Origin of the sequence: Cognatiyoonia sp. IB215182 (assembly GCF_033963905.1) — a bacterium.
Lineage (GTDB): Bacteria > Pseudomonadota > Alphaproteobacteria > Rhodobacterales > Rhodobacteraceae > Yoonia.
This window is the reverse complement of sequence record NZ_JAXBMB010000005.1, coordinates 1-55,721: the sequence shown is the minus strand read 5'-3', so window position 1 is coordinate 55,721 and position 55,721 is coordinate 1. Positions and strand designations below refer to the sequence as shown.

At 57.7% G+C, this 55,721-nt stretch carries 61 protein-coding genes (1 of these 61 running past the window's edge); 34 read left to right on the top strand and 27 right to left on the bottom strand.

The genetic code is table 11. The features are described 5' to 3' along the window. The 6 genes from SLH47_RS11145 to dxs all read left to right on the top strand — a co-directional run. Nucleotides 1–7: the 3' portion of a response regulator gene (locus SLH47_RS11145; RefSeq protein WP_320239586.1), read on the top strand. The gene continues 695 nt to the left of window position 1, outside the view; only the last 7 of its 702 coding nucleotides appear in the window; its start codon lies beyond the left edge, outside the window; the stop codon is at nt 5–7. Nucleotides 8–216: 209 nt separating this feature from the next. Then, a complete protein-coding gene (locus tag SLH47_RS11140; protein WP_320239585.1) occupies nt 217–546 on the top strand; it encodes an ATP-binding protein in 330 nt (109 codons plus the stop codon). 85 nt (nt 547–631) lie between these two features. Then, on the top strand, nt 632–1,555 hold the full coding sequence (locus SLH47_RS11135) for a histone deacetylase family protein (RefSeq protein ID WP_320239584.1): 924 nt from the start codon (nt 632–634) through the stop codon (nt 1,553–1,555). Next, on the top strand, nt 1,552–1,785 hold the full coding sequence (locus tag SLH47_RS11130) for an exodeoxyribonuclease VII small subunit (RefSeq protein ID WP_320239583.1): 234 nt from the start codon (nt 1,552–1,554) through the stop codon (nt 1,783–1,785). Before SLH47_RS11135 ends, SLH47_RS11130 begins: the two co-directional genes overlap by 4 nt. A 1-nt stretch (nt 1,786) precedes the next feature. Continuing rightward, nucleotides 1,787–2,680, top strand: coding sequence for a polyprenyl synthetase family protein (locus SLH47_RS11125; RefSeq protein WP_413785636.1), 894 nt, complete (start codon nt 1,787–1,789; stop codon nt 2,678–2,680). Nucleotides 2,681–2,691: 11 nt separating this feature from the next. Further along, nucleotides 2,692–4,605: a 1-deoxy-D-xylulose-5-phosphate synthase gene (gene dxs, locus SLH47_RS11120; protein WP_320239581.1), complete on the top strand. Its 1,914-nt coding sequence runs from the start codon at nt 2,692–2,694 to the stop codon at nt 4,603–4,605. 349 nt (nt 4,606–4,954) lie between these two features. On the opposite strand, the gene SLH47_RS11115 is transcribed toward dxs, so the two are convergent. From SLH47_RS11115 to SLH47_RS11105, 3 genes are all read right to left on the bottom strand, one after another. Further along, entirely contained in the window at nt 4,955–5,509 is a 555-nt protein-coding gene (locus SLH47_RS11115; protein WP_320239580.1) for a hypothetical protein, read from the bottom strand. A gap of 339 nt (nt 5,510–5,848) precedes the next feature. Beyond that, a complete protein-coding gene (locus tag SLH47_RS11110; RefSeq protein WP_320239579.1) occupies nt 5,849–6,667 on the bottom strand; it encodes an alpha/beta hydrolase in 819 nt (272 codons plus the stop codon). A 110-nt stretch (nt 6,668–6,777) separates the two neighbouring features. Next, on the bottom strand, nt 6,778–7,551 hold the full coding sequence (locus tag SLH47_RS11105; RefSeq protein WP_320239578.1) for an ion transporter: 774 nt from the start codon (nt 7,549–7,551) through the stop codon (nt 6,778–6,780). Between the two features lie 136 nt (nt 7,552–7,687). On the opposite strand from SLH47_RS11105, the gene SLH47_RS11100 reads away from it, so the two are divergent. After that, complete coding sequence (locus SLH47_RS11100) at nt 7,688–8,344, top strand: hypothetical protein (protein ID WP_320239577.1); 657 nt, start codon at nt 7,688–7,690, stop codon at nt 8,342–8,344. On the opposite strand, the gene SLH47_RS11095 is transcribed toward SLH47_RS11100, so the two are convergent. Further along, nucleotides 8,310–9,170 carry an SDR family oxidoreductase gene (locus SLH47_RS11095; RefSeq protein WP_320239576.1) on the bottom strand — a complete coding sequence of 287 codons (861 nt, stop codon included), beginning with the start codon at nt 9,168–9,170 and terminating at the stop codon, nt 8,310–8,312. The genes SLH47_RS11100 and SLH47_RS11095 overlap by 35 nt on opposite strands. A gap of 327 nt (nt 9,171–9,497) precedes the next feature. On the opposite strand from SLH47_RS11095, the gene araD reads away from it, so the two are divergent. The 5 genes from araD to preA all read left to right on the top strand — a co-directional run bounded on the left by araD (nt 9,498) and on the right by preA (nt 15,977). After that, complete coding sequence (gene araD, locus SLH47_RS11090; RefSeq protein ID WP_320239575.1) at nt 9,498–11,255, top strand: L-arabinonate dehydratase; 1,758 nt, start codon at nt 9,498–9,500, stop codon at nt 11,253–11,255. Next, nucleotides 11,255–12,160 (top strand): Gfo/Idh/MocA family protein, encoded by a 906-nt coding sequence (locus tag SLH47_RS11085; protein ID WP_320239574.1) that lies wholly within the window; start codon nt 11,255–11,257, stop codon nt 12,158–12,160. The genes araD and SLH47_RS11085 overlap by 1 nt, the downstream gene beginning before the upstream one ends. A gap of 275 nt (nt 12,161–12,435) precedes the next feature. After that, complete coding sequence (locus SLH47_RS11080) at nt 12,436–13,773, top strand: NAD(P)-dependent oxidoreductase (RefSeq protein WP_320239573.1); 1,338 nt, start codon at nt 12,436–12,438, stop codon at nt 13,771–13,773. 44 nt (nt 13,774–13,817) lie between these two features. Next, nucleotides 13,818–14,648: a class I SAM-dependent methyltransferase gene (locus SLH47_RS11075; RefSeq protein ID WP_320239572.1), complete on the top strand. Its 831-nt coding sequence runs from the start codon at nt 13,818–13,820 to the stop codon at nt 14,646–14,648. Between the two features lie 24 nt (nt 14,649–14,672). Next, on the top strand, nt 14,673–15,977 hold the full coding sequence (preA, locus tag SLH47_RS11070; RefSeq protein WP_320239571.1) for an NAD-dependent dihydropyrimidine dehydrogenase subunit PreA: 1,305 nt from the start codon (nt 14,673–14,675) through the stop codon (nt 15,975–15,977). Between the two features lie 63 nt (nt 15,978–16,040). Here the strand turns inward: preA and SLH47_RS11065 are convergent, their stop codons facing one another. Together SLH47_RS11065 and SLH47_RS11060 are read right to left on the bottom strand one after the other, a co-directional pair. Continuing rightward, nucleotides 16,041–16,286, bottom strand: coding sequence for a hypothetical protein (locus SLH47_RS11065; protein ID WP_320239570.1), 246 nt, complete (start codon nt 16,284–16,286; stop codon nt 16,041–16,043). A gap of 26 nt (nt 16,287–16,312) precedes the next feature. Next, nucleotides 16,313–16,933 carry a TetR family transcriptional regulator C-terminal domain-containing protein gene (locus tag SLH47_RS11060; protein ID WP_320239569.1) on the bottom strand — a complete coding sequence of 207 codons (621 nt, stop codon included), beginning with the start codon at nt 16,931–16,933 and terminating at the stop codon, nt 16,313–16,315. Between the two features lie 172 nt (nt 16,934–17,105). Here SLH47_RS11060 and SLH47_RS11055 point away from each other — a divergent pair, with 172 nt between their 5' ends. From SLH47_RS11055 to SLH47_RS11010, 10 genes are all read left to right on the top strand, one after another. Next, a complete protein-coding gene (locus SLH47_RS11055) occupies nt 17,106–18,356 on the top strand; it encodes a Zn-dependent hydrolase (protein WP_320239568.1) in 1,251 nt (416 codons plus the stop codon). 453 nt (nt 18,357–18,809) lie between these two features. Beyond that, nucleotides 18,810–20,264, top strand: a complete 1,455-nt coding sequence (hydA, locus tag SLH47_RS11050) for a dihydropyrimidinase (protein WP_320239567.1) — start codon at nt 18,810–18,812, stop codon at nt 20,262–20,264. 70 nt (nt 20,265–20,334) lie between these two features. Next, nucleotides 20,335–20,745, top strand: coding sequence for a hypothetical protein (locus SLH47_RS11045; RefSeq protein ID WP_320239566.1), 411 nt, complete (start codon nt 20,335–20,337; stop codon nt 20,743–20,745). A 1-nt stretch (nt 20,746) separates the two neighbouring features. Next, a complete protein-coding gene (locus tag SLH47_RS11040) occupies nt 20,747–21,523 on the top strand; it encodes an ABC transporter ATP-binding protein (protein WP_320239565.1) in 777 nt (258 codons plus the stop codon). Between the two features lie 51 nt (nt 21,524–21,574). Next, nucleotides 21,575–22,495 (top strand): ABC transporter permease, encoded by a 921-nt coding sequence (locus tag SLH47_RS11035; protein ID WP_320239564.1) that lies wholly within the window; start codon nt 21,575–21,577, stop codon nt 22,493–22,495. Beyond that, a complete protein-coding gene (locus SLH47_RS11030; RefSeq protein WP_320239563.1) occupies nt 22,492–23,343 on the top strand; it encodes an ABC transporter permease in 852 nt (283 codons plus the stop codon). Before SLH47_RS11035 ends, SLH47_RS11030 begins: the two co-directional genes overlap by 4 nt. 46 nt (nt 23,344–23,389) lie before the next feature. After that, nucleotides 23,390–24,382, top strand: coding sequence for an ABC transporter substrate-binding protein (locus SLH47_RS11025; protein ID WP_320239562.1), 993 nt, complete (start codon nt 23,390–23,392; stop codon nt 24,380–24,382). Nucleotides 24,383–24,667: 285 nt separating this feature from the next. After that, a complete protein-coding gene (locus tag SLH47_RS11020; RefSeq protein ID WP_320239561.1) occupies nt 24,668–25,717 on the top strand; it encodes a TRAP transporter substrate-binding protein in 1,050 nt (349 codons plus the stop codon). Nucleotides 25,718–25,859: 142 nt separating this feature from the next. Continuing rightward, the gene (locus SLH47_RS11015; protein WP_320239560.1) at nt 25,860–26,669 is read left to right on the top strand and encodes a TRAP transporter small permease subunit; all 810 of its coding nucleotides are present in this window, start codon (nt 25,860–25,862) and stop codon (nt 26,667–26,669) included. A gap of 11 nt (nt 26,670–26,680) precedes the next feature. Further along, entirely contained in the window at nt 26,681–28,123 is a 1,443-nt protein-coding gene (locus SLH47_RS11010; RefSeq protein ID WP_320239559.1) for a TRAP transporter large permease, read from the top strand. Between the two features lie 148 nt (nt 28,124–28,271). On the opposite strand, the gene fliP is transcribed toward SLH47_RS11010, so the two are convergent. Genes fliP through fliF form a run of 4 tightly spaced genes read right to left on the bottom strand, consistent with a single transcriptional unit; the run spans nt 28,272 to nt 31,412 of the window. After that, entirely contained in the window at nt 28,272–29,000 is a 729-nt protein-coding gene (gene fliP, locus SLH47_RS11005) for a flagellar type III secretion system pore protein FliP (protein WP_320239558.1), read from the bottom strand. Continuing rightward, nucleotides 29,001–29,294, bottom strand: a complete 294-nt coding sequence (locus SLH47_RS11000) for a FliM/FliN family flagellar motor C-terminal domain-containing protein (RefSeq protein ID WP_320239557.1) — start codon at nt 29,292–29,294, stop codon at nt 29,001–29,003. It lies immediately after the preceding gene. Beyond that, nucleotides 29,284–29,844 (bottom strand): hypothetical protein, encoded by a 561-nt coding sequence (locus SLH47_RS10995; RefSeq protein ID WP_320239556.1) that lies wholly within the window; start codon nt 29,842–29,844, stop codon nt 29,284–29,286. Before SLH47_RS10995 ends, SLH47_RS11000 begins: the two co-directional genes overlap by 11 nt. Further along, nucleotides 29,844–31,412: a flagellar basal-body MS-ring/collar protein FliF gene (gene fliF, locus SLH47_RS10990; protein ID WP_320239555.1), complete on the bottom strand. Its 1,569-nt coding sequence runs from the start codon at nt 31,410–31,412 to the stop codon at nt 29,844–29,846. The genes SLH47_RS10995 and fliF overlap by 1 nt, the downstream gene beginning before the upstream one ends. Before the next feature lie 120 nt (nt 31,413–31,532). Between fliF and fliL the strand changes: the two genes are divergently transcribed. The 9 genes from fliL (at nt 31,533) to SLH47_RS10945 (ending at nt 40,850) form a co-directional block, all read left to right on the top strand. Then, a complete protein-coding gene (gene fliL / locus SLH47_RS10985; protein WP_320239554.1) occupies nt 31,533–32,027 on the top strand; it encodes a flagellar basal body-associated FliL family protein in 495 nt (164 codons plus the stop codon). A gap of 12 nt (nt 32,028–32,039) precedes the next feature. Beyond that, a complete protein-coding gene (locus SLH47_RS10980; RefSeq protein WP_320239553.1) occupies nt 32,040–32,396 on the top strand; it encodes a hypothetical protein in 357 nt (118 codons plus the stop codon). Continuing rightward, complete coding sequence (locus SLH47_RS10975; protein WP_320239552.1) at nt 32,393–32,962, top strand: MotE family protein; 570 nt, start codon at nt 32,393–32,395, stop codon at nt 32,960–32,962. The genes SLH47_RS10980 and SLH47_RS10975 overlap by 4 nt, the downstream gene beginning before the upstream one ends. Nucleotides 32,963–33,034: 72 nt before the next feature. After that, nucleotides 33,035–33,904: a flagellar motor stator protein MotA gene (motA, locus tag SLH47_RS10970; RefSeq protein WP_320239551.1), complete on the top strand. Its 870-nt coding sequence runs from the start codon at nt 33,035–33,037 to the stop codon at nt 33,902–33,904. Beyond that, nucleotides 33,904–36,171 (top strand): hypothetical protein, encoded by a 2,268-nt coding sequence (locus SLH47_RS10965; RefSeq protein ID WP_320239550.1) that lies wholly within the window; start codon nt 33,904–33,906, stop codon nt 36,169–36,171. Before motA ends, SLH47_RS10965 begins: the two co-directional genes overlap by 1 nt. 335 nt (nt 36,172–36,506) lie before the next feature. Further along, the gene (gene flhA / locus SLH47_RS10960) at nt 36,507–38,597 is read left to right on the top strand and encodes a flagellar biosynthesis protein FlhA (protein WP_320239549.1); all 2,091 of its coding nucleotides are present in this window, start codon (nt 36,507–36,509) and stop codon (nt 38,595–38,597) included. Next, the gene (locus SLH47_RS10955) at nt 38,597–39,376 is read left to right on the top strand and encodes a flagellar biosynthetic protein FliR (protein ID WP_320239548.1); all 780 of its coding nucleotides are present in this window, start codon (nt 38,597–38,599) and stop codon (nt 39,374–39,376) included. Before flhA ends, SLH47_RS10955 begins: the two co-directional genes overlap by 1 nt. Then, the gene (locus SLH47_RS10950) at nt 39,373–40,455 is read left to right on the top strand and encodes a flagellar type III secretion system protein FlhB (protein WP_320239547.1); all 1,083 of its coding nucleotides are present in this window, start codon (nt 39,373–39,375) and stop codon (nt 40,453–40,455) included. The genes SLH47_RS10955 and SLH47_RS10950 overlap by 4 nt, the downstream gene beginning before the upstream one ends. Next, nucleotides 40,452–40,850: a hypothetical protein gene (locus SLH47_RS10945; protein WP_320239546.1), complete on the top strand. Its 399-nt coding sequence runs from the start codon at nt 40,452–40,454 to the stop codon at nt 40,848–40,850. The genes SLH47_RS10950 and SLH47_RS10945 overlap by 4 nt, the downstream gene beginning before the upstream one ends. Here the strand turns inward: SLH47_RS10945 and SLH47_RS10940 are convergent. The 9 genes from SLH47_RS10940 to SLH47_RS10900 are packed head-to-tail and all read right to left on the bottom strand — an operon-like array spanning nt 40,838 to nt 45,350. Further along, complete coding sequence (locus tag SLH47_RS10940; protein ID WP_320239545.1) at nt 40,838–41,338, bottom strand: flagellar basal body-associated FliL family protein; 501 nt, start codon at nt 41,336–41,338, stop codon at nt 40,838–40,840. The two genes, SLH47_RS10945 and SLH47_RS10940, sit on opposite strands and share 13 nt — an antisense overlap. Nucleotides 41,339–41,358: 20 nt before the next feature. Continuing rightward, on the bottom strand, nt 41,359–42,090 hold the full coding sequence (flgH, locus tag SLH47_RS10935; protein WP_320239544.1) for a flagellar basal body L-ring protein FlgH: 732 nt from the start codon (nt 42,088–42,090) through the stop codon (nt 41,359–41,361). Next, nucleotides 42,077–42,490: a flagellar basal body P-ring formation chaperone FlgA gene (gene flgA, locus SLH47_RS10930; protein WP_413785643.1), complete on the bottom strand. Its 414-nt coding sequence runs from the start codon at nt 42,488–42,490 to the stop codon at nt 42,077–42,079. The genes flgH and flgA overlap by 14 nt, the downstream gene beginning before the upstream one ends. Then, nucleotides 42,490–43,275 (bottom strand): flagellar basal-body rod protein FlgG, encoded by a 786-nt coding sequence (gene flgG, locus SLH47_RS10925; protein ID WP_320239542.1) that lies wholly within the window; start codon nt 43,273–43,275, stop codon nt 42,490–42,492. Before flgG ends, flgA begins: the two co-directional genes overlap by 1 nt. A gap of 12 nt (nt 43,276–43,287) precedes the next feature. Next, the gene (locus SLH47_RS10920) at nt 43,288–44,004 is read right to left on the bottom strand and encodes a flagellar hook-basal body complex protein (RefSeq protein ID WP_320239541.1); all 717 of its coding nucleotides are present in this window, start codon (nt 44,002–44,004) and stop codon (nt 43,288–43,290) included. A 2-nt stretch (nt 44,005–44,006) separates the two neighbouring features. Next, nucleotides 44,007–44,273 (bottom strand): flagellar biosynthetic protein FliQ, encoded by a 267-nt coding sequence (locus SLH47_RS10915; RefSeq protein ID WP_413785635.1) that lies wholly within the window; start codon nt 44,271–44,273, stop codon nt 44,007–44,009. Further along, a complete protein-coding gene (fliE, locus tag SLH47_RS10910; RefSeq protein WP_320239539.1) occupies nt 44,273–44,551 on the bottom strand; it encodes a flagellar hook-basal body complex protein FliE in 279 nt (92 codons plus the stop codon). The genes SLH47_RS10915 and fliE overlap by 1 nt, the downstream gene beginning before the upstream one ends. An 11-nt stretch (nt 44,552–44,562) precedes the next feature. Beyond that, complete coding sequence (gene flgC / locus SLH47_RS10905) at nt 44,563–44,955, bottom strand: flagellar basal body rod protein FlgC (RefSeq protein WP_320239538.1); 393 nt, start codon at nt 44,953–44,955, stop codon at nt 44,563–44,565. An 8-nt stretch (nt 44,956–44,963) separates the two neighbouring features. Next, a complete protein-coding gene (locus SLH47_RS10900) occupies nt 44,964–45,350 on the bottom strand; it encodes a FlgB family protein (protein ID WP_320239537.1) in 387 nt (128 codons plus the stop codon). 86 nt (nt 45,351–45,436) lie between these two features. On the opposite strand from SLH47_RS10900, the gene SLH47_RS10895 reads away from it, so the two are divergent. Then, nucleotides 45,437–46,795 carry a FliI/YscN family ATPase gene (locus tag SLH47_RS10895; RefSeq protein WP_320239536.1) on the top strand — a complete coding sequence of 453 codons (1,359 nt, stop codon included), beginning with the start codon at nt 45,437–45,439 and terminating at the stop codon, nt 46,793–46,795. 117 nt (nt 46,796–46,912) lie between these two features. On the opposite strand, the gene SLH47_RS10890 is transcribed toward SLH47_RS10895, so the two are convergent. The 6 genes from SLH47_RS10890 to SLH47_RS10865 all read right to left on the bottom strand — a co-directional run bounded on the left by SLH47_RS10890 (nt 46,913) and on the right by SLH47_RS10865 (nt 50,955). Beyond that, nucleotides 46,913–47,719, bottom strand: a complete 807-nt coding sequence (locus SLH47_RS10890) for a DUF1217 domain-containing protein (protein ID WP_320239535.1) — start codon at nt 47,717–47,719, stop codon at nt 46,913–46,915. Further along, nucleotides 47,716–48,120 (bottom strand): flagellar biosynthesis repressor FlbT, encoded by a 405-nt coding sequence (flbT, locus tag SLH47_RS10885; protein WP_320239534.1) that lies wholly within the window; start codon nt 48,118–48,120, stop codon nt 47,716–47,718. Before flbT ends, SLH47_RS10890 begins: the two co-directional genes overlap by 4 nt. Next, a complete protein-coding gene (gene flaF / locus SLH47_RS10880) occupies nt 48,120–48,494 on the bottom strand; it encodes a flagellar biosynthesis regulator FlaF (protein ID WP_320239533.1) in 375 nt (124 codons plus the stop codon). Before flaF ends, flbT begins: the two co-directional genes overlap by 1 nt. A 91-nt stretch (nt 48,495–48,585) precedes the next feature. Then, on the bottom strand, nt 48,586–50,124 hold the full coding sequence (locus SLH47_RS10875) for a flagellin (protein WP_320239532.1): 1,539 nt from the start codon (nt 50,122–50,124) through the stop codon (nt 48,586–48,588). A 203-nt stretch (nt 50,125–50,327) separates the two neighbouring features. Next, nucleotides 50,328–50,669: a flagellar protein FlgN gene (locus SLH47_RS10870; RefSeq protein ID WP_320239531.1), complete on the bottom strand. Its 342-nt coding sequence runs from the start codon at nt 50,667–50,669 to the stop codon at nt 50,328–50,330. After that, entirely contained in the window at nt 50,662–50,955 is a 294-nt protein-coding gene (locus tag SLH47_RS10865) for a rod-binding protein (RefSeq protein ID WP_320239530.1), read from the bottom strand. Before SLH47_RS10865 ends, SLH47_RS10870 begins: the two co-directional genes overlap by 8 nt. A 107-nt stretch (nt 50,956–51,062) precedes the next feature. Here SLH47_RS10865 and SLH47_RS10860 point away from each other — a divergent pair, with 107 nt between their 5' ends. Further along, nucleotides 51,063–52,391, top strand: a complete 1,329-nt coding sequence (locus tag SLH47_RS10860) for a flagellar hook-length control protein FliK (RefSeq protein ID WP_320239529.1) — start codon at nt 51,063–51,065, stop codon at nt 52,389–52,391. A 6-nt stretch (nt 52,392–52,397) separates the two neighbouring features. Beyond that, a complete protein-coding gene (locus SLH47_RS10855; RefSeq protein ID WP_320239528.1) occupies nt 52,398–53,063 on the top strand; it encodes a flagellar hook capping FlgD N-terminal domain-containing protein in 666 nt (221 codons plus the stop codon). A gap of 167 nt (nt 53,064–53,230) precedes the next feature. Here SLH47_RS10855 and ubiB read toward each other — a convergent pair whose 3' ends face one another. Beyond that, on the bottom strand, nt 53,231–54,760 hold the full coding sequence (gene ubiB / locus SLH47_RS10850) for a 2-polyprenylphenol 6-hydroxylase (protein ID WP_320239527.1): 1,530 nt from the start codon (nt 54,758–54,760) through the stop codon (nt 53,231–53,233). 1 nt (nt 54,761) lies between these two features. Further along, the gene (ubiE, locus tag SLH47_RS10845) at nt 54,762–55,514 is read right to left on the bottom strand and encodes a bifunctional demethylmenaquinone methyltransferase/2-methoxy-6-polyprenyl-1,4-benzoquinol methylase UbiE (protein ID WP_320239526.1); all 753 of its coding nucleotides are present in this window, start codon (nt 55,512–55,514) and stop codon (nt 54,762–54,764) included. Between the last annotated feature and the right edge of the window lie 207 nt (nt 55,515–55,721).

The following is a 55,721-nucleotide window of genomic DNA, read 5'->3' as shown; positions in this document are numbered from 1 at the left end:
GGAGTGAAGCCGGCAAAGTAGCTTGGCAGACGACCCGTGTTGACCCAGTGAGCTTCACTGCAGTCATGCCGACGCATGTCAACAATGTGACGTCGGGTCAATCACCATGACTTGAGTCAAATACATCACGGGGTTGCCGATGATATCGTCCAAGCATGAGACGTCACGGCAGGCGTGACGCGTTCAAGCAATCACGAACTGCGTCTGCTGGCCAGGATGATGAGAGGGCAGTCTGATATGTCAACACATGGGTCACATTCCTGGCAAGCAGATCTCGCCCTTGAGCGGCCCCCTGGTACCGTACCTTTGGCGCAACTTGTTGAAAGGTGCACGAGCTGTGGTGACTGCGTTGCGGTATGCCCAGTCTATGCGCTTCTTCTTGATGGCGCAGGTTTGCCCTACTTCGTGGATAAGGTGGCATGCACGGAATGCGGTCTTTGCGCGGATGTCTGCGTCTATGGCGGCATTACTCTTACAGAGAAAACCGCCCGGGCGCTGCGAATGCGGAAACGTCGCGATGCGCAATTGGAGGTCGTTCGCAGCTAGCGCGTAGGTAAACACCCCTCCTTTTGGCCCAACGCCGCGATCAATCCTGTTGTACTTGTCGTTGAAAATGGGTTCTCTGCGCCCCATGACAACAGCTTTGATTTCGCATGACGACTGCTACGACCATGTTACTCCTCCCGGCCATCCGGAACAGGTGGCGCGGCTGGATGCGGTTCTGGGGGCGCTGAAAGGTTTTGATCTTGAGCGCGTGAAGGCGCCGCTTGCGGCAGAAGATGACCTGTTGCGCGTGCATCCCAAGGCGCATGTCGAGGCTATCCGCGCAGCGGCACCTGCCGAAGGGTGGCGCTCGCTCGATGCGGATACGCATATGTCGGTCGGCAGCTTGCAGGCTGCTTATCGCGCGGCGGGCGGTGTTGTGCGCGCTGTGGATATGGTCCTCGGCGGTGAGGTTGCGAATGCCTTCGCCGCGATGCGCCCACCCGGTCACCATGCGGAACGCGAAACGGCGATGGGCTTTTGCTTTTTCGGCAATGTGGCCATCGGGGCCAAACATGCGCTCGACCATCACGGGCTTGAGCGTGTGGCCATTGTCGATTTTGACGTCCATCACGGCAACGGCACGCAGGATCTGGTAGAGGATGATGCGCGGATCCTCTTCTGCTCCACCCATCAATCACCGCTCTTCCCAGGCACGGGTGCGGCGGATGAAACGGGCGTCGGCAACGTGCTGAACGTGCCACTGCCCGCAGGCACGGGGTCAAAGGCGTTTCGCGACGTGATGGAGCGGGTGGTCCTGCCGCGCGTCGATGGATTTGCTCCACAACTTCTGCTGATTTCCGCTGGATTTGATGCACATGAGGCTGATCCATTGGCAGTCATGGAATTGACGGCCGAGGATTTTGGCTGGGTGACAGGTCGTTTATGCGATCTGGCCGACAAACACTGCACGGGCCGGGTGGTGTCGGCGCTCGAAGGGGGCTATGACCTGCCCGCATTGGGTGCGTCCGCTGCCGCCCATGTGCAGGTGTTAGAGGAGAGAGGCCGATGAGCGACATTGATCAGATGAGCTTTGAGGACGCGATCAAAGAGCTTGAAACGGTCGTGGGTCAACTGGAACGTGGTGACGTGGCGCTGGACGAAAGCATCGCCCTTTATGAACGCGGCGCGGCCCTGAAAGCGCGGTGCGAGGCCAAGCTGAAAGAGGCGGAAGAGAAGGTCGCGAAAATCACCCTCGGCGAAGGGGGCGAGCCCACGGGAACCGCCCCGCTGGATGGCTGAAATGACGATCCGCATCGCCGCCCTTGAACGCCGCCCCTTACAGGATGCCATGGTCCAAGCGGCCAAAATCGCCGAGGCGCGCATCGGCTTTGCGCTCAGCGGGCTCGACGGTGTTGTGCCCGAAGCGATGCTTTATGCCGTGACAGGCGGCAAAGCGCTGCGGTCCTTTCTGGCGCTGGAGACGGCGCGGCTGCACGGCATCAACCCGGCCTCGGCGGCCGGTGCGGCGGCGGCGATTGAGGCGATCCACGCCTATTCGCTGATCCATGACGACCTGCCGTGTATGGATGATGACGATCTGCGCCGTGGCCAGCCCTCGGTTCATAAAAAATGGGATGAGGCGACTGCCGTTCTGGCGGGTGACGGGTTGCAGGCGCTGGCTTTCGAATTGCTGATGCAGGCCGAATGCGCACCACGCGCCAAGCTGAACCTTGTCATCAGCCTCGCCAATGCGGCTGGGATTCGCGGCATGGTCGGCGGGCAGGCGGCGGATATCGCAGCGGAGCAAGCGACGACACCACTGACGCTTGACAAAATCATGGACCTGCAAGCCGGCAAGACCGGTGCCCTGATCGGCTGGTCGGCCCTTGTCGGCCCCCGCATGGCCGAGGCAGAGCGTGAGCCGCTGTCGATCTACGGTGCCAATCTGGGCCTCGCCTTTCAGATCGCGGACGACATTCTGGATATCACCGGCGATGCAGACGCGATGGGCAAAGCCGTAGGCAAGGATGCGGCGGCGGGCAAAGCCACGTTTGTTTCTCACCTCGGGCTCGATGGGGCAAAAGGCCGCGCGGCGGAACTGGTGGCAGAGGCTTGCGATGCGCTATCTCCTTACGGTGACGACGCAGAGACGTTGAAAGAGGCCGCGCAATTCGTGATTGCGCGCACGCATTAGGAAAGGTCGCCATGTCAGACCAACCCAACACCCCCATCCTCGACAGAGTGAACACGCCCGACGACATGAAGGACATGTCGGATGGCGAATTGCGCCAACTGGCTGACGAATTGCGGGCAGAGACGATTTCGGCAGTGTCAGTCACGGGCGGGCATCTGGGGGCCGGGCTTGGTGTGGTGGAACTGACGGTCGCCTTGCATGCGGTCTTCGATGCGCCCAAGGACAAGATCATCTGGGACGTCTCGCATCAATGCTACCCGCACAAGATCCTGACTGGCAGGCGTGACCGTATCCGCACCTTACGTATGGAAGGCGGGTTGAGCGGTTTTACCAAGCGGAGCGAAAGCCCCTATGACCCGTTCGGCGCGGCCCATTCCAGCACGTCGATCTCGGCGGCTTTGGGCTTTGCCGTCGCCCGTGATCTGGGCGGCATGGGTGGCGACGCGATTGCCGTGATCGGCGATGGTGCGATGTCGGCAGGCATGGCCTATGAAGCTATGAACAATGCCGGCCATCTGGGCAAACGCCTGATCGTGATCCTTAACGACAACGAAATGTCGATTGCCCCGCCAACCGGCGCGATGTCGTCCTATCTGTCCCGCCTTTATGCCGGTGAGCCGTTTCAGGAATTCAAGGCCGCTGCCAAAGGCGCGGTTTCCTTGTTACCCGAGCCCTTCCGCGAAGGAGCGAAGCGTGCCAAGGATATGCTGAAGCATATGACGGTTGGTGGAACGTTGTTCGAGGAACTAGGTTTTTCCTATCTCGGCCCCATCGACGGGCACGATATGGAACAGTTGCTCTCCGTCCTGCGCACCGTCAAAGTCCGCGCCGATGGCCCAATCCTGATCCACGCGATCACGAAGAAGGGCAAGGGCTATGCCCCGGCCGAGATGGCGAGCGACAAGGGCCACGCGACCGCCAAATTCGACGTCATTACCGGCAAGCAGAAAAAGGCGCAAAGCAACGCGCCCTCCTACACGTCCGTCTTTGCCGATACGCTGATCAAGCTTGCCGCCGACGACCCCAAGATCTGCGCGATCACGGCGGCCATGCCGGACGGCACCGGCCTTTCCAAATTCATGGAGCGTTACGCGAGCCGCTGTTTCGACGTCGGTATCGCCGAGCAACACGCCGTGACCTTCAGCGCGGGTCTTGCCGCAGGCGGCATGCGGCCCTTCTGCGCGCTTTATTCAACCTTCCTGCAACGCGGCTACGATCAGGTGGTGCATGACGTGGCCATCCAACGCCTGCCGGTGCGTTTCGCCATCGACCGTGCCGGTCTTGTTGGTGCCGATGGCGCCACCCATGCCGGATCATTTGACGTTGGTTACCTCTCAAACCTGCCCGGCTTTGTCGTGATGGCCGCAGCGGATGAAGCCGAATTGGTCCACATGGTCGCCACCGCCGCTGCCTACGACAAGGGACCCATCGCCTTCCGCTTTCCACGCGGCGAAGGCGCGGGCGTTGAGATGCCGGAAAACTCCGCAACGCTGGAAATCGGGAAAGGCCGCATGATCCGCGAGGGCAAAGAGGTCGCGATCCTGTCCTTCGGAACGCGCCTGCAAGAGGTTCTGAAAGCCTGCGAAGCCTTGGAGGCGAAGGGCATCACACCAACCATCGCCGATGCGCGCTTTGCCAAACCGCTCGACCGGGATCTGATCCTGAAACTCGCCACTGAGCATGACGCGCTGATCACCATCGAAGAGGGTGCAGTGGGCGGCTTCGGCAGCCACGTTGCCCAGCTTTTGGCCGAAGAGGGCGTGTTCGATCACGGGCTGAAATACCGCTCCATGGTTCTGCCAGACATCTTCATCGATCAAGCCAGCCCCAATGCCATGTATGACGTGGCCGCGATGAACGCAGAGCATATCGAAGCGAAGGTGCTGGATGTGCTGGGCGTGGCGGTCTTAGAAAAACGGGCGTAAGACCCGACTCCGGAAGGGGCCGTTTTTTACCAGATGCTGCCATACGCAGAAACGATCCGTTCGGCTGCTTGCCATATGTGCAAAACCAGCGGCTGACGCCAGCTTTGCACAGCGCACTATCGCATCCCGGACACGATCGCGGGCCTCTGCCCCTTTTTTGCCATGCGTCACCGCGTATCGCCAGCACCGGCTTGCTTATTGGGGCAGCGCCAGCCGCCTTTTGCCAAGCCCATACCTTGATGCAGGCCACATCGTGTCCATGCCCTGCATCAAGAGCTGTCTAAATGAAAGGCCACAAGAGCGACGATGGGCCACGCGGCGCTGAGCGCGGGGCCCAAAATATCGCAGGTCAACCGCTCCGCGCAGTGCCGAAATACAAGACAATAAAGCTGTTGTAGTCCTCGTCGTCTTCGCCACTGCCCATCGGTGCGAAGAAATGACTGCCGACTTTAGGGGGAGTTCCAGCGTTGACATTGTATTGATAGTCACGGAACTCAATACCACCCCCTGTGTTTTCAGCGTAGTTCCAATGCGCGCCAAGTCCGACCATCTCATCGGTCTCGTAACCCCAGACGCAGAACCGCGTACCGGGGTTTGTTTTTTTCATGTAAGCGGTGACTTCGTCGTGGTTCTTGAAGTTATTCCACAGTCCGAACTGGTAGCCCTTCAACTCTGAATGTCCCTGGACCAAGCCAATGGTGGAGTTGATTACCGCCTGCAGCTGTGCGTCCGCATTAAGGGAGCCGTGGCCAAATGCCTTTGAGACGGCGTCGTCAGACTGGCCCGTCGCCCGCATCATCGTCTGCACTTGTTTTGTATTCATACCAAGAACACCACCAAGCGAACACATAAGGCAATTCGCTGTTTTGTCGCTGCCTACCCCATGATTCACGTAATCGACCATTCTATATTATCCTATTTTGGTTGGACGGACCCCCAGACGAAACACTAATCAGCTATGGCATCAGGTGCAACGGTTCCGCCGGGACCTTCCATTTAACTCGTTAAAAATGTGTTTACCTGGACCTGCCAAGTGTCAGTCGCCATCAGCTTGGCAGCACAAGGCTGCGGTCCAAAAGCGATAAACAAAAACAGCAGCATCCAGCTGGACATGCCGAAGTACCTGACAATCGCCGACTCACTCGTCACACTCCCCCGTTGGCATGGAACCTTGAACCGTCACCAGAACGGGGCAACTATAGCGAGCGTCTAATTGGGCGACCGCCTTATTGGGGTCGTCGGCCTAGGGGAGGAAGTCCAGAAGCTCCTTGAGGACGCTACTGGTTTTTTCGAGTTGTGGCATGTGACCCGCACCCGGGATAGTGGTAAACTCCGCCTTCGGGATGAGCCGATGCAACGCCTTGCCCCTGTCGATTGGAATCCATGGGTCGTCTTCGCCCCATACGATTTTGACTGGGCAGCGAATCTCGCCAAACTGGGCTTCGACCTCTTCCGTATACCTTTCGTCTGCCTGAGCGAATTGGCGATAGAAACTCGCTGCGCCATCCGCGGTAAGCCACGGGGCGACCAACGCGTCAAAGTCCTCAACAGAGATTTCATTGACCAATGCGCCTTCAATGTAAGCTGTAACCACAGCCTTATGGATGTGCGGGGGCAAACCTTGAAACGCATCGACATGTCGCCCGACATGATCGAAGAATTCCGACCCCCAAGGACGCATCGCCACCACGTTCATCAGGACGTATTTCTCGAAGTCACACCCATGCAGCAGATGCGCTCTGAGCGTCGTTGCTCCACCGAAATCATGTGCGACAACGCGCGGCTTGGACAAGCTCCATTTTGCCAGCATCTCGGCAAACACTTCACCCTGGACGTCCAGCGAGGTTCGTTGTTTGTCTGATTTTTTGGATTGTCCGTATCCTGGCATGTCATACCAGTGGACGGTAAAGGACCTGGCCAACTCAGGTATGACGCGGTGCCAAGAAAACGAAGACCAAGGCCACCCATGCGCGAGCACTAAATCCGGTCCATCGCCAGCGCGACCGGCAGCGACCGAGCCTGCCTTGGTCATGTGGGTCTCGTCCAGTTTCCAACCGGTCATTCAGGCTCACCTTCTTCTACACGAATGCTACTCGGATGTTACTGAGTATGGCGATATCCGCCATTCGGGCAGCCGTAGCGCATGGCAGGATTAGTCTCCAATGCAGCGTTTCATTCACGCCTCTCCAACCGCGCCTCAATCGCTTCCAGCTTGCGCATCACCTCATCGCGGTAGGCATCGGTGGCGGCGTTGCCTTCTTCGGCATGCGCGTCTTGCATTGAGTTCACGATGAGACCGACCAGCAGGTTCACAACCGCGAAGGTCGTCACCATGATGAACGGTACAAAGAACACCCAGGCGTAAGGGTAAACGTCCATGACTGGTCGCACGATCCCCATTGACCAGCTTTCCAGCGTCATGATCTGAAACAGGGTATAGCCAGATCGTCCGAGTGTTCCGAACCATTCCGGGAAGCTTGCGCCGAAGAGCTTGGTGGCCATCACCGCGCCGATGTAAAAGACGATCCCCATCAGCAGGAATACAGACCCCATCCCGGGCAGGGCCGTCACGAACCCTTCCACCACGCGGCGGAGCGAAGGCACGACGGATATTACGCGCAACACCCGCAAGATGCGCAAAGCGCGCAAGACTGACAGCCCCCCATTGCCAGGTACGAGCGACACGCCAACAATCACGAAATCAAACAGGTTCCAGCCGCTTCGGAAAAAGGCAAGTCTTTGGGCGAAAAGCTTGGCCGCCAGTTCCAAAACAAAGATTGCCAGACACACGCTGTCGAGCAGCACAATAACCGGCCCGACCTGTGCCATGATCGATGCCGAAGTCTCCATCCCAAGAATAATCGCATTGAAGATGATCACGCCCACGATGAAGTTGCGAAACCACGCGGCTTCGATCAATTGGGCGGTTTTCTGGCGAAGTGTCATTTGATTTGCCTCTGCTCACAAACGCCCCAGATATGAGAGGTTTCCGAGCAAGCGGCAAGTGTTTCGCCCGACGTTGGGTCATTGTAGACGCAGCCTGCCTGCGCAAGTCATCTTATGGTGAAAGAGTGAGCTTTTCATGACCTTACGACCTGTACTGATTTTCCGCTGGATCGCGTTCTTGCTGGCGGCGGGCTATTGCCTGCGCATGCTGTTTTTCGGCGGCTGGGAAGGCTTTGGTGGCCCGTTCCGGTTTCTAACTGTCTGGGCCCTGTTCTGTTCCTTCTTTGCCTTCAGCCGAATGATGGCGATTGAGGAAGGGCGCAGCGAAGCGCGATGGGATGGATTTGTCTGCATGACCGCCGTGATCAACACGATGGTCGTGTTTCTCTACTGGCGGCTCTATTTTGCGGATCCCACTTCTGTCACCAGCAACGGGCAATTGCGGGCATGGTCGCTAGAGCTTTATCTGCACGGGCTTGGCCCGCTTTTGCAGGTGATTGATACGCTCTTCATCCATCGCGCATACCGGAACCTTCGGGCGGCGTTTGCATGGCTTATCGGGGTCATTTGCCTTTATGTCGCCTGGGCCGAACTGGTCGTGCAGCGTTTCAATGCCACTCCGGAGGGTACGGTCACAAGCGGTTTGCCTTATCCGTTCCTCAACAATCTCGAATTGGCGGAGAGAGCGGTGTTCTACGGCTCCAACCTGGCCGTCGGTGCCGCGGTCTTGCTGATCTACGCGGCCATCGCCTGGGGCTTCAGGCGCCGATTTCCTGTGCCAGCAATGCCTTGAGGCCTGATTTGTAATCCGGATAAAGCAGTTCGACCCCCAATTCGCCTTTGATCCGATCATTCCGCACTTTCTTGCTTTCGGCATAAAAGCTGCGGGCCATTGGCGTCATCTCCGCGGTTTCAAAATCAACCGCCTCGGGGATTGGCAGGCCAAGCAGTTCGGCCGCATAGGCAATCACGTCCTGCGGCGGGGCCGGGTCGTCGTCGCAGACGTTGTACACGGCACCCGGATTGGGCTTGGCGATTGACGCAGCCAGAACCCGCGCGATATCGGCGACATGGGTGCGGCTGAACACCTGACCTTCCTTGATGATCCGCCGTGCGGTGCCGTTGCGTACCTTCGAAAATGGCCCGCGTCCGGGACCATAGATGCCTGCAAGTCGAAAAATGTGCAGCGGCAAATCCGGGATGGCAGCCCATGCAGCCTCTGCTTCAACGCGGGCGATCCCACGTTTTGTGGCGGGGGTCAGCGGTGTGTTCTCATCCACCCATCCCCCTTCGTGATCGCCATAGACGCCTGTCGTTGAAAGATACCCCACCCATGCGAACTGATCTGCACGCTTGGCAATCTCATCCCCTAGCTCCGCGAGGACAGGATCGCCGTTTTCTCCCGGTGCTGCCGAGATCAGGACATGGGTCGCGGCGTCGAGTGCTGGCCCCATATCTGCCCCCGGCCAGATGCGTGGCTCTATCCCGTACGTCATTAGACTGGGCGCCTTGTCCTCGGACCGCGTAGTGCCAATGATGCGCCAGTCCTGAGGCAGCAATAGTCGGGACAGGGCACGTGCAGAGAAGCCGTGGCCAAAGGAAAGAAGTGTCTTTGTCATCTCAGTTTAAGTGGTGCAGTTGCAGGACAGAGGCAAGGCTTCGTGCTGGTTGCAAGCTCGGATGCCTCCGGCGGGGATATTTTGGGCCAAAAGAGGATGGACCCCTCCCTACCATTTGGCGAGGAGGGGCCTCTTCCGGCACGGCCATCGGCGTCCCCGCCTGTACCGCAGGACCATGGTCAGCGAACATGGTTTCCAAATAGTTACCTCTTTTGGCCCAAAATATCCCCGCCGGAGGCATAGAATCCCTGTTGGCATGTCGCTCCCTCACTTGGCTTCGTAAGGGCCGCGCGCTAATGAATGCGCAAGATCAAAGGGAGGAACCTCATGACCTTCAAGCCCGCCCGATGGCCCCGCAAGCTGCGCTCGCAAGAATGGTTTGGCGGCACGTCGAAGGACGCGATCTATCACCGGTCTTGGATGAAGAACCAAGGTTTGCCCGCTGACCTGCTTGATGGCCGTCCCGTTATCGGCATCTGCAACACATGGTCCGAACTGACCCCCTGCAACGCCCATCTGCGCGATCTGGCGGAGCGGGTGAAGTTTGGCGTCTATGAGGCGGGCGGCTTCCCCGTTGAGTTCCCGGTTTTCTCGCCTTCTGAAAGCACGATCCGCCCCACCGCCATGCTCTACCGCAATCTCTGCGCCATGGATGTGGAGGAGGCGATCCGCGCCAAATGCATCGACGGCGTGGTCCTGCTGGCGGGCTGCGACAAGACCACGCCTGCGCTGCTGATGGGCGCCGCCTCTGTCGATCTGCCCGCCATTGTCGTCTCCGGTGGTCCGATGTTGAACGGGCATTTCCGGGGTGAGCGGGTCGGCTCTGGCACCCACCTTTGGAAATTCTCAGAAGCCGTCCGCGCGGGCGAGATGACGGCGGAAGAGTTTGTCGAGGCCGAGGCGTCCATGTCCCGTTCCCCCGGCTCATGTAACACGATGGGCACGGCCAGCACGATGGCCTCCATGGCAGAGGCTCTGGGCATGGCCCTCTCCGGCAATGCCGCGATCCCCGCCGTCGACAGCCGCCGCCGCGCGATGTCGCATGTCACCGGCAGGCGCATCGTGCAGATGGTCAAGGACGATCTGAAACCCTCCGACATTATGACCAAACAGGCGTTCGAAAACGCGATCCGCACCAATGCCGCCATCGGGGGGTCCACCAATGCGGTCATCCACCTGCTCGCCATGGCTGGGCGGACGAAGGGCGTGGACCTGACACTCGATGATTGGGACAGGCTGGGGCGTGACGTGCCCACAATCGTCAACCTCATGCCGTCCGGCAAATACCTGATGGAAGAGTTCTTCTATGCCGGCGGCCTTCCCGTCGTGATCAAACGGCTGGGCGAGGCGGGGCTTCTGCACAAGGACGCACTGACCGTCTCCGGCGGGTCGATGTGGGATGAGGTCAAGGATGTCCAGAACTGGAACGAAGACGTCATCCTGCCCGTCGAAAAGGCGCTGACCCAATCTGGCGGCATCGCCGTGCTCCGCGGCAACCTGGCCCCCGGTGGGGCAGTCCTGAAACCCTCTGCTGCCACGCCGGAACTCATGAAACACAAGGGCCGCGCGGTCGTGTTCGAGGATATCGACGACTACAAGGCGCGCATCAATGACGACGATCTGGATATTGATGAAAGCTGTGTGATGGTCCTGAAAAATTGCGGCCCACGTGGCTATCCCGGCATGGCCGAGGTGGGGAATATGGGCCTGCCGCCCAAGATCTTGAAGAAGGGCATCACCGACATGGTCCGCATCTCGGACGCGCGCATGTCGGGCACAGCGTTCGGCACGGTTGCGCTGCACACAACACCCGAAGCGGCGCGCGGCGGACCCCTCGCCATCGTGCAGGACGGCGACATGATCGAACTGGATGTGGAGGCACGGCGCATCCACCTTGATATCACCGATCAGGAACTCGAAGACCGGCTGTCGAAATGGAGCGCCGAAGCCTCCGGCGCCAACCCGCGCCCCGAAAGCGGCTATGCGATGCTCTATCATGACCGGGTCATGGGGGCCGATACGGGCGCCGATTTCGACTTCCTCGTTGGGTGTCGCGGTAACGCCGTGGGCAAGGAAGCCCACTGATGACGCCCATCTGCCTTGTGGGCATCGGCAAGATCGCGGTGGACCAGCACGTGCCCGCGATCAACGCAAGCGACGACTGGGATTTGGCCGCCACCGTCAGCCGCTCCGGCACGGTTGACGGCATCCCCGCCTTCACCAATTTCGACCGGATGCTGGCCGAAAGGGACATCCCCGTCATCTCGCTCTGCCTGCCGCCAGTGCCGCGCTTTGCGTATGCGGCCAAAGCCATAGCCGCAGGCCGCCAAGTGATGCTCGAAAAACCACCCGGCGCGACCTTGGCCGAGGTCCATTCGCTGCAGGATATGGCGGCCAAGGCGGGCGTGACCCTTTTTGCGACATGGCACAGCCGCATGGCGCGGGGAGTTGCGGCGGCGAAGGCCTTCCTCGCGGACAAGACTGTGACCGCTGGCCAGATCACCTGGAAAGAAGACGTGCGCCGTTGGCACCCCGGACAGGACTGGGTGTTCGAAGCGGGAGGGATGGGTGTCTTCGATCCGGGCATCAACGCGCTCTCGATCCTGACAGAGGTGCTGCCCGCCCAGATCCACCTGCAATCTGCCGCTCTGTCCTTCCCGGAAAATCGGCAAACGCCAATCGCTGCCGATCTCACCTTCTCGAGCGGGATCACGGCAGCCTTTGACTGGCGGCAAGAGGGTGACCAGATCTGGGAAATCACATTGCAGACGGAGGATGACAGTGTGCAGCTCCTCGATGGCGGCAATCGTTGTGTCATCAACGCGCATGAAGCGGAAATCTCTGATCTTGATGAGTACCCGGCGCTCTACGATCACATGGCGAAGCTGTTGGCACGTGGCGCAAGCGACGTCGATCTGTCACCGATGATCCATGTGGCTGACGCGATGACTCTTGGGCGCCGTGAAATGGTCGAGGCTTTCGACTTCTAGGCCAAATCCTTCATCAATCCTTAAGCTGGGATTGGCGAGAGCTAAGCTTCATTCCATTAGGAAGTATGCGATGCGTGCGAGTTTAGCGCCGAGCGACCGCAGACTATTCTATTTTTGCCAATGGTTTAGCCCGCTTTATCCCATGCAATTTCAGACGACACGAACCGCCGCAGATTTGGGCCTACTTCAGTTCACAAACTGCCAAAAATTTACCGTTTGATAAAAAATGAAACTGTGGCAGGCTGTCTTGCGTGAAGCCACGACAGGAAAAACCCATGTCCAGCCCCCAGAACACTCAGATGACACCCGGTATCGTTCCGGGACGTTTGCCCGCCGAAACGCTTGCCGAAAACTTCGACGACCTGCACGCACCATTCGCCCCGCACGAGGCCACCGTCGCCGCCGACCGCTGTTATTTCTGTCATGACGCGCCCTGCGTGACAGCCTGCCCTACGGATATCGATATCCCGTTATTTATCAGGCAGATCAGCACAGGCACGCCAGAAGCAGCGGCGAAAACGATCTTTGATCAGAACATTCTGGGTGGCATGTGCGCGCGCGTCTGCCCGACCGAGGACCTTTGCGAACAAGCCTGCGTGCGCGAAATGGCCGAGGGCAAACCGGTCGAAATTGGCCGTTTGCAGCGCTACGCCACTGATACGCAGATGGCAAAACAAAGCCACCCTTACGAACGTGCGCCGGAGACCGGCAAGAAAGTGGCCGTGGTTGGCGCGGGCCCTGCGGGACTGGCCTGCGCGCACCGCCTAGCGATGTATGGTCACGACGTGACAATCTACGACGCCGCTGACAAACCGGGCGGGCTGAATGAATTCGGCATCGCGGCGTATAAAACGACGGATAATTTCGCCGCTGCGGAAGTGGATTGGCTACTCGGTATTGGCGGCATCACAGTCAAATATGGCATGCGGCTGGGTGACAATCTGTCTTTGGACGACCTCGTCGGCTGCTTCCCGGCGGTCTTTTTGGGTGTCGGCTTAGGCGGTGTGAACGCCCTGCGTGCGGACGGGGAAGACAAGGACGGCGTGCGTGATGCCGTTGATTTCATTTCTGATTTACGGCAGGCAAGCGATCTAGCCTCGCTACCGGTCGGCCGAGACGTCGTTGTGATCGGTGGTGGGATGACAGCAGTTGATGCCGCCGTGCAATCGAAACTTTTGGGTGCGCAAAATGTCACTATCGCTTACCGGCGCGGACGCGATGCGATGAGCGCCAGCCGCTATGAACAAGACCTCGCCGCCTCCAAAGGCGTAAACCTGATGTTCAATGCGCAGCCGGTTGCAATCCACGGAAATGGCGCGGTGCGCGAGATTGAGCTTGAATATACCGTCGAAGACAATGGCCTGAAAGGCACCGGAGAAACGGTTCGACTGCCCGCCGATCAGGTGTTCAAAGCTATCGGCCAGACGCTGGAAACTGAGGCCGGGTTGGACCTTGTGGGGCGCAAGATTGCTGTAAGCGGTGCGGGTCGTACCAGCCGCGCTGGCGTTTGGGCCGGTGGCGACTGCGCGAGTGGTGGCGATGACCTGACAGTGACCGCCGTCGCCGAAGGCCGTGATGCGGCCGAAGACATCCATGCGACGCTTTCTGCCTAATCTGTGCTATGCTTGATGCGGGGATAACAGCGCTGGAGGGGGAGATGGAAACGCTCGAAACCCGCGTGGCCGCGCATTACACCACGCAAGACCTACTGGATCGGATTGATGCTGCATTGTCAGAGATGGGCGTCGACACGGCATCCGTTGATGATTTGAAGCCGGTCGACGAATTTCACACAGGTGGGCTCGAGTCGACGGATGCACTGCTATCACAATTGGAGATTACGCCTGAGACCAAGGTGCTTGATATCGGCTGCGGGCTTGGTGGAACCGCACGGCACGTCGTGCATCGTTATGGCGCCCATGTGACGGGCGTTGACCTGACACCGCTTTTTGTTGAGGTGGGGCGTGCCCTGAATGCCCGTGTGCATCTGGACGAAGCGATTGATCTGCATGTTGGCTCGGCGACTGACTTGCCGATGGATGATGCGAGTTTCGACCTCGTGTCGATGTTTCATGTTGGAATGAACATTGCCGATAAAGAGCATCTCTTTGCCGAGGTTGCCCGGGTTCTGAAGCCGGGAGGACGTTTTGCGCTCTTCGATGTGATGCGCGATGATAATGCGGAAGATCTGCAATTTCCATTGCCATGGTCTGAAAAGCCGGAGTCGTCATTTGTCGATCCTGCGACCGTCTATGCAGATGCTGCCGAAGCAGTAGGGCTAGCCCTGCATGGGCAGCGGTATCGCCGAGATTTCACGCTCAGTTACTTCGCACATGTCTTTGAGGCGATTGAGAAAGCAGGTGGCCCGCCGCCCCTGGGTATCCACCTCCTGATGGGCGACACGGCAGGTGAGAAGCTGAAAAACTACGTCGCAAATGTCGAGGCGCACCGGATAGCGCCCGTTGAGATGATTTTTGACAAGCCCTAAGCCTGGGCGGGAAAGAGGTATGCAATGGCCGATCTGACAACTGATTTTCTCGGGATCAAATCACCCAATCCGTTCTGGCTGGCCTCTGCCCCGCCGACGGATAAGGAGTACAATGTGCGTCGCGCGTTTGAAGCCGGATGGGGTGGCGTCGTCTGGAAAACGCTGGGCGCAGAAGGCCCTCCGGTCGTCAACGTCAACGGCCCGCGCTACGGCGCGATCTATGGTGCAGATCGGCGGCTCTTGGGGCTCAATAATATTGAGCTGATCACCGACCGCCCGTTGGAAACCAATCTGGAGGAAATCAAACGGGTCAAGGCCGACTACCCCGACCGAGCCATGATCGTCAGCATCATGGTGCCGTGTGAGGAGCAGGCTTGGAAAGCGATCCTGCCCAGAGTGATGGAGACTGGTGCTGACGGGATCGAGCTCAACTTTGGCTGCCCGCACGGGATGTCGGAACGCGGCATGGGCTCTGCTGTCGGGCAGGTGCCGGAATACATCCAGATGGTCACCGAATGGTGCAAGAAATACTACGATAAGCCGGTGATCGTGAAACTGACGCCGAACATCACAGATATTCGCAAGCCTGCTGCAGCCGCCAAGGCCGGAGGTGCGGATGCGGTGAGTCTCATCAACACGATCAACTCGATCACCTCCGTCAATCTCGATACGATGTCGCCTGAGCCATCGATTGACGGCAAAGGCTCTCACGGTGGCTATTGCGGCCCAGCAGTGAAGCCGATCGCCATGTCAATGGTGTCGGAAATCGCACGCCATCAGGAGACACACGGTCTCCCGATAAGCGGCATCGGTGGCATCACCACCTGGCGCGATGCTGCAGAATTCATGGCTTTGGGTTGCGGCAATGTGCAGGTATGCACGGCGGCGATGACCTATGGCTTCAAGATCGTACAAGAGATGATCAGCGGGCTGTCACAGTGGATGGATGAAAAGGGATACCGATCCACCTCTGACTTCATCGGGATGGCCGTGCCCAATGTGACGGATTGGCAATACCTGAACCTCAACTACGTCGCAAAGGCACGGATCAGCCAGGATGACTGCATCAAGTGCGGACGTTGCTATGCGGCCTGTGAAGATACAAGCCACCAGGCAATCGCCCTGTCAGAGGACCGCACCTTCACCGTGATTGATGAGGAATGTGTAGCCTGCAACCTTTGCGTTGATGTCTGTCCGGTTGAGGGTTGCATCACAATGGAGCCCATGAAACCCGGCGAGGTCGACCCGCGCACTGGCAAAGTCGTGGAAAAGGAATATGCCAACTGGACAACGCACCCGAACAACCCGGGCGCCGTCGCGGCGGAGTAGCAGACTTTTCGTCACGAAAAGTCTGCCGCGGGACAAAGTCTTCGTGACGAAGACTTTGTCTTATCAAACATGCACGGTCAGGTGATCAGGCGCGCAGATGACGATAAACTGACCCGCGCATTCAAGCAGATGAAAGCCCCGCCGTTCTACCTCTGCAATCATAGCGCTGCGCCCGACCTCGCGCTCAACATCGCGGACTGCACGCCGCACAATACCACCTGATCGCGCGGCCTTCGCGCTGAACAATTGGTGAAAGAAGGCAGGATTTCCCGGTCGAAACCGCGTTTCGCGCAATTGTATCTGTTTCATGCGGACGACGGTAGCGCCGGTCTGGTTTATGAAGGGTTACGTCCATCACTCCGCAATATGCTGCGCATGACGTGATCAATAAACGCCTGTGCCCCGGCAAACGGATCGTCGGTCCCGCGTACGGCACGCACTTGCACATCAAAGTCCGCATAATGCTGCGTCAATGCCCAGATGGAGAATATCAGATGGTGCGGATCGACCCGCGCGATTTTGCCCGTATCAGACCATGCACGAATGATCCCCGCCTTTTCATCGACGAGTTGTTTCAGATCGCTGCCCAGCATTGCACCGATGCGTGGCGCGCCCTGCAGGATCTCGTTCGCAAACAGGCGGCTTTCGCGCGGGAATTCGCGGCTCATGGTCAGCTTGCGCTGCGCATAGCTGACAATTTCCTCGACCGGATCGCCCGCACTATTGAGCGCGCGCAGCGGATCGAGCCAGGTATCCAGCAGTCGTTCGAGGAGTGCGGTATGTATCGCTTCCTTTGACGGGAAATAATAAAGCAGATTGGGCTTGGACAGCCCGGCCGCCGCCGCGATCTGATCCAGAGTCGATCCCCGGAACCCGTATTGGGAGAATACGTCCAACCCGGCATCAAGTATGGCTGTCCGGTTGCGCAACTGGATTCGGGTTTGCGCTTTGGTCATGGTAATCCCTTGCTCAAATTTCGGGCGTCATGCCCCTCTGCAGGCGCAGCTGCTGCCTTTGGTTGCATCTGCCCGCAATTGATGCGGAGAACTTGACTGGCGTCCCCCCTCTGTTAGCGTTGATTTGACCAACTGGTCAAACCAAGACTGCCCTAGCCAACAGGAGAGAGCCATGGCCGCCCCCGGAGAGAACCTGCGCATCAACGGGGAACGCCTGTGGGACAGCCTGATGGAGATGGCCAAGATCGGCCCCGGTGTGGCGGGCGGGAATAACCGCCAAACGCTGACGGACGAAGACAGCGAAGGGCGGCATCTGTTCCAGAAATGGTGTGAGGATGCGGGCTGTACGATGGGCGTCGACGAGATCGGCAATATGTTCGCGCGGCGCGAGGGGACGGACCCGGATGCGCTGCCGGTCTATGTGGGCTCGCACCTCGATACGCAGCCGACGGGTGGCAAATATGATGGAGTACTGGGGGTGCTTGGCGGGTTGGAGATCATCCGCACGCTCAACGATCTGGACATCAAGACGAAACACCCGATTGTCGTGACCAACTGGACGAATGAGGAAGGCACCCGCTACGCGCCTGCTATGCTGGCCTCGGGTGTTTTCGCGGGCAAGCATGAACTCGACTGGGCCTATGATCGCGTCGATGCCGATGGCAAACGCTTCGGTGATGAACTCGAACGGATCGGCTGGAAAGGCACCGAGAAAGTCGGCGATCGCAAGATGCACGCCTTCTTTGAGCTGCACATCGAACAGGGCCCGATCCTTGAGGCTGAAGGCAAGGATATCGGCGTCGTCACCCATGGGCAGGGCCTACGCTGGATCGAATGCACCGTGACAGGCAAGGAAAGCCACACCGGTTCAACCCCGATGCATATGCGCAAGAATGCGGGGCGGGGCCTCGCCCTGATCACCGAACTGGTCCATGAGATCGCGATGAAGAACCAGCCCAACGCGGTGGGCGCCATCGGCCATATCGACGTCTACCCCAACAGCCGCAACATCATTCCCGGCAAGGTGGTCTTTACCGTCGATATGCGCACGCATCTTTTGGACAAGCTGAACGGGATGGTGGATGAACTGATGGACCGCGCCCCAAAGCTCTGCGAAGATATCGGGGTGACATTCGAGGCCGAAATCGTCGGCCAATTCGACCCGCCCGCCTTTGACGAAGGTTGCGTGAAGGCCGTGCGGAACGCGGCGGAGCGGCTGGGCTATAGCCACATGGATATCGTCTCGGGCGCGGGGCACGACGCCTGCTGGATCAACGACCTCTACCCGACCTCCATGGTCATGTGCCCCTGTGTGGACGGGCTGAGCCACAACGAGGCCGAAGAAATCAGCCCCGAATGGGCGCGGGCGGGGACGGACGTGCTGTTCCACGCGGTGGTAGAGACGGCGGAGATTGTGGGGTGAGGGCGCAGATTGCCGGTTTGTTGTGTTTTACCGCTACGGTCGGTGCGGCGGACTCTGGCATGGTGCCCCTTGCAACCATACTGGCGGGACAACCAGAACAGTCGTACCAGTATGTAAGGTGTGCAGCATTCTACCTTGCAAATGTGGAATGGGCCGGCCAAGCAATAAGTGAAGAAGTCTTCGAGAGTTCGAAAAAGTCTCTCGAAGACTTGCTGCTAATTGCAACGCTCGTAAGGTCATCCGATAGCGCGGATGGAGTGGAGCATATAGCTGAAACTGTGAACTTGGACACACGCCAAATCGCGGACTTCTATTTGGAGAATTATCGCGAAAGCTACGCGCTTAGGGGAACCGCATGGGAAGCCAATGCGGTGTGGGAAGGCGATGCAGCAACTTGCCGACCAATAGCTGAAGCTGCCAGCCAAGTTGCCAACGAATTGGGAGACTCATGAAATGACCAAAGTCATCAAAAACGGCACCATCGTCACGCATGATCTGACCTACAAGGCTGACGTCCTGATCGACGGTGGCAAGATCATTGAGATCGGCCCGGACCTGAAAGGGGACGAGGAACTGGACGCGACCGGGTGCTATGTCATGCCCGGCGGCATCGACCCGCATGTGCATCTGGAGATGCCGTTTATGGGCACTTATTCCAGTGATGACTTTGAGTCCGGCACCCGCGCGGGCCTCGCCGGGGGCACCACGATGGTTGTCGACTTCTGCCTGCCCAATCAGGGCGAAAGCCTGCTCGACGCGATCAAGCGTTGGGACAACAAATCGACGCGCGCCAATTGCGACTATTCCTTCCACATGGCCGTCACTTGGTGGGGCGAGCAGGTGTTCAACGACATGGAAACGGTCGTGAAGGACCGGGGGATTAACACGTTCAAACACTTCCTCGCCTATAAAGGCGCGCTGATGGTGAATGATGATGAGCTCTTCGCCTCCTTCAACCGCCTGTCCGAACTCGGCGCCATCGCCATGGTCCACGCCGAAAACGGCGATGTGGTGGCCGAGATGACGGCGAAACTGTTGGCCGAGGGCAATACCGGACCGGAGGGGCATGCCTATTCGCGGCCTTCGCAGGTCGAAGGCGAGGCGACAAACCGCGCCATCATGATCGCCGATATGGCGGGCGTGCCGCTTTATGTGGTGCATACCTCCTGCGAGGAAGCGCATGAGGCCATCCGCCGTGCCCGCCAACAGGGCAAACGCGTCTGGGGTGAGCCTCTAATCCAGCATCTGACGCTGGATGAATCTGAATATTTCAACAAGGATTGGGACCACGCCGCCCGCCGCGTCATGTCACCGCCCTTCCGGAACAAGCAGCATCAGGATAGCCTCTGGGCCGGATTGCAGGCGGGGTCACTGTCGGTTGTGGCGACGGACCACTGCGCCTTTACGACCGAGCAGAAGCGGACCGGCGTTGGCGATTTCTCAAAGATCCCGAATGGGACCGGCGGGCTGGAGGACCGGATGCCGATGCTCTGGACCCATGGGGTGAAAACTGGACGGTTGACGCCAAATGAGTTTGTCGCCGTGACCTCAACCAACATCGCGAAGATCCTGAACTGCTATCCGAAGAAAGGCGCAGTGCTGGTCGGCGCCGATGCCGATCTGGTGGTTTGGGACCCGGAGAAGTCGAAGACGATCACGGCGGGGTCGCAGCAATCGGCCATCGACTACAACGTATTTGAAGGGAAAGAAGTGACGGGCCTGCCCCGCTTTACCCTTACACGGGGCCATGTGGCGATCCACGATGGGGAGGTCCGGACGCAGGAAGGGCACGGGAAGTTCGTTGCACGCGAGGCGAATACGCCGACCAATAAGGCGCTGAGCACCTGGAAAGAACTGACCGCGCCGATGCCTGTTGAGCGGACGGGGATACCTGCCAGTGGCGTCTAGGACCGGGCAGCTACCACCACGATACTGGTCGCTAGATCGGTATCTAATCGTTGTTTTCTCGACGATATTTTTGACGTTTCCGCTGATAACGGTGCTTGGTTTCGTCTGGCAAGGGGGGGGAATTGAGCCATTGTCATCGTTTGAGGACGCACTTGAATTCGTGCATGCCTTTTTCGCGATGCAGTTATTCTTTGGATGGCCAGTTTGGGGGCCTGTGGCATTAATAGCGTTGTTAATTGGAATGCCCGCATGGATTGTTCTACTGCGATACCTCACAGCAACGCACCTTTCGCCGAGAATATCGATATTGATTGCAACACTTTTTGTCGTGGGCATCACTGCGCTTGGCGCGGATATTTGGTTCATTGCAGCAGATGGTTTACCGCTGAGTTTTGGGTCATTGACGTACTCGACAGTGTTTGGCCCAATTGCCGCACCGGTTGCTGCGATAGCCACCCAGCTTGTTTACGGTTTTGGCTAGAATGAAAACTGCTATATCCGCTACCGGCCTAAACCTTACATTCCAAACCAATGACGGCCCGGTTCATGCGCTGAAGGACGTGAACCTTGATATTGCCAAGGGCGACTTTGTCAGCTTCATTGGCCCGTCTGGCTGCGGTAAAACAACGTTCCTCCGCTGCATTGCCGGTCTGGAAACACCCACGGCTGGAGAGATCACCGTCAACGGCATGACCCCGGATCAGGCGCGGCGGGCGCGGGCTTACGGCTATGTGTTTCAGGCGGCGGGGCTTTATCCTTGGCGGACGATTGGGGGCAATATCCGCCTGCCCTTGGAGATCATGGGATTTTCGGAGACCGAGAAGAAAGAGCGGGTGGGCCAGGTGCTGGAGCTTGTCGATCTGGTGGGGTTTGAGAAGAAGTACCCTTGGCAGCTTTCAGGCGGCATGCAACAGCGGGCGTCCATTGCCCGCGCGCTCGCGTTCGATGCGGATATCTTGTTGATGGATGAACCCTTTGGTGCGCTGGATGAGATCGTGCGCGACCACCTGAACGAACAGCTTCTCGACCTTTGGGCGCGGACGAAGAAGACGATTGGGTTTGTGACCCATTCGATCCCCGAGGCGGTGTATCTGTCCACCAAGATCGTCGTCATGTCCCCGCGTCCGGGGCGGATCACGGATGTGATCGACAGCCCGTTGCCGAAAGAACGGCCACTGGATATTCGCGATACGCCGGAATTCATCGAGATTGCGCACCGTGTGCGTGATGGTCTGCGGGCAGGGCATGTGGATGCGTGAGGATCGCCTCCGGCGGGAGTATTTTTGGCGAGATGATGAGGGCTTTTGCTCATGAAGTCGGTCTTGCCTATCGTCACCGTCGTTGCCGCGATCCTTGGGTTCTGGGTGCTTGCCGTGATCCCAATGAACATGCATCTGACGGCGGATCAGGCGCAGCGGGACGGGTTAGTTGTGATGCCAGAGACGCCAGCGGAGCGGCAGGCTTATTCGGGTCTCGGTCTGACTTTGCAGAATACCAGCTTGATCAGCCGGACTTACACTCTGGAGCGCCCGCGTCTGCCGTCGCCGCATCAGGTGGGCGCCGAGATGTGGGAGACGGTGTTCGAGCGTCGTGTGACCTCGCGCCGGTCGCTTGTCTATCACGGGTGGGTCACGCTGTCGGCGACGCTGGTAGGGTTTGCGATTGGGACGGGGCTGGGCATCCTGCTTGCCGTTGGGATCGTTTACAACAAGGCGATGGATATGAGTGTGATGCCGTGGGCCATTGCCAGCCAGACGATCCCCATTCTGGCACTGGCACCCATGATCATTGTGATGCTGGGTTCAATCGGCATTCAGGGGCTGTTCCCGAAGGCGGTGATCAGTGCTTACTTGAGCTTCTTTCCGGTGGTCGTTGGCATGGTGAAGGGGTTGCGCAGCCCGGATGCGATGCAGACCGACCTTTTGCACACCTATAATGCGAGCCCCGCGCAGGGGTTCTGGAAACTGCGGTTGCCAGCGTCTGTGCCGTATCTGTTTGCATCGCTCAAGATCGGCATTTCGGCATCGCTGGTCGGGGCCATCGTTGCGGAACTGCCCACTGGCGCGCGGGCAGGTTTCGGCGCACGAATGTTGGTGGGGGATCAATACGGACAGCCGTTGGTCACATGGGCTGCTTTGTTCGCAGCGGCCATCACCGCGGCGGCACTTGTCGGGTTCTTCAGCCTCATTGAGCGGCTGACATTGCGCCGCATGGGGATGCACGCGGCATGACGGGCGCGGCGATCATCAGTGCTTTGGCGGTTTGGGGCGCAGGTTGGTGGCTAAACGCACGACTGGCTGCGAGCACCGTGGCCGGGACGCGTGCGGTGCGTTTGGCGGTGCCTGCGATCTTTGGCCTAACACTGCTGATCATGTGGGAGCTTCTGGTGCGGATGCTGGAGGTGAGTCCCGTGATCCTGCCGCCGCCGACCATGATTGCGGAGCGGTTCGCCAATGAGATCCCCACTCTCTGGGCTGATTTCGTCCAGACGATCATCAAGGGGGCGATGACGGGGTATATCATCGGCGGGCTCGCCGCCTTTGCCATCGCGATCCTTGCTGACCGGTCAGATTTCCTGACACGTGGCATCTTGCCCGTGGGCAGCTTCATGGCGGCGCTGCCTATTGTTGGCATCGCGCCAATTTTCGTGCGCTGGCTGGGGAGTGACTGGCAGTCCAAGGCGGCGGTGGTTGCCGTGATGGTGTTCTTCCCGATACTAGTGAACACTGTGGCCGGTCTGCGCGACACGACGGCAATGCAACGGGATCTGATGCGCACCTATGGCGCCAGCTATTGGGCCACGCTCTTTAAACTCCGCCTGCCAGCCGCCATGCCATTCATCTTTAACGGCCTCAAGATTTCGACCACTTTGGCACTGATCGGCGCAATCGTTGCTGAATTTTTTGGCTCGCCCACCGTTGGCATGGGCTTTCGGATATCGACCTCTGTCGGCCAGCTTGCGCTTGACATGGTTTGGGCCGAGATTGTCGTCGCTGCGCTGGCGGGGAGCGCGTTTTATGGTTTGATGGCATGGATCGAGGGGCGGGTGACCTTTTGGCACCCATCGCAACGCAAATAAACGAAGCCCCGGCAAGAGGGCGCAACACCAACTAGGAGAAGAGTACATGAAGAAGTTTATGCTGGCGGCTGCACTCGCCGCAGGTCTGGGCGGGACGGCCCAGGCTGATGGGCATGCAAATGATGTGACGCTGCAATTGCAGTGGGTCACACAGTCTCAATTCGCGGGCTATTACGTGGCGCTGGATCAGGGGTTTTACGAAGAGGAAGGGCTGAACGTCACGATCCTGCCCGGTGGGCCGGATATTGCACCTCCCCAGGTGCTGGCCGGTGGCGGCGCGGATGTGATGTTGAACTGGATGCCTTCCGCCCTTGCGGCGCGCGAAAAGGGCCTGCCCGTGGTGAACATCGCGCAGCCTTTCAAGACCTCCGGCCTGATGCTGACCTGCTGGAAGGACACGGGCATCGAAAGCGTGGAGGATTTCCGGGGCAAGACCATCGGTGTCTGGTTCTTCGGCAACGAATATCCATTCCTGAGCTGGATGAGCCAGGCGGGCATTCCGACTGATGGGGGCGATGATGGCGTGACTGTGCTGCGCCAGGGCTTCAACGTTGATCCGCTCTTGAATCGCGAGGCCGACTGCATTTCGACCATGACCTATAACGAATATGGGCAGGTGCTCGATGCGGGCGTGTCCGAGGATGAACTCGTCACCTTCAAATACGAAGAACAGGGTGTCGCCACCTTGGAAGATGGCATCTATGCGCTTGAGGAGAACTTGGAAGATCCTGTGTTCGTCGACAAGATGGTGCGGTTTGTGCGCGCCTCGATGAAGGGCTGGAAATGGGCCGAGGAAAACCCGGAAGATGCGGCTGGCATCGTGCTTGATTACGATGAAACCGGTGCGCAGGGAGAAGCCGCGCAAATCCGCATGATGGGTGAGATTGCGAAGCTGACGGCTGGTTCCGACGGCGCGCTTGATCCCGCCGACTTCCAGCGGACTGTCGACACGCTGCTCGCTGGGGGATCGGACCCCGTGATTACTTCGCAGCCTGAAGGGGCGTGGACGCACATGATTACGGATCAGGCGCTGAACTAAGGTTTGGTTGGGCGCGCCCGCGCCGACCATACGAAGATCGGCCAAGAAGACCCCGAGGTGACCTTCGGGGTCTTTTTCTTTCGTTTGGTGCCCCGATCAAACAGCCAGAAGTAAAGGCCCTGATCGCGATTTCATGGTAGCCAGCGTGTTAATGTATGCGTAAGCTCCTGCGTACTACTGGGTATTCACAGTCATGATGGGACCCAGTATACGAGAGAAATTGGTAAGGTTCTTTTACCACAGGCCTTGGGAGGGGTCTGTTTCTATAACAAGGGAGGGTCCTTCATGGCCATTCGTACTTTCGCCGCTGCTGCTGCGGCCAGCATCGTGTTAACCGCCCCTGCGCAAGCGCAGGAAACCTTTGAGATGACTTCAGCTTTTGGTAAGAACCTGCCCATTCTTGGGACGGCTGCCGTTGGTTTTACCGAGAAACTGAACTCCATCACCGAAGACGTCGAGTTTGAGCATTTTGATCCCGGTGAGTTGGTGCCCGCGCTTGAAGCGCTTGATGCGGTCTCAAACGGCTCGGTTGATGCGGCCTACACGACAGCCGGTTATTGGCAGGGCAAAATCCCCGCCGCGTCACTTTTCGCCGCTGTGCCCTTTGGCCCAGAGGCGGGCGAGTTCCTGGCATGGATGATGTATGACGATGGGATGGAATTGTTCCAACGCATGTATGACGAGAATGGATATAACGTGCATGTTATTCCTTGCGGCATCATCGCGCCCGAGACCTCTGGCTGGTTCAAGAATGAGATCAACTCGCTTGAGGATCTTGAAGGCCTGAACATGCGCTTCTTCGGTCTGGGTGCCGAGGTGATGCAGCGTCTGGGCGTGTCCACATCGCTGCTTGCGGCTGGCGATATCTTCCCAGCGCTTGAGCGCGGTGCGATTGACGCCACCGAATTCTCAATGCCGCGGATCGATGCGCGGTTGGGCTTCCACAACATTGCCAAGTACAACTACTTCCCCGGCTGGCACCAGCCTGCGACCATGTTTGAGCTTTTGATCAACAAGGATCGTTGGGAAGATCTGGATGAAATCTCACAAAACCAGGTCGAGATCGCATGTATGGCGAACATCACCGACAACTATGCTGAAGGTGAGGCGACGAACTTTGCCGCGATGCAGGACAACACTGAAAACAATGGTGTGACGATCAAGCAATGGCCGCCAGAGATGCTGGATGCGTTTGAGGCGTCATGGAACGAAGTGGCTGCAGAACTGGCTGCGGAAGACGCGTTCTTTGCAGAGGTCTGGACAGATCTGCAGGAATTCCGCGAAGGCTATGCCGTGTGGAACAGCAATATCTACCTGCCACGCCCACGCAAATGATCCAAGAATGCGTGTTGTCGGCGCAGTGATTGCGCCGGCGCGTGCCTGTCGGGGGCAAAGCCGCTTGGCCCCGACACTGGCCCAACATTCGGAAGGGGAGAACCGGATTATGGGTTCTGCTTAGGTCTAGGAGGGCCGTTTCATGCAGTCTGTTGAAGAAATCGCCGCGGTCAATGACCCCGGTGAGGTGGGACGAGACGATCACAATAAGGGTGATCGTCTGACCGTCCTGATCTCCAATCTCTTTGCCTGGATTTTCCCAATTCTGATGATCGCAATCTGCGCGCAGGTCTTTTTGCGCGGCGCTGGGATGAACCAGGCTTGGCTTGATGATTTTCAATGGTGGCTCTATGGCTCGGCGGTTTTGGTGGGCATCGGATATGCGGTGACCACAAATAGCCATGTCCGTGTCGATATCCTTTATGACAATTTCCCCGATAAGAAGAAGCTGCGCACGGATATCTTCGCGTTGGCGTGGCTTTTCCTGCCGTTCATCATCCTGTGCTGGGACGTCACCATCCACTATGCGATTGCTTCGGTCGTTGCTGATGAAGGCTCGGACAGCCCCAACGGTCTGCACAATCTCTGGATTTTGAAGATAATGATGAACGCTAGCTTCATCATCATCGGTATTGCCGCCTGGTCAGCCTATGTGCGCAATTTATCGAAGCTGATGAAACCGACATTATCGCGGCAGCTGATTTACGCCTTTCCGTCCACGATGTTTCTCGTCAACCTCATCACCTTTTATGCGATCTGGTGGTTCATCTATTTGACCAGCCCAGCTGAAACGACCGCGCGAGAGGTTGGCCGCGCCGCTATCTTTGATGAATTCGAAGTGGGTGTTTACGACATCAAATACACCATCGTTATCTCACTTGTTCTGACTGTGCTTGTCATCGGTGCGGCCCGGTTCTTGGACCGCGGCGCTCGCAATGAAAGCGCAGTTTAAGGGGACCTGACATGTTTGAATTTCTGGGTCAGTTCCTGACATTGAACGAAATCGCCGTGATGGCGATGTTTGCAACCTTCATCTGGATGCTCTTCCGCGGCATCCCAGTGGCGATGGCGCTGGTCGGTGTCAGCCTGATCTTCGTGCTGATTGCCGAGTTCTTTCTCGATCCCTATCGCAGCTTCTTCCGCGATATCATCGAATTTGATCGCACCGGCATCAATTACCAGCGTTTGCAGGCCCTCTCTGGGCGCCTCTTTGGCAATATCGTCAAGAACCCGGTTCTGGTTGCGTTGCCGATGTTCATCTTCATGGGGTTGATGCTGGATCAATCGGGCGTGGCCCAGCGGATGATGCATGCGATGCAAAAGCTCTTTGGCGCGTTGCGCGGGGGGCTCTCGCTCACGGTGCTCCTGATCGGTATCATTCTGGCCGCATCGACGGGTGTGATCGGCGCGTCTGTCACGCTTTTGGGTGTCATGGCCCTGCCTGCGATGATGAAGCAGAACTACTCCAAACCCATTGCAACCGGCACCATCGCCTCGGCAGGAACCTTGGGCATCCTGATCCCGCCATCGATCATGCTGGTGATCATGTCCGACCAGTTGGCGATCAGCCTTGGTGATCTGTTCATGGGCGCGCTCTTTCCCGGTCTGATCCTCGGTGGGCTCTATATCGTGTTCATCGTGATCTATGGCTTCATCAATCCCGATGCGATGCCCGCACCCGAGAAGGCGGGCAAGGTCGGTTGGCCGGAGGTGAAAGAGGTGCTTTTGGCAGTCGTGCCGCCAATGTTCCTCATTCTTTTGGTCTTGGGCTCCATCTTTGCCGGTTTTGCGACACCGACAGAGGCATCGGGTTTGGGTGCATTGGGTGCGACGCTTCTGGCTTTGGCCAATGGTAAGCTGAATTTCCGCGTGCTGCGGGATGTCAGCCGCTCCACGCTGAACACGTCAGGCTATATCGTGGGCATATTCCTTGCCGCGAACTTCTTTGCGTACGTGTTGCGCCGCTATGGTGGCGACGAGATCGTGCAGCATCTTGTCCTCTCGGCCTTTGACGACCCCTATATGACGGTCGCATTCATCCTCTTTATCGTGTTCCTGTTGGGCTTCCTGCTGGACTGGATCGAGATCACGATCATCATCATGCCGCTGATGTTGCCCATCATCCTGTCGCTTGAGCTGGCAGTTCCGGGCTTTGATCAGGTGCGTGACCCGTCCGTTGTGTGGTTTGCGATACTTGTTGCGGTAACCTTGCAAACCTCGTTCCTTACCCCGCCGGTTGGCTTTGCGCTCTTTTACCTCAAAGGCGTATGCCCGCCGGGCGTGACTTTGGGGCATATCTACCGGGGCATCATCCCGTTCGTGATGCTGCAGCTGCTCGGGTTGTTCATCGTCTTCGAGTTCCCGGCGCTAACCACCTGGTTACCGTCGGTGGCCTACGGGAACTGACGAGGATCACTTGACCCGGCGTGCACCCGCGCCGGGCCGGTACCACAGCGGTTTGTGTCCACATACCGTGACGAGATCGCCAACGCACTGTGTGTCAGTTCAGCCTGACGTCCTTATCCCTTATATGGCGCCGGTTCGGGATATCCGCTTAGCCATAGCTGCGGACCAAGCTGGACGCGATCAAACCCCAGCCATCAGCGACCACAAAGAAGGCCAGCTTAAACGGCAATGACACGATCGCCGGCGGGACCATCATCATCCCCATCGACATCAGGACCGCCGCAACAACCAGATCGATGATGAGGAACGGGATGAAGATAAGAAAACCTACCTGAAATGCTCGTTCCATTTCGCTCAACAGGAATGAAGGGATCAACACTGACAAGGGTGCCTCCCCCGGTGGGACGAGCACGTCAACATCCGGGCGCAGGTCAACAAGTGCCGCAAATGTATCGGGCGCAATACGCGCAGACATGAACGTGCGCAAAGGATCCATGGTTTGCAGAAAAGCCTGCTCAAGCGGCAGATCATCGTTCAGGAGCGGTTCAATCCCGCTGTTCCAGGCATCGATGAAGACCGGTTCCATGACGAAATAGGTCAGGAACAAAGCAAGGCTGACCAGCAGCATGTTGGGCGGTGATTGTTGCAGGCCGATGGCTTGGCGCAGGATCGCAAAGACGGTCACGATAAAGGGGAAGCAGGTGACCATGATCGCGATACCGGGCACAATGCTCAGCACCGTGATCAGGACAAGCAGTTGGACCGAGCGCGTGGCGAGCGATCCGTCGTCGCCCAGTGTAATCGACACTTCTTGCGCTTGGGCGGGCATGGCCCAGAACAAAAGGGTCGTGGCTGCAATCAACCAGATGAAGCGCATCTACGACAGCTCACCCTTATCTGATGCCACCTCGGTCAGCCGTACCGCAAGCTGGCCGGGTTCTCCCCCCTCAAGCTCCTGCAATTCGCCGCGCGCGATCAGCTTATCGCCGACATAAAGCTCAACCGGATCCTCAATCCGCTTGTCCAGCGGCAAGACAGCGTTTTCGTTGAGGCTGAGAAGATCCTTGACCAGGGGTCGCGCCTTACCGACGGAGACGGAGATCTCGATCGGGATTTTGTGCAGCGGGTGGTCTTCCGTTGAGGCAGGGACTTGGTTTGCTTCATTGTCCATCGGCATTCCTATCGTCAGTGATGTTGATCGCGCTGAGAATCTCGGCGATAGATGCAAGCAAACCATCCATGTCCAGAAATGCCTCTGACCCCGCATTTTCGACCCATGCCGCATGAGGGCTGAGGTTGGGGTCGCTTACGACCATAATATTCGCAGCCGTAGTCTCTGCGGCTTTGGCAATTGCTGATCGCTGTGCAGGATGAACGTGCAAGGTAAGTGCAGCGCCCGCGCTTTGTTCAACCGCGTCAGAAATGAGGGCGGCAATCTGGCTTGCAAAGCCATTGGCCACACAATGCGGCAATACCTTTTCTGCCAGATCCTGCAAGAAAGGTTGCAGCGCATCAAGCATCTGACGCCGCGCTTCGACATAGGTGAAATCAATCGCGTTTAGCACCTGGACGCATTCTTCTGTCAGTGCCGCCTGCTCTGCCCGGGCTGTTTCCAGGCCAGCAGCATGCCCTTCGTCGTAGCCGTCCTGAAAGCTACCGCTCTCTACCGCATCAGCGACTTCGATATCGTCAAAGGATTCGAGTGCAAGAAGCTGGGTCATCACGCCTGTTCTTTCGTGACCGGATCATCGATCCAGTCCTGCAGGATCTGGATTGTCTCCGTCTCGCGCTCGGAAATCATCTGACGCAGGCGTTGAACAGGATCGTCGCCCTCATCCATCATCCCAAGGTCACCAGCATCGAGGCTGGGCAATTCAGCCATACCGAACATGGGCAAGTCATCGTCTTCGCTGTCCTGCGCCTCTGCCGTGGTCGGAGGAGGCAAGAGCCTTGATGGCGCCAGAATGGGGCGCACTACGAACAAGCCGAGGATTAGTGCGACGACCGCGAGAACCCCCACCTGAATGAGCTGCATCGTATCTAGGGGTGCGCCTGCGCTGGGTGTCGCGACTTCGGTACCAAGTGGGACGATGGGTTCGAATGACATGGATTTGAGCGTGATGACGTCACCCCTATCCGCGTCAAATCCCACGGCAGAGGCCACAAGCTCCTCAAGTGCGGCCAGTTCTTCGTCAGATCGTGGTTCAGTGACAGTTGTTCCATCATCGGCGATTGTGGTGACATCATTAACAAGAACAGCAACGGTCAACCGGCGCACAGCGCCCGGCGCCCGTAAAATCTGCCGCTCCGTTTCGGAGATTTCGTAATTCGTGAGTGTCCGGCTTTCGCTGGACTCGTTTGCCGACGATCCCGCTGCACCACCGGCATCCCCGTCCGGCAGGTTTGATGCAACAGTCACATCTCCCCCGCGGCTGTCTGATGATGTACCCGCACTTTCGGTCACGTCCGTGCTGATTGCGATCCGGCTATCGGGATCAACAAGACGTTCGGTGATCGCCTCGCTTTCCGTGACGGTATCAAGCGATAGTTCGACAACCGCATTTCCGGCACCAACGCGCGCTGCCAAGAGCCGTTCTGCACGCAAGCGTAAAGTCTCGGCACGCTCGTCGCTGCTCGCATTGGCAGCGCCGCCATCCGCGTCCGACATCAGCCCACCATTGTCATCGATGACCGCGACGGCGTCGGGTGCGAGGCCGGGTACCGCAGAGCCGACGAGGTACTGCAGCGCCTTGATATGCGGCGTGGACAGACTGCCGCCCGCAGTCGTCACGGTAACGGCTGCTGTTGGCGCCTCATTACGTTGGAACGGCCGTGTTGCCGGCGTGGAGATATGTACCCGTGCCGATCGGATATGCGGGCTTGCGAGGATTGTGCGTGCCAGTTCCCCCTCCTTGGCCCGCCAGTAGGCCGCGTCAAACATTTGCGAGGTCGTGCTGAAGCCCGACAGTGAATCGAGCAGTTCATACCCTTGGCTGCCCATCGCGGGCAGGCCTTCGCTCGCCAAGGCCATTCGCAAGACGTCGCGCTGACTGGTTGGCACGTAGATCGCGCCACCACGTACCTCATAAGGGACACCGCGTTGGTCCAGCGCGCCGATTACATCCCCAGCTGCGCGCGTCTCCAACCCGCCAAAGAGAAGCGACATATCCTTTGTGCCGGCGCCCCGTGCGAGCAACAGGATCGCAGCAAAGACAGCAATTGTCGCAAGAATCACAAAGACGCGTCGCTTCGCATCAAGTGCTGCCCAAACGGTGCCAAGGCTTTGCAAACTGGTTCTCCATCTGATTGGCGTTCTGCCGATGTTCTCTGTTTGCCCCATGAGCCTTAACAATCGGTTAGGGTGTGACGGTTTATGAGTTGGCCATCGCTTTTCGAAGAGGCTAAGTGAATGTCAACTGACGCGGACCCAGCTGAAGAGGAACCGAAGAAAGGTTCGAAATTGCCCTTAATCATTGGGCTTATCCTTGCTGTTTTGGGCGGTGGTGGTGGTTTCCTAGCCGTGCAGTCGGGCCTTTTGGGTGGCGCTACGGAAGTGGCCGAGAAAGTTGCTGAGGAAGAAAAAGAGCCTACCGAATCGCTCCCACCGGTCGCGTTCGTTGCAATTGATCCACTTGTGATTTCATTGCCGGGTGATGGAGGCAGGCATCACTTGCGTTTCGCCGCTCAACTTGAAGTCGCGCCGGACTACGTTGCAGATATTGAAGCGATCAAACCGCGCATCGTGGATGTGCTGAACGGGTACTTGCGTGCCGTCGATCTTGCAGAACTCGAAGACCCAACCGCTCTGATGCGTCTGCGCAGTCAGATGCTGCGTCGCGTTCGCGTGGTCACCGGTGAGAACCGCGTGAACGATCTGTTGATCATGGAATTTGTCTTAAGCTGAAGGGAGGCCCACATGCTCATGATTGCGGACACGTTGCTAGTGGCAGGCGCCTTGGGCGCAGGATTTTATTGTTATGTTCTGTCGCGACGTTTGCGACGGTTCACTGATCTCGAGAAAGGTGTCGGCGGTGCGGTGGCTGTGTTGTCGGCGCAAGTGGATGATTTGACGAAGACGCTCAACCAGGCACAGTCAACCGCGAAGTCGTCCGTCGACCGTCTTGATGATGTGAGCGCCCGGGCAGAGGCCGCTGCGCGCCATCTCGAACTATTGGTGGCGTCGCTTCATGACCTGCCCGATCCCAGCGATCGTAAACCGGTCGAGAACCCGTTCTTTGTGCGCCGCGCGCCAGATGCGGAGACCCACCAATGAAAAAACCGATCCGTCCAGTGCGCAGCCGGGGTACACTGCACATCCTGGCAAGCTTCCTGATCGCCTCTGCGGTGATAAGGCTCGCCGCAGAAGCAGGCCCGGCGCTGGCGCAAGATGCGTCAATGACAAGTGAACCGGCTGAGGTCACCGCACCAGCGGTCGAGACAAGTCGCCTGCTTGCGGCCTTACAAGAAAGAGAGGCGCGACTGATCACCCGCGAAGGTCAACTACGCGACAGATTGCAGGCCCTCGAAATCGCCGAGGCGGAAATCGTTGAAAAACTTGAGGCACTGCGCGCGGCTGAGATGGCACTGAGTGCAACAATTTCTCAGGCCGAAACGGCCTCGCAGACAGATATCGGTCAGCTAACGACCGTCTACGAGAATATGAAGCCCAAGGAAGCTGCAGCACTCTTTGAAGAGATGACGCCTCAATTTGCGGCAGGATTTTTGGGTATGATGCGTCCTGACGCCGCTGCCCTGATCATGACCGAGCTTGAGCCCGAGACTGCATACTCGTTCAGCGTCGTTCTTGCTGGGCGGAACGCAAACACACCTACCGAGTAACCGCAGAGGGTTCCTTAATCTTTTTGGCGTAATGCCATTGAGCAGGCTGCGTGAACGAGAGGGGGCAATTCCATGGTAGGCTTGATTGGCATCGTGATCGTCTTTTCCACGGTTTTTGGTGGCTACCTTCTTGCAGGCGGCAAGATGGGCATCATCATCAAGGCTCTGCCATTTGAAATGCTGATGATTTGCGGCGCGGCAATTGGTGCTTTTGCGATCAGTAATGACAACTCGGCGATCAAACACACCGTCAAGGACTTGGGAAAGGTCTTCAAGGGCCCCAAATGGAAGTCTCAGGATTACCGTGATCTTCTTTGTCTTCTGTTTGAACTTATACGCGTTGCCCGTTCGAACCCCGTAGCATTAGAGGCGCATATTGAGGCGCCGGGCGACTCGACCATTTTCGGAAAGTATCCGCGGATATTGGACGACGGGGAAGCCGTTGCGCTGATCTGTGATACACTACGTTCCGCTTCGATGAACTACGATGATCCGCATCAGGTGGAAGAAATCCTCGAAAAGCGGATCGAGGCGACTCTGCACCATAAGATGCATTCGACCCATGCACTACAAACTGTTGCCGACGGTCTGCCAGCATTGGGGATCGTGGCCGCCGTTCTGGGCGTAATCAAGACGATGGCATCAATCGACCAACCCCCGGAAGTCTTGGGAAAACTGATCGGCGGCGCACTGGTTGGCACGTTTCTTGGTGTCTTTCTGGCCTATGGATTTGTTGGTCCGTTCTCGGCGAAAGTGAAGGCGGTTGTTGAAGAAGATGCCCATTTCCACCAGCTTATCCGAGAGGTTTTGATTGCCAATCTGCACGCGCATGCGCCGAACATTTGTATCGAAGTTGGTCGGCAGAACATGCCCAGCCACTACCGGCCAAGTTTCTCGGAAATGGAAGAGGCGTTAAAGGCTGCAAAACAGGACGCAGCTTGATGCGGCATCTGATAATCGTATTTGCTCTGATTTTCCCTATCCAAGCTGCAGCGCAGCAAGCAAATGTGCAAACTGGTGAACATCTCGATTTTACCCGCGTGGTTGTTGACATTCCTCCGGGCGCGGACTGGCAGCTGGGGCGCAACGCTGAAGGTTATCTGCTGCAAGTTCCCGGTGTAGCCGGTTACGATCTGACGCGTTTTTTTGATTTGATCCCGCGCACGCGTATCCGCGACGCGCAAATCGGTGCAGAACCAGACCAGCTACAGCTTGTCGTTGATTGTCTCTGTTACGTCGATGCATTCGTTGATCGGGCTGACATATTGGTTATCGACCTAAAGTCGGGCCAGGCACCGCAGAATGCTGCGTTTGAGGCGCCTTTTGCGCCGGAACCCCCATCAGATCCAATTGCAGCTGCCCCGCCGCAATATCCGATTGACCCAAATCGGCTTTTGCCAGTTGTGTTTCCTCCGGATCCGCCTTCAGCGAACGCCGTGTCGCTTTCCGCAGTGCCTCAAGCGACTTCTGTAGAGACAACCATCCGGTCAGAGTCCAATCTCAATGTGGGGGGACAAATCGAACAGATTGATCCAGACCAATCTGAGCTCAGCAGCGAACAAAGTGCTGATCTTGAGGCGCTGGCACAGTCCATTACCGAAAGCCTGGCACGTGGCCTATCTCAAGGTGTACTAATTCCCGATCTGGATCCGCAAGGTGAAGCGGATCCTAATGCGTCGATGCAGAACATAATGCCGCCTGGCGTCGAAACACGGTCGGGAATAGATTTGGCCGCCGTCCCGCCCGACCCGCGCGTCGCCCGAACACAGGAAGGCCAGGTCTGCCCGCCCGATGCGTTTTTTGATGTGTCGGCTTGGGGCGAGGATTTGCCCTTTGCAGAACAGCTCGGCCAACTGAGAGGTGAGCTTGTTGGTGAGTTTGATCGTTTTGATGAAGAAGCGGTGCTGGCGAAGGCACGTCTTTTTGTCCATTTCGGCTTTGGCCGCGAGGCGATCCATACGCTTGCACTTGATGGTGCCATGTCGCAAGAGCGTCGATTTTTGGTCGGTTTGGCGCAGATCATTGATGATGATCCAACTTCACTTGGCCTCTTCGACCGACTTGTCAGTTGTCAGGCAAACGTCGCCCTTTGGGCTCTTCTCGCGGCTGGTAACGATGGCCTTGATGGTCAGGTCGACCCGTCTTCGGTGTTGCGCGCATTCAAGGCACTGCCATTGCATTTGCAATCACATTTGGGGCCGCGTTTGTCAGAGCGGTTTTTGGCAATAGGTGACGAAGACAGCGCGTTACAAGCCCTGGCTAAAGCCGTTTCGGAGCCACAACCAGAGGTCGACGCGCAATTGGCAGAAGCGGCGCTGCTGGACGACATCGGCGAAACAGAACAGGCCAACGCAAACCTGACGGCGCTTGCCCGCGCTGAGAGCAGAACCACACCAGCCGCTTTCGCGGCATTCCTACGAGCTGCGGTGCGCGACGATATTGAGGTCACGCATCAGGATTTCGCACTTGCGGACGTTCTCCGTTTTGAGAGCGCCCCGTCGGCAGAGCTCAATGAACTACAATTGGCGCAAATGAATGCCTATCTGCATCAGGACGCCTTCGATGCAGCAGCGCGACTGCGCGAGGAACTTCGACCAACGGCGGACGCATCGATTGTTCAGATGTTAGAGGATAACTTCGCAGTGACCCTCACGGAACGAGGGGACGATGTCCGCTTCTTGGATTATGCATTTGAAGAAACGCCCGAAGCACTTGTCACCACAACAAGGCTGTCAGTGTCTAACCGTCTGCTTGCATTAGGATTTCCAGAACGAGCCGCGGAGATCCTTGCCGGTATCGCGCCTGAGGATGTTGGACCTCGGCAAAGCTATCTACAGACGGAGATCGCGCTGATCCGTGGTGATGCGGCAGCGGCATTGCGCGAGATTGACGGTGTTGAGACAGACCGTGCCTTATCACTTCGTAGTGCCGCCGAGAGGGTCGCACGCGGTGAATTGTTCGACCGGGCATGGCTATTGCAGGAGCCGGACGGATCTGAGCTTTGGCGTGGTAGAGATTGGGGCGAAATGTCCGCCTCCGATGATCCCTTGTTGCGTGATGTTTCGGAAGTTCTTCGCAGCCGCCCCGAAATGCCTTTGTCTGAAGGCACGCCGATTGCGAGTGGGCGCGCATTGCTGGAGCAATCAATGCAATCAAGAGACGTCGTTGATCGGTTACTGGAACGCTTTTCCGCGCCATCGGATTCCTGATCAGACCTGAGATGAGCTTACGAATTTTCAACGAATCCGCATTAACGCTGTGTGCGTCGGCAGCAGAAGGCGCGGATATCGATGCATGGATTGTGCGATCATTGGTGGCAACCGGGCCTTCCGGTCTGCGGTGCGATGCGCTGGCGGAAATCCATGTCACGACACAGCTGCGTGTCTCGTGCTAATAATGATACCCGGGGCCATCTAATCAGCAGGCCGCGGCCGCTGCGCGGACTGACCATTGTCATCGGGCATCGTATCAACAGCGATACTCTGTTGCCGCGTTATTATGCGCACCAGCAAATCACTCGCCCGCCAAAACGGATCGGCAGCAGATGAACGGTCTTTCGGCACGAGAGCTGTTCCAGCCAACGGTCCTTTTGGCCATTGCCCTGATGGCGGTCATCGTCATGATGATATTGCCGATGCCCGCTTGGATTCTGGACATCGGTCTGGCCGCATCATTCGCCCTTGCCATACTGATTTTCACGGTGACGCTATTCATCGAGCGACCGCTCGATTTCTCGGCTTTTCCGACAGTGTTGCTGGCATCACTTATGCTGCGCCTTTCGCTGAACGTCTCTTCGACGAAACTCATTATCGGTGAAGGTCACACAGGAACTGACGCAGCAGGCGACGTGATCGAAGGCTTTGCCATGTTTGTCATGGGTGGCAATGTACTTTTGGGCCTCGTGATTTTCTGCGTCTTGCTGATCGTGAATTTCGTCGTGATCAATAAAGGGGCCACACGGATGGCAGAGGTTGGCGCCCGTTTTGCATTGGACGCGATGCCTGGAAAGCAACTCGCAATCGACAGTGATATGTCGGCGGGCGCCATCGATCATCAGGAGGCGAAGGCGCGCCGGGAAAAAGAGCAGGCAGAGACGACGTTCTTCGGCTCACTTGATGGCGCGTCCAAGTTTGTAAAGGGAGATGCCATTGCCGGTCTGCTTATCACGGCGCTGAACCTTGTCATGGGGCTGATCATCGGGATTACCGTTCATGATATGCCAATCGGCCAAGCCTTTGAAACATATGCTATTCTGACGGTGGGCGATGGCTTGGTTTCTCAGATACCTGCAGTGGTGATTTCGATCGCATCTGCGCTTCTTCTGGCCCGTGGAGGCGCGACCGGCGCAACAGATCTCGCCCTTATCGCACAGCTTGGCCGCCACCCGGCCGCGCTGGCGACGGTTGCGATTCTTATGGCGCTTTTTGCGCTTGTGCCTGGCTTGCCGTTTTTGCCGTTTATTGTCGGATCGGTGACATTAGGCGCATGTGCATTCGCATTGTCTGCGGCTGCCGCGCGGGCCGAAGAAAAGACGAAAGAGACGTTGCAGACCCCGGAGGAGACAAAGGCGGAAGTGTCGATGGGCGATATGCTGGATCTTGACGATATTCATGTTGAGTTTGCGCCCGATCTTGTCGATATGGTTCTGGATCCTGGCACGGGCCTTGATGCGCGCATTGCGAATATGCGCAGTCACGTCGCCACATCCTTTGGCGTGCTCCTGCCCGAGATAAGGTTAACCGACAACGCGGCGCTACCGTCGGGTTGTTATGTTGTTCATGTCCAGGGCGTCGAACAGGTAAGGGACGTCTTGAAGCCCGGCCAAATACTCGCCCTGGTGAATGAGGCCGAACCAGGCGAGATCACGGGAGAAGACGTCAAGGAACCTGTCTATGGCGCCCCTGCACGTTGGATTGAACCTGATCAGCAAGAGGCTGCCGCCCTTGCAGGCATGACAACCGTGCAACCGACCGAGGTTTTGGCGACGCACTTGTTGGAAATCGTCAAACGTAACTTCCCAAGGTTGCTGACGCTCAAAGCCTTAAGGCGCCGGTTGGATGAGATGGTGAATCTGTCCGACCCGGTTCGGGGTGAGGCGAACCGCAAGATGCTCGATGAATTGATCCCCGACAAGGTGCCGATCGACGTTCTTTTGTCAGTCCTTCGTATGCTGTTGGAAGAGCGGGTATCCATCCGAAACCTGCCTTTGATACTGGAGGCCACGGCCGAAGGACGGCAGCTCTTCCAAACTGTTGACGGGATCACCGAGCATGTGCGCCAGCGCCTTGGGTTTCAGCTTGTCGCTGAAATGCGGCGCCCGGATGGGACGATCCCACTGGTGCAATTGGCGCCGGAATGGGAGGACACCTTCGCCGCCTACGAAATCCGTACTGATCGTGGTGGAGGCGACGTGGCCCTACCGCCAGAAAACTTTAATCAGCTTGCGGATGGCATTGCCGAGAAGTTGGGACAGGCTGCAGAGGCGGGCGCCTATGCCGCTGTTGTGACGTCCATGCGCCGGCGCCGTTTTCTACGTACGGTTATGGCCGCGAAGGGTATCATGAACCCGGTGTTGTCGTTTGAGGAAATCGGCATAGATGCGCGCCCGGCCCTTGTTGGTCTGGTGCCGGCGTAGTGGAGGCGCTTGTCCCGCTTTTACCGCTTTCCCAAGAAGTCCTCTGGGTCGGGTTTGTGGTCTTTGTGCGTGTCAGCGCTGTCATGGCGGTTTTGCCTGCCTTTGGTGACCAACCAGTGCCAATGCGCGTGCGCCTCGCCTTGGCTTTGATGTTCACGTTTGTCGTGGCGCCCGCTGTTGCGCCCACAATCGGGCCTATGCCTGACAGCCTGCTTCCAGCCGCGGCCTTTCTGGGCCCGGAAGCCTTGGCTGGGCTCTTTTTTGGCATCTTTCTGCGCTTCTTCATCCTCATCCTGCAGATTGCTGGATCTGTTGCCGCGCAAGCAACGTCGCTTTCGCAGATCTTTGGTGGAACCACAGGTGTGGATCCGCAACCGGCGATTGGCCATGTTTTAGTGGTTGCAGGCACAGCGCTGGCCGCATTGTCCGGGCTGCATGTACAGGCGGCAGCCTATATGATCCAAAGCTATGTAATGGTGCCATACGGTGCCGGGCTGCAAGCAAATGTCGTGCTGCAGGTCGGCGTTGGCGAGGTGACGCGCACTTTCGGCTTGGCCTTCACGCTCGCTGCACCGTTTCTCATCGCTTCATTGATCTACAATGTGATCCTTGGCGTGATTAACCGGGCTATGCCGCAGCTTATGGTTTCTTTTGTCGGCGCTCCCGCCATAACCGCAGGCGGGCTTTTTCTATTGCTTCTGACAGCGCCGGTGATTTTGTCAGTTTGGATGTTGGCCTTTTCCGAATTCATGCAGACGCCCTTTGGGGTTTGGCCATGAATCCATCAGACGAAGACAGCGACAAGCAATTTGAACCGACGCAGAAGAAGCTCGATGATGCGCGCAAGAAGGGCGACATTGCCAAATCGGCGGACCTCACCACGGCCGCAGCCTATAGCGGCTTTCTGATTGTCTGCCTGACCGTTGGGCCGGCATCACTTATCGGCTTGGGCACCGCGATGTCGGTGATGCTGGGCCAATCGCACGATATCGCGGTCGAGGCGTTCGCTGGCGCGGGTCGTGCATTTCATGCCGGTATCTTGCTGGAAGTTGCGTGGGGCACTGCAGCCTGGTTCATCTTTCCGGCGATATTGGCGATATTGGCGGTGATTGCCCAGCGCGCGTTTGTGCTGACACCGAGCAAGCTTGCACCAAAGCTAAATCGGATTTCGCCCATTGAAGGCGTCAAGAACAAGTTGGGGCGGCAGGGCCTTTTCGAGTTTGTGAAAAGTTCGGCGAAGCTCATCATCTATTCGGTCGTCATGGCCATCTTTCTGATTACGCAAATCGACCGGATTATCGGCAGTATTCGATTGCCGCCAGGTCTGATCGTGGCCGAACTGGCGCAGATGCTGGTCTTGATGACCATGATCGTGATTTGCGTGGCGTTTGTGATCGGTGGTGTTGATTACCTTTGGCAGCATGCCGAGCACATCCGCAAAAATCGCATGAGCCGCAAGGAAATCATGGAAGAGCTCAAGCAAGCAGAGGGCGACCCGCTGATGAAACAGCAACGTCGCCAAAAGGGCCAGGAAATCGCCATGAACAAGATGTTGGCGGATGTACCGACAGCGGATGTGGTTATCGTCAACCCTACCCATTTTGCGGTGGCGCTAAAATGGGATCGCATGGCGGCATCGGCACCGGTTTGTGTGGCCAAAGGCGTGGATGAGATTGCCGCTCGCATCCGTGAGGCCGCTCAAGAACATGCGGTGCCGATCCATTCTGATCCGCCGACAGCGCGGGCGTTGCACGCAGGTGTTGAGCTTGGGCAAGAGATCGCGCCCGAGCATTATCAGGCAGTGGCCGCCGCAATCCGCTTTGCCGAGGGAATTCGTCAGAAGGCGCGGATGCGATGAGCCGCAACGTTCAGGATCTCAAGGGGCTGGCCGACATTGCAGGGCTTGCCTATCGCGCGGCACAGGCGGATATGGCACGTATCATGCAGAAAGAGGCTGATCTTTGCCGCAACCTGGCACAATTGACTGAAAGCAAGGCGTCTTTGGCGCGGACGCCACGCCGTTCAGATGACGCGGCCATGATTGCCGGTGCGGATATCCGGTGGCATCGCTGGGTCGACCAACGGCGCGCAACCATCAATGCGGAGCTGGCGCAGGTCCGCGCAAGCAAGGATTACTATCAATCAAAGTTGCGTCTGGCCTTTGGCAAGGATCAGGCTGCTAGGGCGCTACTGGATCGCGCCGTGCTCGCAGCCAAGCGCGATCGCAGCCGCCGCGCGGACTACGAATCCTGACGGACGATGTCGATGATCAAGACGTCGGTGACAATGCTGCCGGCGATCTCCTGCGCGACGCGCAAAAGCTCATTCCGGAGTGCGCGCATATTGGTCCCAGAGGTGAAGTTGCCAGAGAACCCGCCAATATTCGCGTGATCGAACATCACCTGGAGGAAACCGTCCCGCAGCTTGGGTTCCGCCGCAAAAATCGTCGTCCGGCCACCAACGGTGACCTCGACATTTAGGGACATCACGACAAGCGCGGCGACACGGCCCTCTTCCACAACCGGGACCACAAACTGATTGTTGAGCTTTGCATATTCCCGCTCTTCCGGGATTTCGGGAGGTGGCGCAGGCTCCACCACTTTCTCGGGGTCACCGCACGGATGGCCGTCGGCTAGAAGCTCTTCACCTGCAACCGGCTCGGGCTTAAGCGCGAATCCCGCACCAACGCCTGAACCGACACCGATCACCAGTAAAATCACAGGTAGCAGCAACTTCTTCATGAGTTAATCTCCCTCGACGGCTAGAAAGGCAGCACGGTTTCAAGCACTTGCTGCCCGTACCTCGGTTGCTGCATGTCCGTGATCTGTCCGCGGCCACCATATGAAATGCGGGCCGAGGCAATCTTGTCGTAAGTGATTTCGTTCTGCCGCGTGATGTCTTCTGGCCGGACGTAACCGGTCACAATCAGTTCGCGCAGCTCGTAGTTGACCCGGACTTCCTGCTGGCCGACGATTTGCAGCACACCGTTGGGCAAAACATCGGTGACCGTTACGGCTACGCGCAATGTCAGCTGTTCGTTGCGCCTTACCGTGCCATCGCCTGACGCGCTGCTCTGGGAGTTCAGATCCACGAGTTGCGCCGAGGACGCGCCGATTGGAAGCCGGTCATCGACCCGCTGTGGTAAGCCAAATAGCTGCGGGATACCCGCCTGTTGCGAGGCCGAGCGGGAGCGATCACTGGAGTTCGATATCTCTGCGCTATCGTCGATCTCGATGACGACGGTCATGATGTCACCACGCAACAGGGCGCGTCTGTCGCCCAGAAGCGATCCGCGCGCTCCGGTCCAAAGGGACGCATTGGGTGATGGGCCAAGTGATGACGGCAGCGCCGGGTCGGGAAAGCTTGGGTTGAACATCGCCTCACGCTCTGCCGCGCGTTCTGGGGGTGAGAAGGCGGGTGGCTTGCCGACCGGTGTTGTCGTGCAAGCCGATGCAACCAAGATCAGTGCGAGTATGAGTTTAGCGCGCCACATAGCCTGCCCCATCAGCGCCAATGCGCGCGGTGACCGTACTGCGGGAACTGATATTCATCACCCGGATCAGATCACCGGGCCCGCCCCGGCCCAAAGCGCGCCCTTCGGTCGAGATCATGAGACTGCCTTGCTTAAAATAGAGCGGGATGATCTCGTTGCGTTCGACGACCGCAGGAAAACCGATATCCGCTGGCCGAATGGGCCGTCCAGCAAAAAGGGCCACGCGCGCTTCCATCCCGATGACTTGGGCAGGTTCAGAGACCGCGCCGGGCACGTCACGATTGCTGACTGTAACATCCCCATCCATGATGACGGACTGGGCGGGGATCGTGCGCGTGGCGACCACGGTGTCTGCCGCCGCGGGACCTGCCAGCATGAAAAGAGAGAGAAGTGTGCGGATCATCTCAGCTGCACCATTGCGCCAAGCATCTGGTCGGCCGCCGTGATCACCTTGGAGTTCAGCTCATATCCGCGCTGGGCCTCGATCAGATCGGTGACCTCGCGCACCGGGTCAACGGAACTATCCTCAAGATATCCTTGCCGCAACACGCCCAATCCTTCCTCACCCGGTGTGGTCACCGCTGATGGACCGGATGCCGGTGTTTCAAGGAAAAGGTTGGAGCCAATCGCCTCAAGCCCTTTCGGGTTGGTAAACCCGGCCAAAGTAAACTGACCCAGAAGCTGTGGCTGTACCTGATCGTTGAAGTAGCCCCAAACCTCGCCCTCGGCATTGATCGAGATCGAGCGCGTGTCACGCGGGATCGTGATATCGGGGACCACGGGATAGCCATCCGAGGTTACGATCAGCCCGTCGCCCGTCAGTTTCAGCCCGCCATCCCGTGTATAGGCCGAGATGCCGGATGGCAGGGTCACTTCAAGGTAGCCTTCCCCCTCGATCGCAAGATCGAGGTCGCCACCTGTGGCCGCAAGGGAACCCTGGCTGAGCAGCACTGAAATCGCACTCGCCCGCACGCCAAGGCCAAGCTGGACGCCAGTTGGCAGCACCGTCCCATCCGACGCATTGATCGTGCCGGGCCGGGCCAGTTGCTGATAATGCAGGTCCGCAAACTCGGCGCGCCGTGCGTTATAGCCCGTTGTGTTCATGTTCGCGAGGTTGTTGGAAATCGTATCGACACGCATTTGCTGCGCGGTCATACCTGCGGCTGCGATCTGCAATGCACGCATCTTCAGTCTCCTTTATCGCCGAATGGATTCGATGACGCTGCGGATGCGCTCATCTTCTTTGTCGAGAAAACTCTGCCCCAGCTCATAGGCGCGCTGCACCTCGATCATGCGGCTGATCTGCAAGATGGGATTGACGTTGGACGCTTCGAGGAAACCCTGCAGCATGCGCCCGTCGAGGGCAGGCTCAAACCCACCTTGTGCGTCGAATAAAACACCGCTTTCGCGGACCATCTGGTTGGGGTCGATCGGATTGACCATCCCAATCTGGCCGACCGGCTGTCCACCGGCGCTGATCGTGCCATCCGGGGCGATGCCAATGGCGCCGAGGCCTTGCGGGACAAAGACAGGCGCACCGCCCGGGTCGAGCACAGCATATCCGTCCGGCGTAACCAGATCGCCGTTTTCGTTGGGGCCAAACGCCCCGGCACGGGTCAGTCTTTGCCCTTGCGGTGTTTCGACCAGAAAGAAACCTTCACCTTCGATCGCGAGGTCGAATGTGCCGCCTGTTTGCGCGAGTGTCCCTTGCGACATCACGGTGTCGCGAACATTTGCCGTCGCCATGGAGAGAGATCGCGTTCCAGGCCCCAGCCCTTTGACATGTTCGGCAAACATCACCTCTTCCGCGCGGAAACCGGTGGTTGATGCATTTGCGATATTGTTGGCAATGACTTGCATTTCGCGCATCAAGCCCGATTGCCGGGTGAGCGTTGTGTAGGACGCATTATCCATGTCTAGCCTCCGGCAATGATTGGGATGATCGTCGTTTTGAACAGCGAAACCAGCGTTTCGGACATGAATGCCATCGTGATCCAGAAAACGCCGATGATCGCCGCCAGCTTTGGCACAAATGTCAGTGTCATCTCCTGGATTGAGGTGAGCGCCTGAAACAAGCCCACTGCCAGACCGGCTGCAAGCGCTACGGTCAGAATGGGCAGCGAGATCACGAATGCCACCCAAAGACCCTGGCGCAACGTGTCATAGAACAACGCTTCGTTCATCAAACCGGCATACGCAGGATTTCTTGATAGGCTTCGACAACCCGATCGCGCACTGTAACCGCAGTCTGCACGGCCAGTTCCGTCTGGGCCAATGCCTGCACCAGCGCATGCGGGTCAGTGCCCGCCGTCATCGCCTGCATGGCTGTGGCTTCGCTGTTGCGCAACGTGGTCATAAAGTCCTGGGTAGCGCCCAACAAAGCATTTGCGGTGCCGGGTTCGGGCGCTGTTGCGGTCTTGCTGGCCGCGTAATTCTGCGCGACGAGTGAGCTGATATCCATGTCGTTACTCCTTAATTCCGAAGAAGATCCATGAGGGCAGAGGACATCTGCCGCACCTGATCGAACATTTTGAGATTGGCCTCGTAACTGCGTTGCGCCTCGCGCGCGTCTGCAATCTCCAAAAGCAGGTTCACGTTTGATCCGTCGTAATGGCCGGTTTCATCCGCCAGTGGATTTGCCGGATCATAAATCCTGGTCAGTTCAGTCTGGTCGAGCCGTACAGGGCCAGTTGTAACCTCCCCGGTGCGTATGCCGCGCGCGACCATCTCTTCGAACGCGACAACTTTTCGTTGGTAGCCAGGGGTGTCACTATTGGCGATGTTCTCAGAGACGTGGCGCAGGCGGTTGGCCTGTGCCTTCATCCCACTGGTCGCCACTGACATTGCTTCACTGAAATCGGTCATGTCCACCCCTAGTTGCGCCCAAGGCTGGTGCGCAAAACCGTCATTGTGTGACGATAGATGGTAAGCGCGCGATTATGCTCGCGGCTGATCGCGACAGCATTCATCATCTCTTCTTCCAGCGAAACAGTGTTCCCGTTGGGCGAAGGTTCGGTCGAGGATGTCAGTGTTGTTGCATTGGTGCCGGGTGCAGCGGCTGCGGAAAGATGCCCTGCGCGTGTCGTGCGCATCTGCACATCAGCACCAGCTTCAAACACATCCTGAAAAGGCGGAATATGCCGCGCTTCGTAACGCGGTGTGTCCGCATTCGCGATGTTTTGCGCCACGAGCGCCTGTCTGGCGCCGGCATGCCGGGCCATCGCGTGGGCGGTCTGGAATAAGTCCAGTGATTGGTGCATCGGGGCTTCTCCCTCGGCTGATTTCAACGAAGCTTTAAGCCCGATTCCTTAAAAAGACGTTTGTGGTTAACGGCTGAGAACAAAAGATGACCGAAAATATCATTGACCAGATGCGAATGGCAGTTGCGGGTTTAGATCCTGTTTACGATGTTGGCCGGGTGCAGGGTGTTTCCGGCGGTACGGTTCAGGTTGCCGGTGTGACTGATACTGCCCGGGTCGGGGACCGCGTGCTGATCAAATCCGGGCACCGAACGTTGAGCGGTGAAGTGGTCAAGCTCGACCGTGCAGGTGTGCACCTTTTGATGGAGGCTGAAACCGATGGGATTGCCATCGGTGACGTTGCGATTTTTCAGACACCGGCGGTCTTCGCGCCTGACACGTCGTGGATTGGGCGCGTCATTGATCCGGATGGGCGGCCGATGGATGGCAAACCGCTCTTGCCGGGCAGCGTGCCGCGGAGGCGCCGCAACACGCCCCCTTCCGCCCACATGCGGCGTGAGCTCGGATCACGGCTAGAAACCGGATTGGCCGTCTTCAACACGATGTTGCCGATCGTGCAAGGACAGCGGATCGGGCTTTTTGCGGGCTCTGGCGTCGGGAAATCGACGCTGCTCGCCGATCTGGCGCGCGGGGTGACGGCGGATGTTATCGTGATCGCACTGGTTGGCGAGCGCGGCCGCGAATTGCGTCATTTCGTTGAAGAAGTTCTTGGACCGGAAGGGATGGCACGCGCCGTTGTCGTCGCGGCGACATCTGATCAATCGCCGCAGATGCGCAGGCAATGTGCCTGGGCGGCAATGGCCGTCGCCGAGTATTTTCGCGATGCGGGCCAGCAAGTGCTGCTGCTGATCGACTCCGTGACACGGTTTTGCGAGGCCCACCGCGAAGTGGCCGTTGCCAGCGGTGAGAGCGCAAATTTGCGCGGCTATCCTGCCTCGACCGGTCCGGCAATAGCCGCGCTTTGCGAACGCGCCGGGCCGGGATTGCCGGGGACGGGTGACATTACGGCTGTCTTTTCGGTGCTGGTTGCTGGGTCCGATATGGATGAGCCGGTCGCAGATATGCTACGCGGCGTGCTTGACGGCCATGTCGTACTTGACCGCGAGATTGCCGAACGCGGGCACTTTCCGGCAATCAATGTGCTGAAATCGGTCTCTCGCGCATTACCTGCAGCGGCGACCGCCCAGGAAAACAACCTGATTTCGCAGGCCCGGGCGCATCTGGGCTGCTTTGATCGCGCAGAGCTGATGATCCAGTCGGGTCTCTACACGGCGGGGTCTGACAAGAACATTGATGCCGCCATTCACTGTGTGCCTGCGCTGCAAGAGCTGATGACAGTCAAAGACCAACGCGGCGCCCTTGCGCATTTCGCTAAGCTCAGGCAGGCGATGCAGGGGGCAAGTAATCGCTTGGCATCAGATGACTTGCAGGCGAGTGGAGCCTGATTCTTCGTTCTGAAACTCCTTGGTGTTCCACGAAATCAGTTTGTCTCGGACTGAGCAGGCGGTGATCGTTCCAAGAGTTCTCACATCCCAAGAGTGCCGGGAAACAACAATAACGCGCTAGGCGATGACCTGTGGTGCGGATTGCAGCAATGTCAGTGCGGCGGATGCGCCAGACGAGACACTGACCTCGGCAGCCTCGGCACGTACGAGAAAGAGCCTGATCAGCTTCTCTTGCTCGGCAGGGTCTGCAAGCACTGACAAATCATCGGTACCCAGCACGGTTCTCGAACGGTCCTGAAATACTTCAAGCTGCTGATCGAGGTCGATGCTTGCAATGCTCGAAGGCAGTCCAAGGGCGGTTTCAAAGACGTTTCGCAACGGCGCGTTTCCCATAACGGAGAACCACTGGCCGGTCGGCGTGCTGTTGCGGTTGAGAATATCCGACAAGCCGGTACTGACATTCATGGCAAGCCGCAGATCGTTGTCCTGTTCACCGACGGCGCGTTCAAATTGCCGCGCCTCAAAACGCGCAACGACATCGTCCACAAATGATGTCTGGCTTGTTCTTGGGACGGGTTGATCTCCAAAGCCGAAGGCGCGGCTAAATTCGGCATAGCGATTATCGGCCAATCGATTTGCCAAGGCATCGTCATCGATAGTGCCATCCTCAAGGATCTTTCGGATGAAGAAGCGATTGTCGATATCGTCGTCCAGGCCATAGGCGCCCAGGGCGACCGACAGCAATTGCCGGTCGCTCACCAGATCCTCGGCTGTCCGCACATTGCCGATGTTTTCACGAAAATAGTCGGTCGCCCGGGTGATCGGCTGGCTTTCGGAAAATGCTGTCTGTTGCGCATCAAAGGTGCGTTCCAAAAAGCGCCAGCCAACATAGCCGGAGAGAGGGACAACCGGTTGAAAACTCATGTGCGTTGTGCCGCCAAAAGCCGTGCTTCCCGCGGAAGCAAGTTGCGGAGCGCTTTGAGCGTTCGGTAGAAATCGTCCTGGTCAAGCGCATTCGTCGCGGCATCAAGATGTGTGCGACTGTCTTCATCCCGAAAAACCTGGCTAAGCTGTTCGATGCCCCGCAGAATCTGCAGTCTTGCATCATCTGGTGTGACATCTCCGGACAGCACCAATTGGGCAATATAACAGACACGTCGTACTGGCGTATTCACCTCATCAGGGCGGATCGCATCGCGCAGCCGCAGGATGTTGGCGTTTGGCGTCAGGATCGACAGACGACTGCGCCTGTCGCCGTTCTCGATCACGGCGCCATTGACGAGCACCCTTTCCTTAGGGTTCAGTTTTAAGACGAGCCCCGACATCACACGGGCCCTTGGGCATTCAATCCGCGCATGACAGCGGTGTTGATGTCGATAAGCGCAGTGGCGTCAGCCTCACCTTTCAGGACGCGCTTGCTATGGTGATCCGTAAATTCGGCAAGATAGAAAAGCTGTGCGCGCAATTCGCGTGGCAGTGCATTTTCCTTGTCAGCGACATCTGCCGCCATGGTGTACCACATGCGCCGATTGTCATGGAGGGCGCTGGTGAGAGCAGGAAAATTAATGGGCTGGGAGCTTTGTGCCCGTCTGATGCGGGCGGTGATCTGGCTGATCAGTTGAACTTCGATTGATTGTGCAGTGCGAACGGCAACTTGTGTTGGGGCGTAAGCCTGACGGGCTTGGTCAATAACGTTCACGAGAGGTCCTTCCGGGACAGTGTTGAACGAGACGCGGTTTTACCGCGCCGGGATTGAGGCGGCGCCGGTTACCCCGCGCCGCCAAATGTCACTACCGGAACAGCGACAGGATCGTCTGCGGTGCCTGGTTGGCAATCGACAGCGACTGTACGCCCAACTGCTGCTGTACCTGCAGTGCCTGCAAGCGGGCAGAAGCCTCCTCCATATCGGCGTCAACCAGTGCGCCGATGCCGGATTTCAGGCTGTCGGTCAGGTTTGAGATGAACTCTGCCTGCGTGTCGATCCGGCCTTGGCTGGAACCGAACTCAGCAGCGGCATCAATGGTTGTATCGATGTAGGTTTCGATATTCGCCAAGGCTGCAGCAACACCTTCGTCAGATGTCACATCCAGGTTGTCCAACCCAACAAGACCACCTGTTGCCGTGCCGCCAGCGGCACCCGCGTCTGTCAGAGTCTGTGCGGCACCATCATTATCAATCTGAAGAACCCAGGCGCCAGTTGTCGCATCCTGACGCACGCGGGTTTCGATATTCTCGATACCAGCGCCATCGATCACAGTCTTCAAGCCGCGCGCAACATCTTCAAATGTCTCGTTGGGGCCTGCGATATAGTCATAGCTGACGCCGCCGATTGTCGCGCGATACCCATCACCTTCGTTGACACCAGCAGTCGTTGAGAATGCAAGTTCGGACGCACGTGCAGTGATTGTCTGAGTGTTGGTCGTTGCGGCCGCAGCAGTGTTGCCGTTGGCTTGAAGTGCAAAAGTACCCGAGCCAGTACCACTCGTGTTAACTTCCACCGCATCGAATTGCGACGTTGAGTTGATGCTGATAACCGCACCAGCCACAGTTGCGGAAATGTCTTCAATGCCGGCAGCATTGATTGCGGCTGTCAAACCGGCCGCCAAGTCGTTCACTGCGGTTGTTGTGGTTGTAAAGCTTACCGTTTCACCAGCGATCTGGAAGTTATAGGTTTCGCCAGCAGTCAGCGTACCAGCAACTGTTGCTTCCAACACGTTGGCACCGTTTGAGAATGCATCACCGGTACCATCAGCGGCAAGGTTGCCGCCCAGCGTCGTTGTGACGTTGGCGCTCAGATCTGCCCCGGTGCCATAAACACCTGCGTCAAAGCTGAGGTCTTGGCGCGCCACGGTGATATTGGCAGAAGAAACGGTTCCGTCGCCTGCGCGATCTAGCGAGGACAGTACATTCACGCTTTCCGTGCCGTTCAGCATGTTCAAGCCGTTGAACTGGGCCGCACCAACAACCGAAGAGATCTGATCAGCGATCGCGTCAACATCAGCCTGAAGCTTTGTGCGGTCGACGTTTTCACCTTGTGCCGCAACGATCTTCTCTTTCATGTCGTTGAGAAGGTCGGTCACAGTCTCCGCACCATTCCGGGCAACTGCGACAGAAGAAGAACCGAGCGAGAGGCTTTCGGAGATGGCCTTGAACCCCTTTACGTCCGATTCCATCACTTTTGAGATGGCCCACACGGCGGAGTTATCACGCGCCGAACCGACCTCTTTACCAGTCGAGATCATCGACTGAGTTTTGGCCAAGTCCATGTTAATTGATTTGAGTGTTTGCAGCGCGACCATCGCGCTGTTGTTTGTCAGAATACTGGACATATTTCATGGTCCTCTTGAAAGGCGCTTTGCGCCGTATTGATTCAGGAAACACCCTTATGGGTGCGTTGAAGCGTCATTCTGACGTGATCACCGCAGCGTATTCGTCGGTGCGGTTCGCCCTCCTGGCAGTGTGGCAGGTAAATCGAATTGACCTGAACAACCTGTTAAGGTGCATCGATCAAATGTGCGCAATTTTATTGAAATTATGCTTTCTTTTCCAACGCTGAGCGTCTTGTTTCCACCTGTGCCATATGGCCGGTGGGATCGTAGAAACGCAGGCCCTTTTGAACCTCCGCAATCTCCAGAAGGCGTGCCCTGGCGTCGTTGACACCTTTTATTGCCGCTGAAAGAAGCGCCTGATTGGTGTTCAGCAGATCCTTGATTCTTGACAAAGCGATTTGGCTGGGGGTCTCGGATTGCAGTTCCAGAAACAACTTTTCTTTTGCTTGTGTCAGCTTTTCGAGTTCGTCAAAATCGGCACGACGAATGGCGGCGCGCTCATCCTCAAGAAGAGCAATGATATCATCGCTGATCCGCTCAGGCATCCATCCGCACCTTCATGGCTTCAAATAGCGCTTCCGCCAGGCCGATCCCGCCAGCAGCAACGATTTCCTTCGCCTGGGCCTCAAGCAGGAATGAGCCGAATTGCTCTTCTCCAATACCACCCCCATAGGAATCGCGCGGCGTGCCCAAACCCGCGGATTTCAGCATTTCGGCGAGAAATGTCGCCTCTAGCTGTTCTGCTGCGGCGCGCAGTTTGCCGTCTTCTTGTACATATGCAGGAAGGGTCACGTTCGATTGAGGCGCAGGAAGCGCAGGAATCAGCGTCATCGGGTTCTCCGGTTCTGTCAATTCCCTGTCTTTTGCCGGTTACTCCTAAACATTCAGTAAGTTTTTTGCGTGAAACAAAAGAAGAACGCGATTCTTTCGGAGAACCGATGCTACCATTGCCAATCACAGATATGGTTGCGCCCCCGTCGGGCCGTCCTGTTGACCGGGCTGCGCCGAAATCGGCGCAACCGCCCGAGCAAGAGGATGAGGGCTTGGACTTCGCTGCGACCTTTGCCTTGGAAACTGACCAAGGCGAAAAACAGGTACGTTTGCAAGGGGTTGAGGCGGAATCGCAGCCTTTGCCGGGTGCCGCGGACTTGCCCTTGGAAGAGCCGGATATTGCGGTTGCCGAGTTGCCCGAGGCTACTGGGGAGCCTGGGCGGACAGCTACCTTGGAGGAAGACAAGAAGCTGACGCCGCGGCCCGATTCGGATCGACCCATATCTAGCCAGGATATGCCCAAGATGAAGGCGAAAGAGGCGCAGGGCCCCTCTATGGCGAAGGCGTCAATCCCTGCCGAGCCGGCTAGCATGACCCAACGCCTTGTGGAAGGTCAGATGCCTTCGCCGGACGGTAAGACAGTTCTCAAAGCAAAGGAGTTGGGCGCGGAACAGATGAAAACACCTGCCACGGCAACAACCGCTGGGCCGGAAAAGGTACTTACATTCGACCAACAGTCAGATGAAACACCGGTGGCTCCGGCCACATCTAAAGACATGCCCAAAAAACCTGCGCTTGCGGTGCCCACCGCAGCGCAGCTTTCTGACGAAAAATCGCTGCTTCCACTTCGGGAGGAGTTGTTGCCGCAAAAGTTGGATAAACGCGACATATCTTTTGAATCACGGAACCCACCAAAGGCCGCACACACAATAACGCGAGAGGCTCCAGTGCCGGTTCAGGCGACACCCCTTGCACAGATGATAAAGGATGCATCTGAGCCTAGTGCGAGCATGCCGCTCGGGGATGTCGAAGTGACCCAGACCCTGCTGGTTAGCGACAGGCCGGCTGCATCGGCAGCACTGCAGGTCGCCACAACCCAACCGGCCCATGGCGCTGAAACGGCACGCCAGATCGCGCAACAACTGGCAGTTTCCGTGACGCAGAGTACCGGGCGAGCGACAGAGATCGCGCTTCACCCGGAGGAATTGGGGCGGGTACGACTGGCCATGACGTCACTCGATGCCGCAATCACACTGAGTGTGACGGCAGAACGCCCCGAAACCGTCGATCTTCTGCGCCGAAACATCGACATCCTGGCGCAGGAGTTTCGCGACCTGGGCTACGACGACATCAACTTTTCATTCGAAGGTGGCGACAAGTCGGATGATGAGCCCACCCCCGAGGCATTGCCCGATATGAACGCGGCCTCCGAAACTTTAGAGGGTCTGCCGCGCCCACAAGCTGGGTCAAATTCGGTTCTGGATTTACGACTTTGAGGATTGATGATGGAAGTTAACCAAATCACGAACGCCGCGAATACTGCAAGCAATACGAATGCATCATCTACAAGTGTGATTAGTTCGGACTTTGATACCTTTTTGCAGATGCTCACTGCACAAATGCAGTATCAGGATCCGCTTAATCCCATCGAATCCACCGATTTTGCGACGCAGCTCGCGACGTTCTCGAACGTCGAACAGGCGGTTCTGACCAACGATCTGCTAAAGGAGCTGACGGCTCAAATGAACTCCAGCGGTTTGGCCGACATGGCTGCTTGGGTCGGCAAAGAGGCACGCGCTGCCGCGCCAGCCTACTTTGATGGTGAACCACTCACCTTGGCTCCGAATCCGCCTGCGCTGGCAGAAAGCGCAGAGATCATTGTGCGAAATGCAAATGGTGATGTGGTGCAACAATTTGCCGTACCGCCAACGCAAGAGACGATCTCCTGGGCAGGTGTTGGCCCCGGAGGTGATCCATTTCCGCAGGGGCAATACTCTTTTGAGCTCATCAGCCGCGCGGATGATGCCATTGTGTCCGAGGATCTGGTTGAGGTTTACAGCAGTGTGACCGAAGTGCGAGTTCAAGATGGACAGACCGTCCTCATCCTGAAGGGGGGTGCAGCCATACCTTCCAGCGAGGTCACAGCGTTACGCGACCCAACACTTTAGACACGGCATTGGTGCTTTAGAGTCACAAACACGTTCATTCACAGCTCGTCCTTTTCGCCGACGCATTCCGTCCAAAGTGCTGCATCTCCGAGCGGTGATCCCTGCTCTGGTCCTGTCGTGCGTACTGTGCAGGTTGCTCTTTGGAGATGACTGGTCGGTAGGGATGATCAGATCAAACTGGCCAACCAAATCGCGGAGGCGGTCAGGACACTGCCCAGCGCCATCCATGCCAGCCGCGCACGGCGGCGCTGCGGCTTTGGCGGCGGAGGTGGGTTGTTGAGTTTGATCAACGCATCCTCTGCCAAGCGTGGCAATTGCGGGCCAAAACGCGTCAGAATCATCGCAGTCTTGCGAAGATCACGCAAAAGCGCCTTGGGGCCAATACTTTCCTTGATGTAGTTTTCAACAACCGGCTTGGCGACCTGCCAGATATTCATATGCGGGTCGAGTGATCGGGCCACGCCTTCAACGACGACCATGGTTCGCTGTAACAAGATGAGCTCTGTACGCGTTTCCATCCCAAAACGCTCGGTGACCTCGAACAGGTAACTCAGCAAACGTGCCATCGAGATCCGGCTGGCATCCATACCGAAGATCGGTTCACCAACCGCGCGCAAGGCACGGGCAAATTCATCAACATCGCGGTCAGCGGGGACATAGCCGGCCTCAAAATGTACCTCGGCGACCCGCTGATAATCCTTGCGGATGAAGCCAAAAAGGATCTCGGCATAGACCCTACGAGTATACTCATCGATGCGGCCCATTATCCCGAAATCATAAGCGATGATGTCACCGTTGGCCGCGACCTTCAGGTTACCCTGATGCATATCTCCGTGAAAATACCCGTCGCGCAAAGCGTGATTGAGAAACAGTTGCAGCACCCGCGCCGCCAATTCGCTACGATCATGGCCTGCTGTGTCGAGCGCATTATTGAGGCCGATATTGGTGCCTTCCGCCCAATCGAGCGTCATGACACGTCGACTGGACAAGGCCCATCGGACCTGCGGCACCTGAAAACCGGCATCCCCGTCCGTATTCGCAGCAAATTCAGCTGCAGCCGCGCTTTCCAGACGCAAGTCGAGCTCGGCCATCACAACGCCTTCGAAATGCGCGATTACGTCCATCGGCCGGAGACGCCGTGATGATGGCGATAGGAACTCAATGGTGCGGGCGGCAAAGTAGAAAGCGTCAATATCCGTGCGAAAGGCACGTTCGATCCCCGGGCGCAGGATCTTAACCGCGACACCCTCGCCCGTATCGGCAAGGTGGGCCTTGTGCACCTGTGCCAGCGATGCCGCCGCGACGGGCTCGGAAAAGGATGTAAAAAGCTGGTCAAAGGACTGGCCCAATTCCTTTTGGATCGTCTCTTTGGCTGAGCGCATGGAAAATGGTGGTAGCTTGTCTTGCAGCACACGCAGTTGCACGGCCATATCCTCACCCACTACATCCGGTCGGGTTGAGAGGATTTGCCCGAATTTGATGTAGGCCGGACCCAAGGCCGTTAGGGCGCGCGGTACCGGCGGCATGCTGACATCGCCCCGGTAGCCCAGCCACCGAAACGGCCAGGCGAGGGTGCGAAAGGTCACGCGCAACAAGGGCCCGGCTTCGAGCGCTTCAAGCACGACTTTCATCGCGCCGGTGCGTTCAAACGTGGCGCCCGTGCGGATCAGGCGAATGATGTTGTGAGGACCGCGCAAGCTAGAGCTTCCAGCCGGAATGCAGGGCGGCAATCCCCATGCTGAGGTTTCGATACTTGGCGTTTTCGAACCCCGCGTCGCGCACCATGGCAAGGAATGTGTCCTGGTCAGGGAACTTGCGGATCGATTCGACCAGATACTGATAACTGTCCCGATCGCCCGCGATCATCTGCCCCATCCGCGGAATGACGTTGAACGAATAAGCATCATAGGCCGCCTGCATCATCGGGTTGGGGAGCTGGCTAAACTCCAGCACCATCAGGCGCCCACCCGGTTTCAGGACACGGAAGGCTTCAGTCAGGGCATCCTGCGGTCGGGTCACGTTCCGAATGCCGAAGCTGATTGTGTAAACATCAAACGTATTGGCCTCAAACGGCAGCGACATGGCGTCGCCAACCACCCAGGTGAGGCTGTCGGACATGCGCGCCGCCTCGGCCCGCTTGCGACCCTCAACCAACATCGGCTCGGTCAGGTCCAGCACTGTCGCGTGGCCGTGCCCGGCGCGTTTAAGGAACCGAAAAGCGATATCGCCGGTACCGCCCGCGACATCCAGCAAGCGCTGGCCCGCGCGTGGCGCCAGCCAATCCATCATCGCATCCTTCCAGATCCGGTGAATGCCGGCAGACATGACATCATTCATAATGTCGTATTTGTTCGCAACGGACGAAAACACGCCCTGCACGCGGCCCGCCTTGTCATCCTCCTGGATCGTTTCAAACCCGAAATGCGTTGTGTTCTCTGGCTTTTCGGTCATGTGATGCCTTCACTGCAGATCTGTCCGGGACCGGTTATACCCACTTGGCGGCAGAGACAAACTGTCATTGTGCCACGCACTGAAATGCGGCCTATGCAATTGATCAATGAACACATTCGGCTCTGTTGCAAAGATTCAATCGGGGCCGGGAGACGCCCTTTCTCGACACAGTTATTCTGCGAGCTCAGCAAACTGGCAGAAGCCGCA

Bases quoted from the DNA above. Each gene is read 5' to 3' on its own strand.
- SLH47_RS11100 (WP_320239577.1), top strand. From the start codon at position 7,688: ATGACCTTACGACCTGTACTGATTTTCCGCTGGATCGCGTTCTTGCTG.
- SLH47_RS10860 (WP_320239529.1), top strand. From the start codon at position 51,063: ATGCTACCATTGCCAATCACAGATATGGTTGCGCCCCCGTCGGGCCGT.
- preA (WP_320239571.1), top strand. From the start codon at position 14,673: ATGGCCGATCTGACAACTGATTTTCTCGGGATCAAATCACCCAATCCG.
- SLH47_RS11040 (WP_320239565.1), top strand. From the start codon at position 20,747: ATGAAAACTGCTATATCCGCTACCGGCCTAAACCTTACATTCCAAACC.
- motA (WP_320239551.1), top strand. From the start codon at position 33,035: ATGGTAGGCTTGATTGGCATCGTGATCGTCTTTTCCACGGTTTTTGGT.
- SLH47_RS11000 (WP_320239557.1), bottom strand. From the start codon at position 29,294: ATGGACAATGAAGCAAACCAAGTCCCTGCCTCAACGGAAGACCACCCG.
- fliE (WP_320239539.1), bottom strand. From the start codon at position 44,551: ATGGATATCAGCTCACTCGTCGCGCAGAATTACGCGGCCAGCAAGACC.
- fliL (WP_320239554.1), top strand. From the start codon at position 31,533: ATGTCAACTGACGCGGACCCAGCTGAAGAGGAACCGAAGAAAGGTTCG.
- SLH47_RS11140 (WP_320239585.1), top strand. From the start codon at position 217: ATGATGAGAGGGCAGTCTGATATGTCAACACATGGGTCACATTCCTGG.
- flhA (WP_320239549.1), top strand. From the start codon at position 36,507: ATGAACGGTCTTTCGGCACGAGAGCTGTTCCAGCCAACGGTCCTTTTG.
- SLH47_RS11075 (WP_320239572.1), top strand. From the start codon at position 13,818: ATGGAAACGCTCGAAACCCGCGTGGCCGCGCATTACACCACGCAAGAC.
- SLH47_RS10875 (WP_320239532.1), bottom strand. From the start codon at position 50,124: ATGTCCAGTATTCTGACAAACAACAGCGCGATGGTCGCGCTGCAAACA.
- SLH47_RS10900 (WP_320239537.1), bottom strand. From the start codon at position 45,350: ATGCACCAATCACTGGACTTATTCCAGACCGCCCACGCGATGGCCCGG.
- flgH (WP_320239544.1), bottom strand. From the start codon at position 42,090: ATGTGGCGCGCTAAACTCATACTCGCACTGATCTTGGTTGCATCGGCT.
- SLH47_RS11010 (WP_320239559.1), top strand. From the start codon at position 26,681: ATGTTTGAATTTCTGGGTCAGTTCCTGACATTGAACGAAATCGCCGTG.
- SLH47_RS11020 (WP_320239561.1), top strand. From the start codon at position 24,668: ATGGCCATTCGTACTTTCGCCGCTGCTGCTGCGGCCAGCATCGTGTTA.
- SLH47_RS10995 (WP_320239556.1), bottom strand. From the start codon at position 29,844: ATGACCCAGCTTCTTGCACTCGAATCCTTTGACGATATCGAAGTCGCT.
- SLH47_RS11060 (WP_320239569.1), bottom strand. From the start codon at position 16,933: ATGACCAAAGCGCAAACCCGAATCCAGTTGCGCAACCGGACAGCCATA.
- SLH47_RS11025 (WP_320239562.1), top strand. From the start codon at position 23,390: ATGAAGAAGTTTATGCTGGCGGCTGCACTCGCCGCAGGTCTGGGCGGG.
- SLH47_RS10890 (WP_320239535.1), bottom strand. From the start codon at position 47,719: ATGAGTTTTCAACCGGTTGTCCCTCTCTCCGGCTATGTTGGCTGGCGC.
- araD (WP_320239575.1), top strand. From the start codon at position 9,498: ATGACCTTCAAGCCCGCCCGATGGCCCCGCAAGCTGCGCTCGCAAGAA.
- dxs (WP_320239581.1), top strand. From the start codon at position 2,692: ATGTCAGACCAACCCAACACCCCCATCCTCGACAGAGTGAACACGCCC.
- flgG (WP_320239542.1), bottom strand. From the start codon at position 43,275: ATGCGTGCATTGCAGATCGCAGCCGCAGGTATGACCGCGCAGCAAATG.
- SLH47_RS11125 (WP_413785636.1), top strand. From the start codon at position 1,787: ATGACGATCCGCATCGCCGCCCTTGAACGCCGCCCCTTACAGGATGCC.
- fliP (WP_320239558.1), bottom strand. From the start codon at position 29,000: ATGCGCTTCATCTGGTTGATTGCAGCCACGACCCTTTTGTTCTGGGCC.
- SLH47_RS10975 (WP_320239552.1), top strand. From the start codon at position 32,393: ATGAAAAAACCGATCCGTCCAGTGCGCAGCCGGGGTACACTGCACATC.
- SLH47_RS11055 (WP_320239568.1), top strand. From the start codon at position 17,106: ATGGCCGCCCCCGGAGAGAACCTGCGCATCAACGGGGAACGCCTGTGG.
- SLH47_RS11065 (WP_320239570.1), bottom strand. From the start codon at position 16,286: ATGAAACAGATACAATTGCGCGAAACGCGGTTTCGACCGGGAAATCCT.
- SLH47_RS10855 (WP_320239528.1), top strand. From the start codon at position 52,398: ATGATGGAAGTTAACCAAATCACGAACGCCGCGAATACTGCAAGCAAT.
- ubiE (WP_320239526.1), bottom strand. From the start codon at position 55,514: ATGACCGAAAAGCCAGAGAACACAACGCATTTCGGGTTTGAAACGATC.
- SLH47_RS10940 (WP_320239545.1), bottom strand. From the start codon at position 41,338: ATGAAGAAGTTGCTGCTACCTGTGATTTTACTGGTGATCGGTGTCGGT.
- SLH47_RS11085 (WP_320239574.1), top strand. From the start codon at position 11,255: ATGACGCCCATCTGCCTTGTGGGCATCGGCAAGATCGCGGTGGACCAG.
- flbT (WP_320239534.1), bottom strand. From the start codon at position 48,120: ATGTCGGGGCTCGTCTTAAAACTGAACCCTAAGGAAAGGGTGCTCGTC.
- SLH47_RS11080 (WP_320239573.1), top strand. From the start codon at position 12,436: ATGTCCAGCCCCCAGAACACTCAGATGACACCCGGTATCGTTCCGGGA.
- SLH47_RS11035 (WP_320239564.1), top strand. From the start codon at position 21,575: ATGAAGTCGGTCTTGCCTATCGTCACCGTCGTTGCCGCGATCCTTGGG.
- SLH47_RS11135 (WP_320239584.1), top strand. From the start codon at position 632: ATGACAACAGCTTTGATTTCGCATGACGACTGCTACGACCATGTTACT.
- SLH47_RS11030 (WP_320239563.1), top strand. From the start codon at position 22,492: ATGACGGGCGCGGCGATCATCAGTGCTTTGGCGGTTTGGGGCGCAGGT.
- flgC (WP_320239538.1), bottom strand. From the start codon at position 44,955: ATGACCGATTTCAGTGAAGCAATGTCAGTGGCGACCAGTGGGATGAAG.
- SLH47_RS10965 (WP_320239550.1), top strand. From the start codon at position 33,904: ATGCGGCATCTGATAATCGTATTTGCTCTGATTTTCCCTATCCAAGCT.
- SLH47_RS10950 (WP_320239547.1), top strand. From the start codon at position 39,373: ATGAATCCATCAGACGAAGACAGCGACAAGCAATTTGAACCGACGCAG.
- SLH47_RS10945 (WP_320239546.1), top strand. From the start codon at position 40,452: ATGAGCCGCAACGTTCAGGATCTCAAGGGGCTGGCCGACATTGCAGGG.
- hydA (WP_320239567.1), top strand. From the start codon at position 18,810: ATGACCAAAGTCATCAAAAACGGCACCATCGTCACGCATGATCTGACC.
- SLH47_RS10870 (WP_320239531.1), bottom strand. From the start codon at position 50,669: ATGCCTGAGCGGATCAGCGATGATATCATTGCTCTTCTTGAGGATGAG.
- SLH47_RS11115 (WP_320239580.1), bottom strand. From the start codon at position 5,509: ATGGTCGATTACGTGAATCATGGGGTAGGCAGCGACAAAACAGCGAAT.
- SLH47_RS11095 (WP_320239576.1), bottom strand. From the start codon at position 9,170: ATGACAAAGACACTTCTTTCCTTTGGCCACGGCTTCTCTGCACGTGCC.
- SLH47_RS11130 (WP_320239583.1), top strand. From the start codon at position 1,552: ATGAGCGACATTGATCAGATGAGCTTTGAGGACGCGATCAAAGAGCTT.
- SLH47_RS11105 (WP_320239578.1), bottom strand. From the start codon at position 7,551: ATGACACTTCGCCAGAAAACCGCCCAATTGATCGAAGCCGCGTGGTTT.
- SLH47_RS10920 (WP_320239541.1), bottom strand. From the start codon at position 44,004: ATGGATAATGCGTCCTACACAACGCTCACCCGGCAATCGGGCTTGATG.
- SLH47_RS11110 (WP_320239579.1), bottom strand. From the start codon at position 6,667: ATGACCGGTTGGAAACTGGACGAGACCCACATGACCAAGGCAGGCTCG.
- SLH47_RS10895 (WP_320239536.1), top strand. From the start codon at position 45,437: ATGACCGAAAATATCATTGACCAGATGCGAATGGCAGTTGCGGGTTTA.
- SLH47_RS11015 (WP_320239560.1), top strand. From the start codon at position 25,860: ATGCAGTCTGTTGAAGAAATCGCCGCGGTCAATGACCCCGGTGAGGTG.
- SLH47_RS10980 (WP_320239553.1), top strand. From the start codon at position 32,040: ATGCTCATGATTGCGGACACGTTGCTAGTGGCAGGCGCCTTGGGCGCA.
- SLH47_RS10915 (WP_413785635.1), bottom strand. From the start codon at position 44,273: ATGAACGAAGCGTTGTTCTATGACACGTTGCGCCAGGGTCTTTGGGTG.
- SLH47_RS10865 (WP_320239530.1), bottom strand. From the start codon at position 50,955: ATGACGCTGATTCCTGCGCTTCCTGCGCCTCAATCGAACGTGACCCTT.